General features: G+C 68.1%; 61 protein-coding genes, 2 tRNA genes and 1 pseudogene (1 of these 64 cut by a window edge). 30 read left to right on the forward strand and 34 right to left on the reverse strand.

Going from position 1 to position 54999, the window contains the following annotated elements:
* The 10 genes and pseudogenes from ACZ5BU_RS25295 to rpmH form a co-directional block, all read right to left on the reverse strand.
* A partial coding sequence (locus ACZ5BU_RS25295) for a hypothetical protein (RefSeq protein ID WP_465702735.1) occupies positions 1–641 on the reverse strand: 641 nt, incomplete at its 3' end.
* A 37-nt stretch (positions 642–678) separates the two neighbouring features.
* A complete protein-coding gene (locus ACZ5BU_RS25300) occupies positions 679–891 on the reverse strand; it encodes a hypothetical protein (RefSeq protein ID WP_465702737.1) in 213 nt (70 codons plus the stop codon).
* 845 nt (positions 892–1736) lie between these two features.
* On the reverse strand, positions 1737–2702 hold the full coding sequence (locus ACZ5BU_RS25305) for a ParB/RepB/Spo0J family partition protein (protein ID WP_465702739.1): 966 nt from the start codon (positions 2700–2702) through the stop codon (positions 1737–1739).
* A 163-nt stretch (positions 2703–2865) separates the two neighbouring features.
* Positions 2866–3801, reverse strand: a complete 936-nt coding sequence (locus ACZ5BU_RS25310) for a ParA family protein (RefSeq protein WP_465702740.1) — start codon at positions 3799–3801, stop codon at positions 2866–2868.
* Between the two features lie 485 nt (positions 3802–4286).
* Positions 4287–4958, reverse strand: coding sequence for a 16S rRNA (guanine(527)-N(7))-methyltransferase RsmG (gene rsmG, locus ACZ5BU_RS25315; RefSeq protein ID WP_465702742.1), 672 nt, complete (start codon positions 4956–4958; stop codon positions 4287–4289).
* A 7-nt stretch (positions 4959–4965) separates the two neighbouring features.
* The gene (locus ACZ5BU_RS25320) at positions 4966–5490 is read right to left on the reverse strand and encodes a Jag family protein (protein WP_465702744.1); all 525 of its coding nucleotides are present in this window, start codon (positions 5488–5490) and stop codon (positions 4966–4968) included.
* 329 nt (positions 5491–5819) lie between these two features.
* A pseudogene (gene yidC, locus ACZ5BU_RS25325) lies at positions 5820–6800 on the reverse strand (membrane protein insertase YidC); the annotation flags it as partial.
* A 9-nt stretch (positions 6801–6809) separates the two neighbouring features.
* Entirely contained in the window at positions 6810–7124 is a 315-nt protein-coding gene (gene yidD / locus ACZ5BU_RS25330; RefSeq protein WP_465702745.1) for a membrane protein insertion efficiency factor YidD, read from the reverse strand.
* Positions 7121–7462 carry a ribonuclease P protein component gene (rnpA, locus tag ACZ5BU_RS25335; RefSeq protein WP_465702747.1) on the reverse strand — a complete coding sequence of 114 codons (342 nt, stop codon included), beginning with the start codon at positions 7460–7462 and terminating at the stop codon, positions 7121–7123. Before rnpA ends, yidD begins: the two co-directional genes overlap by 4 nt.
* 26 nt (positions 7463–7488) lie before the next feature.
* Positions 7489–7626 (reverse strand): 50S ribosomal protein L34, encoded by a 138-nt coding sequence (gene rpmH / locus ACZ5BU_RS25340; protein ID WP_130386492.1) that lies wholly within the window; start codon positions 7624–7626, stop codon positions 7489–7491.
* A 1498-nt stretch (positions 7627–9124) separates the two neighbouring features.
* On the opposite strand from rpmH, the gene dnaA reads away from it, so the two are divergent.
* The 6 genes from dnaA to ACZ5BU_RS25370 all read left to right on the forward strand — a co-directional run bounded on the left by dnaA (position 9125) and on the right by ACZ5BU_RS25370 (position 16450).
* A complete protein-coding gene (gene dnaA, locus ACZ5BU_RS25345; protein ID WP_465703563.1) occupies positions 9125–10807 on the forward strand; it encodes a chromosomal replication initiator protein DnaA in 1683 nt (560 codons plus the stop codon).
* Positions 10808–11264: 457 nt separating this feature from the next.
* Complete coding sequence (gene dnaN, locus ACZ5BU_RS25350; protein WP_465702748.1) at positions 11265–12410, forward strand: DNA polymerase III subunit beta; 1146 nt, start codon at positions 11265–11267, stop codon at positions 12408–12410.
* A gap of 26 nt (positions 12411–12436) precedes the next feature.
* Positions 12437–13357 (forward strand): phosphogluconate dehydrogenase (NAD(+)-dependent, decarboxylating), encoded by a 921-nt coding sequence (gene gnd, locus ACZ5BU_RS25355; RefSeq protein WP_465702750.1) that lies wholly within the window; start codon positions 12437–12439, stop codon positions 13355–13357.
* A 1-nt stretch (position 13358) separates the two neighbouring features.
* Positions 13359–14498, forward strand: coding sequence for a DNA replication/repair protein RecF (recF, locus tag ACZ5BU_RS25360; protein ID WP_465702752.1), 1140 nt, complete (start codon positions 13359–13361; stop codon positions 14496–14498).
* Positions 14491–15054, forward strand: a complete 564-nt coding sequence (locus tag ACZ5BU_RS25365; protein ID WP_465702754.1) for a DciA family protein — start codon at positions 14491–14493, stop codon at positions 15052–15054. Before recF ends, ACZ5BU_RS25365 begins: the two co-directional genes overlap by 8 nt.
* Before the next feature lie 49 nt (positions 15055–15103).
* Positions 15104–16450 (forward strand): hypothetical protein, encoded by a 1347-nt coding sequence (locus ACZ5BU_RS25370; RefSeq protein WP_465702755.1) that lies wholly within the window; start codon positions 15104–15106, stop codon positions 16448–16450.
* A gap of 10 nt (positions 16451–16460) precedes the next feature.
* Here the strand turns inward: ACZ5BU_RS25370 and ACZ5BU_RS25375 are convergent, their stop codons facing one another.
* The 3 genes from ACZ5BU_RS25375 to ACZ5BU_RS25385 are packed head-to-tail and all read right to left on the reverse strand — an operon-like array spanning position 16461 to position 18258.
* Positions 16461–17018, reverse strand: coding sequence for a hypothetical protein (locus tag ACZ5BU_RS25375; RefSeq protein ID WP_465702756.1), 558 nt, complete (start codon positions 17016–17018; stop codon positions 16461–16463).
* Positions 17015–17623 (reverse strand): hypothetical protein, encoded by a 609-nt coding sequence (locus ACZ5BU_RS25380; protein ID WP_465702758.1) that lies wholly within the window; start codon positions 17621–17623, stop codon positions 17015–17017. Before ACZ5BU_RS25380 ends, ACZ5BU_RS25375 begins: the two co-directional genes overlap by 4 nt.
* Positions 17620–18258 (reverse strand): hypothetical protein, encoded by a 639-nt coding sequence (locus ACZ5BU_RS25385; protein WP_465702759.1) that lies wholly within the window; start codon positions 18256–18258, stop codon positions 17620–17622. Before ACZ5BU_RS25385 ends, ACZ5BU_RS25380 begins: the two co-directional genes overlap by 4 nt.
* Positions 18259–18621: 363 nt before the next feature.
* On the opposite strand from ACZ5BU_RS25385, the gene gyrB reads away from it, so the two are divergent.
* The 6 genes from gyrB (at position 18622) to ACZ5BU_RS25415 (ending at position 24639) form a co-directional block, all read left to right on the forward strand.
* Entirely contained in the window at positions 18622–20667 is a 2046-nt protein-coding gene (gene gyrB / locus ACZ5BU_RS25390) for a DNA topoisomerase (ATP-hydrolyzing) subunit B (protein ID WP_465703564.1), read from the forward strand.
* A gap of 107 nt (positions 20668–20774) precedes the next feature.
* Positions 20775–23369 carry a DNA gyrase subunit A gene (gene gyrA, locus ACZ5BU_RS25395; RefSeq protein WP_465703565.1) on the forward strand — a complete coding sequence of 865 codons (2595 nt, stop codon included), beginning with the start codon at positions 20775–20777 and terminating at the stop codon, positions 23367–23369.
* Positions 23369–24214, forward strand: coding sequence for a DUF3566 domain-containing protein (locus ACZ5BU_RS25400; protein WP_465702761.1), 846 nt, complete (start codon positions 23369–23371; stop codon positions 24212–24214). Before gyrA ends, ACZ5BU_RS25400 begins: the two co-directional genes overlap by 1 nt.
* A gap of 97 nt (positions 24215–24311) precedes the next feature.
* A tRNA-Ile gene (locus ACZ5BU_RS25405) sits at positions 24312–24385 on the forward strand.
* Between the two features lie 36 nt (positions 24386–24421).
* The gene (locus tag ACZ5BU_RS25410) at positions 24422–24553 is read left to right on the forward strand and encodes a DLW-39 family protein (protein ID WP_209696738.1); all 132 of its coding nucleotides are present in this window, start codon (positions 24422–24424) and stop codon (positions 24551–24553) included.
* Between the two features lie 10 nt (positions 24554–24563).
* Positions 24564–24639: transfer RNA gene (locus ACZ5BU_RS25415), tRNA-Ala, on the forward strand.
* A gap of 403 nt (positions 24640–25042) precedes the next feature.
* Here ACZ5BU_RS25415 and ACZ5BU_RS25420 read toward each other — a convergent pair.
* Positions 25043–25615 (reverse strand): TetR/AcrR family transcriptional regulator, encoded by a 573-nt coding sequence (locus tag ACZ5BU_RS25420; protein ID WP_465702763.1) that lies wholly within the window; start codon positions 25613–25615, stop codon positions 25043–25045.
* 85 nt (positions 25616–25700) lie between these two features.
* Between ACZ5BU_RS25420 and ACZ5BU_RS25425 the strand changes: the two genes are divergently transcribed.
* Positions 25701–26204 (forward strand): hypothetical protein, encoded by a 504-nt coding sequence (locus ACZ5BU_RS25425; RefSeq protein WP_465702765.1) that lies wholly within the window; start codon positions 25701–25703, stop codon positions 26202–26204.
* A 123-nt stretch (positions 26205–26327) separates the two neighbouring features.
* On the forward strand, positions 26328–26963 hold the full coding sequence (locus ACZ5BU_RS25430) for a hypothetical protein (RefSeq protein WP_465702767.1): 636 nt from the start codon (positions 26328–26330) through the stop codon (positions 26961–26963).
* Here ACZ5BU_RS25430 and ACZ5BU_RS25435 read toward each other — a convergent pair.
* Positions 26956–27504 (reverse strand): DUF2231 domain-containing protein, encoded by a 549-nt coding sequence (locus ACZ5BU_RS25435; RefSeq protein ID WP_465702769.1) that lies wholly within the window; start codon positions 27502–27504, stop codon positions 26956–26958. The two genes, ACZ5BU_RS25430 and ACZ5BU_RS25435, sit on opposite strands and share 8 nt — an antisense overlap.
* 59 nt (positions 27505–27563) lie before the next feature.
* On the opposite strand from ACZ5BU_RS25435, the gene ACZ5BU_RS25440 reads away from it, so the two are divergent.
* Positions 27564–27899 carry a cupin domain-containing protein gene (locus tag ACZ5BU_RS25440; protein WP_465702771.1) on the forward strand — a complete coding sequence of 112 codons (336 nt, stop codon included), beginning with the start codon at positions 27564–27566 and terminating at the stop codon, positions 27897–27899.
* Here ACZ5BU_RS25440 and ACZ5BU_RS25445 read toward each other — a convergent pair.
* A complete protein-coding gene (locus tag ACZ5BU_RS25445; RefSeq protein ID WP_465702772.1) occupies positions 27896–28540 on the reverse strand; it encodes an alpha/beta hydrolase in 645 nt (214 codons plus the stop codon). The genes ACZ5BU_RS25440 and ACZ5BU_RS25445 overlap by 4 nt on opposite strands.
* Before the next feature lie 46 nt (positions 28541–28586).
* Here ACZ5BU_RS25445 and ACZ5BU_RS25450 point away from each other — a divergent pair, with 46 nt between their 5' ends.
* Positions 28587–28934: a nucleoside triphosphate pyrophosphohydrolase family protein gene (locus tag ACZ5BU_RS25450; protein ID WP_465702774.1), complete on the forward strand. Its 348-nt coding sequence runs from the start codon at positions 28587–28589 to the stop codon at positions 28932–28934.
* Here the strand turns inward: ACZ5BU_RS25450 and ACZ5BU_RS25455 are convergent.
* The 5 genes from ACZ5BU_RS25455 to ACZ5BU_RS25475 all read right to left on the reverse strand — a co-directional run bounded on the left by ACZ5BU_RS25455 (position 28931) and on the right by ACZ5BU_RS25475 (position 31500).
* Positions 28931–29275 (reverse strand): mycothiol transferase, encoded by a 345-nt coding sequence (locus tag ACZ5BU_RS25455; RefSeq protein ID WP_465702776.1) that lies wholly within the window; start codon positions 29273–29275, stop codon positions 28931–28933. The two genes, ACZ5BU_RS25450 and ACZ5BU_RS25455, sit on opposite strands and share 4 nt — an antisense overlap.
* Positions 29276–29278: 3 nt before the next feature.
* Positions 29279–29815 carry a mycothiol transferase gene (locus ACZ5BU_RS25460; protein ID WP_465702778.1) on the reverse strand — a complete coding sequence of 179 codons (537 nt, stop codon included), beginning with the start codon at positions 29813–29815 and terminating at the stop codon, positions 29279–29281.
* 67 nt (positions 29816–29882) lie between these two features.
* On the reverse strand, positions 29883–30359 hold the full coding sequence (locus ACZ5BU_RS25465; RefSeq protein WP_465702780.1) for an NUDIX hydrolase: 477 nt from the start codon (positions 30357–30359) through the stop codon (positions 29883–29885).
* A 17-nt stretch (positions 30360–30376) separates the two neighbouring features.
* Positions 30377–31096: a VOC family protein gene (locus tag ACZ5BU_RS25470; RefSeq protein WP_465702782.1), complete on the reverse strand. Its 720-nt coding sequence runs from the start codon at positions 31094–31096 to the stop codon at positions 30377–30379.
* Between the two features lie 8 nt (positions 31097–31104).
* Complete coding sequence (locus ACZ5BU_RS25475; protein ID WP_465702784.1) at positions 31105–31500, reverse strand: nuclear transport factor 2 family protein; 396 nt, start codon at positions 31498–31500, stop codon at positions 31105–31107.
* Between the two features lie 91 nt (positions 31501–31591).
* Here ACZ5BU_RS25475 and ACZ5BU_RS25480 point away from each other — a divergent pair, with 91 nt between their 5' ends.
* The 4 genes from ACZ5BU_RS25480 (at position 31592) to ACZ5BU_RS25495 (ending at position 35558) form a co-directional block, all read left to right on the forward strand.
* On the forward strand, positions 31592–32158 hold the full coding sequence (locus ACZ5BU_RS25480; RefSeq protein WP_465702786.1) for a TetR/AcrR family transcriptional regulator: 567 nt from the start codon (positions 31592–31594) through the stop codon (positions 32156–32158).
* A gap of 28 nt (positions 32159–32186) precedes the next feature.
* A complete protein-coding gene (locus ACZ5BU_RS25485) occupies positions 32187–32960 on the forward strand; it encodes an LLM class flavin-dependent oxidoreductase (RefSeq protein ID WP_465702788.1) in 774 nt (257 codons plus the stop codon).
* A gap of 91 nt (positions 32961–33051) precedes the next feature.
* The gene (locus ACZ5BU_RS25490; protein ID WP_465702790.1) at positions 33052–33663 is read left to right on the forward strand and encodes an FMN-binding negative transcriptional regulator; all 612 of its coding nucleotides are present in this window, start codon (positions 33052–33054) and stop codon (positions 33661–33663) included.
* Positions 33664–34052: 389 nt separating this feature from the next.
* Positions 34053–35558: a DUF4097 family beta strand repeat-containing protein gene (locus ACZ5BU_RS25495; protein WP_465702792.1), complete on the forward strand. Its 1506-nt coding sequence runs from the start codon at positions 34053–34055 to the stop codon at positions 35556–35558.
* Here the strand turns inward: ACZ5BU_RS25495 and ACZ5BU_RS25500 are convergent.
* Genes ACZ5BU_RS25500 through ACZ5BU_RS25510 form a run of 3 tightly spaced genes read right to left on the reverse strand, consistent with a single transcriptional unit; the run spans position 35555 to position 37810 of the window.
* Positions 35555–36178 (reverse strand): response regulator, encoded by a 624-nt coding sequence (locus ACZ5BU_RS25500; protein ID WP_465702794.1) that lies wholly within the window; start codon positions 36176–36178, stop codon positions 35555–35557. The genes ACZ5BU_RS25495 and ACZ5BU_RS25500 overlap by 4 nt on opposite strands.
* Positions 36175–37395, reverse strand: coding sequence for a sensor histidine kinase (locus tag ACZ5BU_RS25505; RefSeq protein ID WP_465702796.1), 1221 nt, complete (start codon positions 37393–37395; stop codon positions 36175–36177). Before ACZ5BU_RS25505 ends, ACZ5BU_RS25500 begins: the two co-directional genes overlap by 4 nt.
* Position 37396: 1 nt before the next feature.
* A complete protein-coding gene (locus tag ACZ5BU_RS25510) occupies positions 37397–37810 on the reverse strand; it encodes a hypothetical protein (RefSeq protein WP_465702798.1) in 414 nt (137 codons plus the stop codon).
* Positions 37811–38142: 332 nt separating this feature from the next.
* Between ACZ5BU_RS25510 and ACZ5BU_RS25515 the strand changes: the two genes are divergently transcribed.
* Positions 38143–38808 (forward strand): VanZ family protein, encoded by a 666-nt coding sequence (locus tag ACZ5BU_RS25515; RefSeq protein WP_465702800.1) that lies wholly within the window; start codon positions 38143–38145, stop codon positions 38806–38808.
* Positions 38809–38869: 61 nt separating this feature from the next.
* Here ACZ5BU_RS25515 and ACZ5BU_RS25520 read toward each other — a convergent pair whose 3' ends face one another.
* Positions 38870–39481 (reverse strand): pentapeptide repeat-containing protein, encoded by a 612-nt coding sequence (locus ACZ5BU_RS25520; protein ID WP_465702802.1) that lies wholly within the window; start codon positions 39479–39481, stop codon positions 38870–38872.
* Between the two features lie 92 nt (positions 39482–39573).
* Between ACZ5BU_RS25520 and ACZ5BU_RS25525 the strand changes: the two genes are divergently transcribed.
* Complete coding sequence (locus ACZ5BU_RS25525) at positions 39574–40485, forward strand: NAD-dependent epimerase/dehydratase family protein (protein WP_465702803.1); 912 nt, start codon at positions 39574–39576, stop codon at positions 40483–40485.
* Positions 40463–41218 (forward strand): protein phosphatase 2C domain-containing protein, encoded by a 756-nt coding sequence (locus tag ACZ5BU_RS25530; RefSeq protein WP_465702805.1) that lies wholly within the window; start codon positions 40463–40465, stop codon positions 41216–41218. Before ACZ5BU_RS25525 ends, ACZ5BU_RS25530 begins: the two co-directional genes overlap by 23 nt.
* Here ACZ5BU_RS25530 and ACZ5BU_RS25535 read toward each other — a convergent pair.
* Genes ACZ5BU_RS25535 through ACZ5BU_RS25545 form a run of 3 tightly spaced genes read right to left on the reverse strand, consistent with a single transcriptional unit; the run spans position 41206 to position 44324 of the window.
* Positions 41206–42144, reverse strand: a complete 939-nt coding sequence (locus ACZ5BU_RS25535) for a DUF4328 domain-containing protein (RefSeq protein ID WP_465702807.1) — start codon at positions 42142–42144, stop codon at positions 41206–41208. The two genes, ACZ5BU_RS25530 and ACZ5BU_RS25535, sit on opposite strands and share 13 nt — an antisense overlap.
* Before the next feature lie 39 nt (positions 42145–42183).
* On the reverse strand, positions 42184–43707 hold the full coding sequence (locus ACZ5BU_RS25540; RefSeq protein WP_465702809.1) for a glycerol-3-phosphate dehydrogenase/oxidase: 1524 nt from the start codon (positions 43705–43707) through the stop codon (positions 42184–42186).
* Positions 43704–44324: a TetR/AcrR family transcriptional regulator gene (locus tag ACZ5BU_RS25545; protein ID WP_465702811.1), complete on the reverse strand. Its 621-nt coding sequence runs from the start codon at positions 44322–44324 to the stop codon at positions 43704–43706. The genes ACZ5BU_RS25540 and ACZ5BU_RS25545 overlap by 4 nt, the downstream gene beginning before the upstream one ends.
* A gap of 118 nt (positions 44325–44442) precedes the next feature.
* Between ACZ5BU_RS25545 and ACZ5BU_RS25550 the strand changes: the two genes are divergently transcribed.
* Entirely contained in the window at positions 44443–46008 is a 1566-nt protein-coding gene (locus tag ACZ5BU_RS25550; RefSeq protein WP_465702813.1) for an FAD-binding oxidoreductase, read from the forward strand.
* On the opposite strand, the gene ACZ5BU_RS25555 is transcribed toward ACZ5BU_RS25550, so the two are convergent.
* Positions 46005–46259 (reverse strand): hypothetical protein, encoded by a 255-nt coding sequence (locus ACZ5BU_RS25555; RefSeq protein ID WP_465702814.1) that lies wholly within the window; start codon positions 46257–46259, stop codon positions 46005–46007. The two genes, ACZ5BU_RS25550 and ACZ5BU_RS25555, sit on opposite strands and share 4 nt — an antisense overlap.
* A 120-nt stretch (positions 46260–46379) precedes the next feature.
* Between ACZ5BU_RS25555 and ACZ5BU_RS25560 the strand changes: the two genes are divergently transcribed.
* Complete coding sequence (locus ACZ5BU_RS25560; protein WP_465702816.1) at positions 46380–47099, forward strand: SDR family NAD(P)-dependent oxidoreductase; 720 nt, start codon at positions 46380–46382, stop codon at positions 47097–47099.
* A complete protein-coding gene (locus tag ACZ5BU_RS25565; protein ID WP_465702818.1) occupies positions 47096–48103 on the forward strand; it encodes an S-adenosylmethionine:tRNA ribosyltransferase-isomerase in 1008 nt (335 codons plus the stop codon). The genes ACZ5BU_RS25560 and ACZ5BU_RS25565 overlap by 4 nt, the downstream gene beginning before the upstream one ends.
* Before the next feature lie 2 nt (positions 48104–48105).
* Here the strand turns inward: ACZ5BU_RS25565 and ACZ5BU_RS25570 are convergent, their stop codons facing one another.
* The 3 genes from ACZ5BU_RS25570 to ACZ5BU_RS25580 all read right to left on the reverse strand — a co-directional run bounded on the left by ACZ5BU_RS25570 (position 48106) and on the right by ACZ5BU_RS25580 (position 49725).
* Positions 48106–48267 (reverse strand): hypothetical protein, encoded by a 162-nt coding sequence (locus tag ACZ5BU_RS25570; protein ID WP_465702820.1) that lies wholly within the window; start codon positions 48265–48267, stop codon positions 48106–48108.
* 107 nt (positions 48268–48374) lie between these two features.
* On the reverse strand, positions 48375–49121 hold the full coding sequence (locus ACZ5BU_RS25575) for a rhomboid family intramembrane serine protease (protein WP_465702822.1): 747 nt from the start codon (positions 49119–49121) through the stop codon (positions 48375–48377).
* 61 nt (positions 49122–49182) lie between these two features.
* Positions 49183–49725 carry a peptidylprolyl isomerase gene (locus ACZ5BU_RS25580; protein WP_465702824.1) on the reverse strand — a complete coding sequence of 181 codons (543 nt, stop codon included), beginning with the start codon at positions 49723–49725 and terminating at the stop codon, positions 49183–49185.
* A 308-nt stretch (positions 49726–50033) separates the two neighbouring features.
* Between ACZ5BU_RS25580 and ACZ5BU_RS25585 the strand changes: the two genes are divergently transcribed.
* A complete protein-coding gene (locus tag ACZ5BU_RS25585; protein WP_465702826.1) occupies positions 50034–50861 on the forward strand; it encodes a hypothetical protein in 828 nt (275 codons plus the stop codon).
* Between the two features lie 84 nt (positions 50862–50945).
* On the opposite strand, the gene ACZ5BU_RS25590 is transcribed toward ACZ5BU_RS25585, so the two are convergent.
* Positions 50946–51260: a hypothetical protein gene (locus ACZ5BU_RS25590; protein ID WP_465702828.1), complete on the reverse strand. Its 315-nt coding sequence runs from the start codon at positions 51258–51260 to the stop codon at positions 50946–50948.
* 148 nt (positions 51261–51408) lie between these two features.
* Positions 51409–51882, reverse strand: coding sequence for a methylated-DNA--[protein]-cysteine S-methyltransferase (locus ACZ5BU_RS25595; protein ID WP_465702830.1), 474 nt, complete (start codon positions 51880–51882; stop codon positions 51409–51411).
* 109 nt (positions 51883–51991) lie between these two features.
* Here ACZ5BU_RS25595 and ACZ5BU_RS25600 point away from each other — a divergent pair, with 109 nt between their 5' ends.
* The 3 genes from ACZ5BU_RS25600 to ACZ5BU_RS25610 form a co-directional block, all read left to right on the forward strand.
* The gene (locus ACZ5BU_RS25600; protein WP_465702832.1) at positions 51992–52708 is read left to right on the forward strand and encodes a DUF4328 domain-containing protein; all 717 of its coding nucleotides are present in this window, start codon (positions 51992–51994) and stop codon (positions 52706–52708) included.
* 229 nt (positions 52709–52937) lie between these two features.
* Complete coding sequence (locus tag ACZ5BU_RS25605) at positions 52938–54980, forward strand: DUF4328 domain-containing protein (protein ID WP_465702834.1); 2043 nt, start codon at positions 52938–52940, stop codon at positions 54978–54980.
* Between the two features lie 12 nt (positions 54981–54992).
* Positions 54993–54999 carry the 5' portion of a sugar phosphate isomerase/epimerase family protein gene (locus tag ACZ5BU_RS25610; protein WP_465702836.1) on the forward strand. It continues 776 nt past the right edge of the window, so 7 of the gene's 783 nt are visible here — the first part of the coding sequence; the start codon lies at positions 54993–54995; its stop codon lies off the right edge, out of view.

Consider the following 54999-nt stretch of genomic DNA (forward strand, 5'->3'; position numbering starts at 1 on the left):
CCACCGCCGTGTCCACCACCGCCGTGTCCACCACCGCCGTGTCCACCACCGCCGTGTCCACCACCGCCGTGTCCACCACCGCCGTGTCCACCACCGCCGTGTCCACCACCGTCCGAGCCGTGGCTGCCGCCGTCGTGACCGCCTGAGCCGTGTCCACCGGCGCCACCGTGCCCGCCGCCACCGTGCCCGCCGCCTGCGTGGCCTCCGCCCCAGGTGTCGCCCCAGGCGCCGAGGCCGCCTGACAGGCCGTCGAACCCCGAGATGGGGATGAAACTCGCACCCTCACCGGCGCTGGCGAAGTAGCCCTGACCGTAGGGCGCGAAGGCCCGGCCGGCCTCCCAGTACGGCACCTGGCGGGAGCCGAGCTGTACATAACGGATCTCGGGCTGGTCACCGACACCCACTCGCGCGGCGTCCTGCGCGCAGGCCGGCACGGTGCGCGTCCCGTGTCGGGGCCGGGTCCAGACCACGTCGCTGGTCGACGGACCGTGCTGTGGGTTGAAGAAGCACGGCACCCGCCGCACGGGCACGGCTACACCGGCGACCCGGGCGCGAACACAGGTCACCGCGTAGCGTCCGGTTGCCAGCGTGTCGGTGATCGTGCTGATCGCGTCGGCCGTGCGCAACCCGCCGACAGCCACCTGAGCCGAATCGTAGGCATCGAGCGCGGCTTGATAGTCACACCGGGTCTCGGCGTCGAACTCGCGCCCCGGCGACGTCCGTCCCGAGCCGCGACAACTCCTCACCGAGCAGCGTGATGTCCTCGTCCGCGACCTTCCGGATCTGACTCAGCTCCCCGACATCCTCACGTCGAGCAGCGCGCCGATCCCACAGATGGCGTGCCGCGAGCGCGACACCGCCACCGAACACCGCGAACAGCAACCACTCCATCCACTGACAGTACGGCTGATACGACCGTCCGGCCGTTGAAGGCCAGCAGCGCGATCAACTGCCGGGGACCGGACGGCAGTTCGAACCCTCTCTCGCTGACCGGGTCGCAATGTTTCACATGAAACATTGACCCAAGTCCGCAGATGACTTTGTCGACAAATCCCCATGCCGAGATAACGCTGTACTTGGAACCCCGAACTATCTCCAAGAGCGCGATCCTAAGCCGACCGGGGCGACTTACATTCCTGTGATTCCAAGCCCAAATCCGTCACCATCACGCCCCCAAGAGCCCGATTCCGGCCTCCGACCCGCATCTGAAGTGCTCGCGCGCCATCCACGGCAGCCGCCCTCCGTCGGCGGAAGGGGGCATCGGATCGGCGCTCCCTTCCTCCATGGCGCGAGTACGCCCACCGGACGAGCGGCGACCCTTCCGGGGGTGTCGACGCTGCCAACCCGTCGCGCGTCGGCCCTACCTGACTTCCTCTGCGGGACGACCCCGACGGACCTGCCGCTCCTCGCACGCGATCCTGGCGTCGACAGCCTCGCCCGTGATCGGGGATCTTCGGCCCGGCTGTCTCGCCCGAGCACGCACCGACTCGCGTGCCGCCAGCGCTCTCGCCGCCGCCCCTCTCGGCGCGGGCAGACCGCAGCACGTCGCGTCGGCCCAGTCGCCATGAGGCGGCTGAGTCGCCATAGGTCGGCCCAGTTGCCAGGGTGGGCCCAGTTGCCATGGGTGGGTCCAACCGCCACAACTCCGCCCAATCGCGATCAGGTTCCGCAGGGCCCCCACCCACTGGCCGGTCCGGTCGCGCGTACCTGTCCGCAGGTGTGCGGTGCAGGTTTGGTCAGGAGTCCTGGGTCTTGTTCGGGTCCATCAGGGTGACGATTCGTTCCAGATCGTCCAGTGAGGCGAACTCGACCGTGATCTTGCCCTTGGTTTTGCCCAGGTCGACCTTTACCCGGGTCTCGAAGCGATCCGAGAGGCGATCGGCGAGGTCCACCAGCCGCGGGGCCACCGGCTTGTTGCGGCGGCGGGGTGGAGTCGGGTCGTCGCCGTTCATGTCGCCCAGAGCGACGATCTCCTCGACGGTTCGGACGGAGAGGCCCTCGGCAACGATCCGCTGGGCGAGGCGCTCGATCGCGTCGCCACTCGGAAGGCCCAGCAGGGCTCGCGCGTGCCCCGCGGACAAGACACCGGCCGCGACGCGACGCTGGACGGAAGCCGGCAGCTTCAGCAGGCGCAGCGTGTTGGATATCTGCGGGCGCGAGCGACCGATGCGTGTAGCGAGGACTTCCTGCGTGCAGCCGAAGTCGTCGAGCATCTGCTGGTACGCCGCCGCCTCTTCCAGCGGGTTCAGCTGGCTGCGGTGCAGGTTCTCCAGCAGCGCGTCCCGGAGCATCGCATCGTCGGACGTCTCCCGGACGATCGCCGGGATCGTCTCCAGCCCGGCCGCCTGGGTCGCGCGCCACCGACGCTCGCCCATGACGAGCTCGTACTTGTCGTCCTCGAGTTTCCGCACGACGATCGGCTGCAGCAGGCCGATCTCCTTGACCGAATGGACGAGCTCGTCCATGGCCTCTTCGTCGAAGACCGTCCGCGGCTGCTTCGGGTTCGGCGTGATCTTCTCGACGTCGATCTCCGCGAACGACGCACCGGGTACGGCGGCGAGCTCCGGTCCCTGCTCAGCCGGCCTCGGTACCGGCGGTGCGCCGGGGATCGAGTTCGACTTGCTGCCGAGGGTCGTCGTGGTACCAGGCGCCGGCGAGCTGGGGATCAGCGCACCAAGTCCGCGTCCGAGTCGGGTGTTCATCGCGCTCCCTCGAGTTCGACATCCTGCTGAGCTACTGCTGGACTATCACAACGCCGAACGGACACCGCTGCTCCCGCACCGGCCCCCGTGTCTCGTTTCACGTGAAACGGGACCACACCACACATCCGTTTCACGTGGAACGGCTGCCTGTCACCGCGGACCTTCAGGCGTTGTTCCGCATCGCGATCTCTCGCGACGCCTCCAGGTACGACAATGCGCCGGCCGACGCCGGGTCGTACGCGAGCACGGTCTGCCCGTGGCTCGGCGCCTCCGAGATCCGCACCGAGCGCGGCACGGCGGTCCGCAGTACGGCGTCCTTGAAGTGACCTCGTACTTCGGCCGCGACCTCGCCGGCCAGCTTCGTCCGGGCGTCGTACATCGTCAGCAGGATCGTCGACACGTCGAGCCCCGGGTTCAGGTGGGACTTCACCATGTCGATGTGGCGTAGCAACTGGGACAGGCCCTCGAGCGCGTAGTACTCGCTCTGGATCGGGACCAGCACCTCGCGCGCGGCCGTCAGCGCGTTCACCGTCAGCAGGCCGAGCGACGGCGGGCAGTCGATGAAGACGTAGTCGTACTTCTCGCCCGCGGCCTCGGTCTCCGACAGGTAGGCCTCGAGGACACTCTTCAGCCGGCTTTCGCGGGCCACCAGGCTGACGAGCTCGATCTCGGCGCCGGCCAGGTCGATCGTCGCCGGGATGACCTGGATGCCGGGGTGCTCGGCGCACGGCTGGGTCAGCTTGCTCAGCGGCTCGCCCTCGATGATCGCCTCGTACACACCGGGCGTGCCCTCGGCGTGGTCGATGCCCAGGGCCGTCGACGCGTTGCCCTGCGGGTCCAGGTCGATCACGAGAATCTTCGCGCCGTAGAGCGCCAGCCCGGCGGCGACGTTTACGGTCGTGGTGGTCTTGCCGACACCGCCCTTCTGGTTGGCGACGACGAACACCCGGGTCTGAGCGGGCAGCGGGAACTCGCGGCCCATTGTGCGTCCTTCATTCACCAGCAGGGTCCGTTCGGTGGCGGCGGCGATCGGAGTCTCGAGAAGTCGTCGCTGAAGCTCGTCCGACGTGGCCCGCGCGGCGATCTGTGCGGCAGTCATAGCGCCCATTCCAATAGGTGCGGGACTTGGCCCGAAAAGGATGTCTGTAGGGGTCGGAGCGGGTCTACCCCCAGCTCCATCCACAGGCGTCTGTGGATGAATTCCCGTGTGCAGGGGCAGTTTCATGCGGTGGTCATCCACAGGCGGTGGAGATTCCGAAAGGTCCGGTTCGACGTCCACCAGAGACGCCGAACCGGGCCGGGAACCATCATCCCGCATCTCCGGCGTTTCACGTGAAACGGAGCCGGTTTCGTCAGCAGTTGGTCCGTCGAGGCCAGCCGCCGCGACCGCCCGGAGTCTCGAGGAGTCGATCGGTGGCTCGGTGACGACCGGGGGCGCCGGGGCCGGGGCGGGCTCGGGAGCAAGGTCCGGAGTCACCACGCGAACTGAAGAGTCCGCTTCGGTCGGCCAGCCGATGCCCTGTGAAGACCTCGGCTCACCGGTGCTCTTCTCGGGCCATCCGAGGGCACGACTCACCAACCCGCTCACCTCCCGTGTCGACCGTGCCCGGATCCCCCTGCAGCACGTCCGGCCACAATACTCACCACAGTCGTGGGGTGGGCCAGTTCATCGCCGCCGAGTTGGTGAATATGACAAAGCTCTGCGCCAAGCTTCATCAATTCGCGCTCTGAGCCGTCAAGTTCCTCCTCTGCGGAGGATCCCTTCATCGCGAGCATCAGCCCGCCTTCGACACAGAGCGGCAGGCACCAACGGGCCAGCTTCGCCAACGGGGCGACTGCCCGAGAGGTGACGACGTCGTACGACGCCGGCGGCAGCTCCTCCGCCCGGGCGCGGACCACCGTCGCGTTGTGGAGCTCGAGTGCGTCGACCGCCTCCTGGAGGAACGTCGTCCGCCGGAGCAGCGGCTCGACCAGGTCGACGTGCAGGTCGGGACGAACGATCGCCAGGACGATGCCCGGCAGACCCGCACCGGTGCCGATGTCGGCGACCGACGACTCCTCGGGGATCAGCCGTTCGACGACCGCGCAGTTCAACAGGTGCCGATCCCAGAGCCGCGGCACCTCCCGCGGGCCGATCAGTCCGCGGAGCGTGCCCTGCGTCGCGAGCAGCTCGGCGTACGCCGAAAGCCGAGCCGCCGCCCGTGGAAACAGCTTGTCCACGAGCGGCGGCGTTTCACGTGAAACTTCCTCGGTCATAGCGCCTTCACGGCTGGACCACCACGCGGCGCCGGGGCTCCTCGCCCTCGGACTCCGACGTCAGGCCGGCGGCCGCGACGACATCGTGGACGACCTTGCGCTCGAACGGCGTCATCGGGTCGAGCCGGACCGGCGTACCGGTGGCCTTCGCCTCCTCGACCGCCTTCCGGCCGACCTCTTCCAGTTCGGCCTTCCGGTTGGCCCGGTAGTTCGACACGTCCAGCATCAGTCGGGAACGTTCGCCGGTCTCCCGGTACACGGCGAGCCGGGTCAGCTCCTGGAGCGCCTCCAGGACCTTGCCGTTCTCGCCCACCAGGTTGTTCAGCTCGGCGCCGACGATCGAGACCGCGGCCCGGTCACCGTCGATGTCCATGTCGATGTCGCCGTCCAGGTCGGCGATGTCGAGCAACTCCTCGAGGTAGTCGGCGGCGATGTCGCTCTCCGCCTCAAGGGCCTTCAGGCGCTCCGATGCGGAGCCCTTCGGGCCGGCGGACTCTTCCGCCGTCTCGGTGTTCTGCATGCCGTCGGTCACGGCCACTCCTTAGACTTCTTCATAGTGTCAAGATCCGCCCCACGGGGACCTCGCAGTTCAAATGGCGCTGCAGTACAAGAAAGGGAATCGCTCGCGGACGCGCTGGGTCAGCGCGAGCCGCCGGAGCGCTTCTGGGCGGCCCGCTTCTGCGCGGCCGACTTCGCCGCGGGCTGGCGCTTGGCTCCCGAACCCTTCTTGGCGGCCGGCTGCTTCTTCGCGGCAGGGGCCTGAGTCTTCTTGGGTGCGTCCTGCTTGGCAGGCGTCTCGTCCTGGACCGGAGCCTCGTCCTCGGCGGCCGAGGTCTGACCGTTGCTCGCGGCCGGACCCGTCTTCCGGTCGCTGCGCGACTGGCGCTTCGGCTGCTGCCGCTGAGCCGGACGCCGGTCCGTGGTGTCGGTGGCGGTGGCGGCACCCGCAGTACCCGGGACGTTCTCGTCGGCCGGGCGGCCGTGGCGCAGGTTGTGCTCGCGCTTGCGGGCCTGCATCGCGTCGTACGCCGCGGTGCCCGGAGCCGGGTTGCGGCGGATCACGTAGAACTGCTGGCCCATCGTCCACAGGTTCGAGATGAACCAGTAGACCAGCACACCGATCGGGAAGTTGAAGCCACCGACCAGGAAGAAGATCGGGAAGACGTACAGCATGATCTTCTGCATCTGGGCGGCCTGGCCCTCGAGGGCCTCCTTCGGCATGTTCTTCCGCATCAGCTGCAGCTGCGTGGTGAACATGGTCGCCGTCATCAGGATGATCAGGACGATCGCGACGACCTTGACGTTGCCGGCGCCACTGCCGTTCGCCTTCAGGAAGGTCTGCGAGATCTCCGCGCCGAAGATCTTCGCGTGCTGCAGCGAGTTGACGTACGGCTTCATGATCTCGCTGTGCCACTGGCCCTTGGCGGCGTAGTCGAGCACCCGGAACAGCGCCAGGAAGATCGGCGACTGGAGCAGCAGCGGCAGGCACGAGGAGAACGGGTTGGTCCCGGTCTCCTTGTACAGCTTCATCATTTCCTGACCGAGCTTCTCCCGGTCGTGGCCGTACTTCTTCTGCAGCTCCTTCATCTTCGGCTGCAGCAACTGCATGTTCCGGCTGGAGCGGATCTGCCGCACGAACAGCGGGATCAGCAGGGTCCGGATGGTGACGGTCAGACCGACGATGGACAGCGCCCACGCCCAGCCGCTGTTCGGGTCGAGCACCTGGCTGAGGAGCCAGTGCCACCCGACCAGCAGTGCCGATACGGCCCAGTACAGCGGCGTCATGACCGTGTTGAACAGGTCTACGATCCCGTCCCACACCGCGAGCCCGGGGATGGCCAGAAGAGTCACTCACACACCTCGCTGCACAGGCCCGGCGTCGGCTGACGGTCCGGGCTGGTTGGCGGAGACAGACGCTCCGCGCTGGTCGACATCTTTGGGTGGAACGGGATCGTAGCCGCCGGGGTTCCACGGGTGGCAGCGGATGAGTCGCCTCATCGCCAGCCAGCTACCGCGCACCGCACCGTGGCGCTCGACCGCCTCCAGGGCGTACGCCGAACAACTCGGGTAGAACCTGCACACCTGCCCGTACATCGGGCTGATCAGCAGGCGGTACAGCTTCAGGAAACCGATGATCCCGCTGCGGACGGGATTGAACCGCATCATGGTGCCGACAATCGGCGAAGCGCGGCGTCGACGTCCGCGACCAGTTCGTCGTACGACGAAGCGGCGGACGACGGCAGTGCGCGAACGACCGTCAGGCTGCCGGCCGGCAGATCCGGGAGTCGCGATGCCAGCACAGCACGCAGACGGCGGTGGACCCGGTTCCGCAGAACCGCGTTGCCCACCGCCTTGTTCACAACGAATCCGACGCGTGGGGGGCCGGGCTGCCCGGCCTCCGTGAGCACATGCAGGACCACCGCGCGTCGCGCCGCGCGCCGACCGGAACGGACGGCGCGACGGAAGTCGTCGGACCGGCGTAACCGGTTCGACGCGGGCAACACGAGGTGGTCACCGTCAGACGGGTCGCTCAGGCCGCGAGGCGCTGACGACCCTTGCCACGGCGGGCGGCGATGATCGCGCGACCCGCACGGGTACGCATCCGAAGACGGAAGCCGTGCTTCTTGTGCCGGCGACGGTTGTTCGGCTGGAACGTCCGCTTGCTCACTGGAATGACTCCGGTTACTCGAGATCACAAATTTGTCGACAAATCCACTGATTGGATCTGCCCTGGTGCAGTCCTGCACCACCGCCGGAGGACCCAGAGGGTGGTCTCGCAGGGAGCGCAGCACGAAAGGGCCGGCTCAACACCGACCGATCCACGGTACGTGGCGCCCTGTGGACAGGTCAAACCAGGTATCCCCAGAGTTTTCCACAGACTTGTGGACAAGGTAGTGGGTAAGTGGTTGCCGCAGTCGTCGTCACTGTCCGGACCAAGTCGCCACAGAGAGCGATCGCCAACCATGACTACGCTCCGGCGTCCACCCGACACGCCGCAGGTTGCCCCCAATTTCCTGTTCATAGCCTGTGGATGACGGCTTGAAGGTGGCTGGTCAACCTTGTTAGCGTCACTCCCTCACACCAGAGGTCCCACACCCCGCAATCGGTAACCAATCCGCTCCGGCGGTCGTTCACAACTGTGGACAACCGTGTGGACAGAGCGGCGGCACGGTGTCGGGTCGAACGGTCGCGCCGCCCGGATCCCTCCGGAACGCGCCGGCCACCGCAGCGATGGATTCGGGGAGCAACGCGTGGTCGAGGACCATTCCGCCAGTGCGGAATTCACACCGGCGGAATTCACGGCGGCCGAGGACCGGACGGATCACGGCGCCGACCGCCGGCGGGACCTCCGGCCCGAGCCCGACGACATCCGGCCCGAACCCGAAGCGAACTTCCGGACCGAGGTACCACCCGCGCCGGAGCCCACGCCCCGTACCGAGTCCCTGCCGCGGAGCGAACCACTGCCCCGGATCGAGCCGGCACCTCGCGCGCAACAGGCGCCGACGCCGCGGATGGACCCGGGCGACTACCTGAGCCCGTCGCTCCCGATCCCGATGCCTGAGCCCTCGGCCTTCGGTTACCGTCCTGCGCCCCCGCCGGCGCCGTACGGCTACCGCTCCGAGCTCGAACGGGCGGCCACCGATCTTCCGGCCGGCCCACCCATGCCCACCGTAGGTACGACGTACTTCGGTGCGGCCCCGGCCGTCGGCAACTTCCGCCCACCTGCTCCGGGCAACGCCTGGGGTGCGGCGGAATGGGGTACCGGCAACGCCAACGCAGCTGGCTCGGTACCGAACGAGGGCGAGGCACGTGTGGACAACTCAACCACCAACCATTGGTCATCGGACGACGGACCAACTGCCGATCGACTTCCCGTCGAGCTCCCGTCTGCTGACGCAGCTGCACCACAGCTCCCGGAGCAGCACGTGTCGCAGCCACAGCAGGCCAACGCCCAGAGCTCTCACGAGCAGGAGCAGCCCGCACCAGGCCAGGCTGAGCCGCAACCAGTCGTGGAGCAACAGCACCGGCAGGAGCAGCCCCAACAGCAAGCGCCTCAACAGCAAGCGCCCCAGCAGCAAGTCCCACACCACCAGGTCCACCAACAGCAGGTGCATCAGCAGCCGCCCCCGCAGCAGCACGTGCCGCACCAGCCAGTGCAGCAGCCGGTGCAGCAGCGTCCAGCTGAGGCCGCGCCTGCTGTTACCGACCTAGGTGAAGGCTGGGCACGAGTACTGGCCGGCCTGCCGCCGAACCAGCGCGCCTGGCTGACCAATTCCCGTCCCGTCACCCTGCACGAGAGCACCGCGATCGTCGCCGTTCCCGACGACTTCACCCGCGGCCAGCTCGAGACGCGACTACGCCCCGACCTGGAGCGCATCCTCACCGAGAGCTTCGGCCGCGACATCCGGATCGCCGTCACCGTCGACCCGTCCCTCGACCCCGAGCTGCGCGACCAGCAGGCGCAACAGCACCAGCCCCAGCACCAGCCCGCACAGCCACAGCAGCAACCCCAACAGCAGCGGCAACCCCAGCAGCACCCGCAGCAGCCACTTCAGCAGTCCGCGCTGCAGCAGCCGCAGTACGCACAGCAGCCGGCCCAGCAGCAACCGCCGCCAGTACGTGAGCCGCTGCGCACCGACGGCGCCTACCAGCCGACGATCCAGTCCGCGCTGACCGACCCGGACAACGGTCCTCAGTTCAGCCGGCCGCAGTACGAACAACCTGCCCCGCAGCAGACGTTCGGGCAGCCGCTCGGCTCGGTCGCGCCGCCGCCCAACGGTTCGAGCCAGCCGGCCACCGAGGCACAGGGTGAGGCCCGGCTGAACCCGAAGTACACGTTCGAGACGTTCGTCATCGGTAGCTCGAACCGGTTCGCGCACGCGGCCGCCGTCGCGGTCGCGGAAGCACCGGGCAAGGCGTACAACCCGCAGCTGATCTACGGCGACTCCGGTCTGGGCAAGACCCACCTGCTGCACGCGATCGGCCACTACGTACGCAGCCTCTACACCGGCGCACGCGTTCGGTACGTCTCCAGCGAAGAGTTCACCAACGACTTCATCAACGCGATCCGCGACGACAAGGCGTCCCAGTTCCAGCGCCGGTACCGCGATGTCGACGTACTGCTGATCGACGACATCCAGTTCCTGGAAGGCAAGATCCAGACGCAGGAAGAGTTCTTCCACACCTTCAACACGCTGCACAACGCGAACAAGCAGATCGTGATCAGCTCCGACCGCGCGCCGAAACGCCTGGAGGCGCTGGAGGACCGGCTGCGGAACCGGTTCGAGTGGGGCCTGATCACCGACATCCAGCCGCCCGACCTGGAGACCCGGATCGCGATCCTCCGGAAGAAGGCGGCCACCGAGCGGCTGACCGCGCCGCCGGAGGTGCTGGAGTTCATCGCGTCCAAGGTCCAGACCAACATCCGGGAACTCGAGGGTGCACTGATCCGCGTCACCGCCTTCGCCAGCCTGAACCGGCAGCCCGTCGACCTGAGCCTGGCCGAGATCGTGCTGAAGGACCTGATCCCCGAGGGCAGCAAGCCCGAGGTGACCGCGAGCATGATCATGGGCCAGACCGCGTCGTACTTCGGTCTCTCGATCGACGACCTCTGCGGCTCGAGCCGTAGCCGCGTGCTGGTGACCGCCCGGCAGATCGCCATGTACCTGTGCCGCGAGCTCACCGATCTGTCACTGCCGAAGATCGGCCAGCAGTTCGGCGGCCGCGACCACACGACGGTGATGCACGCGGAGCGGAAGATCCGGCAGCTGATGTCCGAACGGCGCAGCGTTTTCAACCAGGTGACCGAGCTGACGAACCGGATCAAACACCAGGCGAAGCAGCAGTAATCGGGACGCACAGGCTGGGGACACAACTGTGGAAAACTGTGGGAAACCTCGGTCGAGGGTGTGGATCAGCTGTGGGGACAGAATTCTCCGTCCACGGCTGTCCTCAACCGAAGCGAGGACTGTCCACACGGCGTCCACATGGCAATTCGTGGTCTGACCTGCGAAGTCGGCGCTTTTCCACAGTATCCACCGGTGCTAAGAACACTATGGAATCTATAGAGAGCTCGAAAGCCACAAAACGATCGAGCGGCCCGATCTGGGGAAAACCCCGATCTCGCGCCGGCTTGCGGGACCTGTCAGGCTGTTCCCGAGAGCAGCAACCGAGGCAGTACGAGCACGACCGGCACGACGCCGACGCGACCCGCCCGAAGCGCCACGTCCGGCCTGATTGGCGCACAGCACACTTGTCCGTGGCAGGATCTGCCTGGCACACAGCCGAAACAGGAGGCACCCAGCGGTGAAGTTTCGCGTCGAGCGCGACGTACTGGCCGAGTCGGTGGCCTGGGCCGCGCGCAGTTTGCCCAGTCGTCCCAGCGTCCCGATCCTTGCCGGCCTTCTGGTCGAGGCCGAGGACGGGCAGATCACTCTGTCCGGCTTCGACTACGAGACCTCGGTCCGGGTCACTGTGCCCGCGCAGGTGGCGGACTCCGGCAAGTGCCTGATCTCCGGCCGGCTGGTCGCCGACATCTCCAAGAGCCTTCCGAACCAGCCCGTGGACTTCGCCGTGGACGGAGCGAAGGCTCAAGTCACCTGTGGCAGCTCGCGCTTCACGCTCCAGACGCTTCCCACCGAGGAATATCCGGCTCTGCCGGAGCTCCCGGCCGCCAGCGGCACGGTGAAGGCCGACGTCTTCGCCCAGGCCGTCTCGCAGGTGGTCACTGCGGCCGGCCGCGAAGACACCCTGCCGGTGCTGACCGGGGTCCGGGTCGAGATCGAGGGCTCCACGATCTCCCTGCTGGCCACCGACCGGTACCGGCTGGCCATCCGTGAGCTCGAGTGGAACCCGCAGTCCCCCGACGCGTCCGCTGCCGCGCTGGTGCCGGCCCGGGTGCTGTCCGAGACCGCGAAGGCGATGACCGGTTCTGACGTGATCGTGTCGCTGGCCGCTCCCGGTACCGGCGACGGCATCGTCGGCTTCGAGGGTCAGGTGTCCGGTGGCAACCGGCGCGCCACCACCCGACTGCTGGACGGCGAGTTCCCGAAGGTCCGCGGCATCATCCCGACCGACGCGGCGATCGCGACCCGGGTCCGGATCGACACCGCGACGCTGGTCGAGGCGGTCAAGCGCGTCGCCCTGGTCGCGGAACGGAACGCCCCGGTCCGGCTGACGTTCGACGAGGACAGCGTCACCCTCGACGCCGGCAGCGGCGACGAGGCGCAGGCGTCCGAGTCGCTGGAGGCCCGGGTGGTCGGCGATCCGGTGACCGTAGGCTTCAACCCGACGTACCTGCTCGACGGTCTCGGTGCGATCGGTACGCCGGTCGCGCACCTGGCCTTCACGCAGGCGACGAAGCCGGCCGAACTGACCGGTGTGCGGGACTTCGACGGCGAACCGATCAGCGAGTTCCGGTACGTGCTGATGCCGGTCCGCCTGAACAGCTGAAAAGCCAACAGAACAAGGGGATTCAGATGGAGCTCGGCCTTGTCGGTCTCGGCAGGATGGGCGGCAACATGCGCCAGCGGATCCGCAACGCCGGCCATACCGTGGTCGGTTTCGACAGTAACCAGGACATATCCGACTCCAAGGATCTTGCCGACATGGTCGGCAAGCTGACCGCCACTGACCAGCCGAAGGTCGTCTGGGTGATGGTGCCGGTGCAGGCCATCGACCCGGTCGTCACCGAGCTCGCCGAGCTGCTGTCCCCCGGCGACATCGTGATCGACGGCGGCAACAGCCGCTGGACCGACGACACCCGCCGCGCCGCGCAGCTCGCCGAGAAGAACATCCGCTTCGTCGACTGCGGTGTCTCCGGCGGCGTCTGGGGCCTGGAGAACGGCTACGCGCTGATGTGCGGCGGCGACAAGGACACCGTCGACGTCGTGATGCCGATCTTCGAGGCGCTGAAGCCCGAGGGCGAGTTCGGCTTCGTGCACGCCGGCAAGGTCGGCGCCGGGCACTTCTCGAAGATGGTCCACAACGGCATCGAGTACGGCATCATGCAGGCGTACGCCGAGGGCTACGAACTGCTCGAGGCCGCCGACATCGTGGAGAACGTGCCGGAGGCGTTCCAGTCCTGGCGCGAGGGCACCGTGATCCGGTCCTGGCTGCTGGACCTGCTGGTGAACGCGCTCGAGGACGACAACCACCTGGAGAAGATCCGCGGGTACGCCGACGACTCCGGCGAGGGCCGGTGGACCGTCGAGGCCGCGATCGACCTCGCCGTACCGGTGCCGGCCATCTCGGCGGCGCTGTTCGCGCGGTTCGCGTCCCGGCAGGAGGACTCGCCGGCGATGAAGGCGATCGCGGCGATGCGCAACCAGTTCGGTGGTCACGCGGTGAAGGGCGCCGAGGCCGCCGACCCGTCGTACGCCACCCCACCCACGCACTGAGGTGTACGTCACCGCCCTGGGTCTGCTCGACTTCCGGTCCTACCAGCAGGCGGAGGTCCAGCTCGCTCAGGGCGTGACGGCCTTCGTCGGGCCGAACGGCCACGGCAAGACCAACCTGGTCGAGGCGATCCACTACACCGCGACCCTCGGCTCGCACCGGGTGGCGAACGACGCGCCGCTGGTACGGGCCGGCGCCACCCGGGCGATCGTACGGACCGAGATCCGCAGCCAGTACGACCGGGACGTGGTGGTCGAGCTGGAGATCAACCCGGGCAAGGCGAACCGTGCCCGGATCAACCGCTCGCCGGTACCGCGGCCACGGGAAGTGCTCGGCCTGCTCCGGACGGTGCTGTTCGCGCCGGAGGACCTCGCGCTGGTGAAGGGCGACCCGTCCGAGCGTCGCCGGTTCCTCGACGAGCTGCTGACGTTGCGCGCGCCCCGGATGGCCGGCGTACGGCAGGACTACGACCGGGTGCTGAAGCAACGGAACTCGTTGCTCCGGAGCGCCTCACAGGCCCGCCGGCAGAACCGGTCGAGTGCCGCCGAGAGCCAACTCCGTACGCTCGAGGTCTGGGACTCGAACCTGGCCCGCAGTGGGGCCGAGCTGCTCGCAACCCGGCTCGAGTTGCTGGAAGCCCTGCGGCCGCTGGTTTCCAGCTCGTACGACGCTGTTGCCCGCGGCAAGGGTGACGCCCGGCTCGAGTACAAGTCGTCCGTACTGCTCGAGCCCGGCGTGACGTCGCGGGAGCAGCTCGAGAACGTCCTGCTCGCCGCCGTACAGGAGAAGCGGCAGGACGAGCTGGACCGCGGCGTCTCGCTGGTGGGACCGCACCGCGACGACGTCGTACTCGGGCTCGGGGACTTGCCCGCGAAGGGGTACGCGAGTCACGGTGAGTCCTGGTCGTTCGCGCTCGCGCTGCGACTGGCCTCGTACGAACTGCTTCGCGCGGACGGAGGTGAACCGGTGCTGATCCTCGACGACGTGTTCGCTGAGCTGGACTCGCAGCGCCGGGACCGGCTGGCCGAGCTGGTCGCACCGGCCGAGCAGGTACTGGTGACCGCGGCGGTCGGCGCTGACGTACCCGCTGAGCTCAGCGGGGTGCGCTTCGAGGTGGGTGAAGGGGTCGTTCGGCGTGCCTGAACCCCCGGATTCCTCTGACAACGTCCCTGAGAACGACGCAGCGAACGAAGAAGAGCACGACAAGCAGGGTCTGGACCTGGCCAAGTCGCTGGCGGGAAGACTCAAGCAACAGGCGGCCAAGGGCGGCATCAAGCCGGTCAAGCGCCGCCGCCGGCCGCGGATCGACGGCGCCCAGATCAGCAGCGCGCGTCCCGACGAGCGTGACCCACAAAAGCTGACCAACACCCTCGGCCGGCTGATGCGCGACCAGGGCTGGGAGGTCGACGTCGCCGTTCACGGCGTGATGGCCCGCTGGCAGACCATCGTCGGCCCCGAAATGGCCGAACACTGCACGCCGGAGTCGTACGACGACACCGTGCTCACGGTCCGTACGTCGTCCACCGCGTGGAAGGTCCAACTCGACCTCCTCGTCCCCCAACTCCTCTTCCGCCTGAACGCCGAACTGGGCGAAGGCACCGTCACCCAGGTCAAGGTCCTGGGCCCCAACACCTACACCTGGCGCAAGGGCACCCGCACCGTCCGCGGCGGCCGCGGCCCACGGGACACCTACGGATAACCGGGCTCGATTGCCGCGAGGACCCACGGCTCCCCTAGGATCGGGCGCGATGCGCACGCTCGTTGACGGTTTTCGCGAGATGGTCCACCTGATCGGGGATACGTTCCGGCTCTGGTGGAAGAACGTGCTGCCCATGAGCGCCTGGTGGGTGGCGGGGTTCCTCGGCTTCACGGTCTGCTCGCAGGGTGCGATCTGGCTGGCCAAGCACCTGCACTCGAGTCTTGGTACCGGTCTGTTCGCGGTCGGCGTGCTGCTGCAGATCGCCGCGACGGTCGGCATGATCCGGACCTGCGCGATGTCGCTGTACCGCTGGCGGGACGCGGCGAGCAGCGAGGCCGAGGAGACCTCGGACCCGACCCAGCGCGGGTTGCTGGAGCTGCTGGCCGTGACGCTCCTACCGCTGGTCGCGGTCTGGTCGGCCTGGGGCTTCTTCGACAAGCAGGTCAGTCAGCTGAGCGCGACCGATCTGGTCCAGAACGGCGCGCAGCAAGGTTCGGGATTCTTCAAGGTAGGAATCCACAGCTGGCACAGCTACCTCCCCGCGCTGATCACCCTGCTGGTGCTCCGCCGGGTGCTGCAGTCCGTCGACGACCGGTGGCCGAGCCGGCCGGTGAAGTTCGCCCAGGTCTGGGCGGAGTCCTTCTTCGTCCTGCTGACCGTGGTGATCACGCCGTTCGCGGTCTCCGAGGGCAAGCTGTGGTTCAAGGACCGGAGCTTCTGGTACTGGTCGCTGGACTGGTGGGACGGCTTCAAGGGCTTCTTCGAGAAGATCCACATCCCGATCCCGGCCGGCATCGAGTTCCTCTGGGGATTCTTCTGGGACTCGCTCTGGCCGCTGTTCAAGGACGGCATCGCGGAGCCACTGACCTGGCTCGCGATCACCACCGTGGTCTTCGGTCACCGGGTGCTGTCCAGCGGCGGCGTCTTCCGCGGCACGCGGCTCGAGCGCCGGCTCGGTGCGCAGGGCGCCCAGCAGGAGGAGGCGCAGCGCGGCCGGCTGGTCGGTCTGACCGCCAAGGCACCGGATCTGTTGCTGGGCGGTCTGCGGGAGAAGTTCTACCCGGCGCTCAACGCGCTCCGGCTGCTCGTCCGGGTCGGCCCGGTGTTCCTCGGGGTCGTGTGCCTGGTCTACACGTTCTGGTGGCTCGCCGACGACTGGGCCTTCGTCGCGATCGAGCGGCTGATCGGCATCCACGGGCAGTACTGGGGCCTGATGAACATGGAGATCTCCAGCCTGATCGAGGGCCTCGTCTTCGAGCCGCTGCGGATCGCCCTGCTGGCCGCCGCGTTCGACCTGTGCATCTCGGTCGGCAGCGAGCGCCGCGTCGAGGCGAAGGCGATCGCCGAGGCCAAGGCGCCGAAGAAGATCGTCCAGCCGGCGCCTGCCAACGCCTGAGCCTCGCGGGTCAGGGCGTGATCAGGACCCGCTTGTGCAGGTAGAAGTCCTCGGTGGTGATCCCGATCAGGTTCGGTACGTCGTCCTTCGGCACGATGTAGATCTTCGCGATCTGCGCCGGCTTGTCCATCGTGAACGGATGGTCGTCGTCACCGCAGTACGTCGGTAGCGGGTAGCCGTACGCCTGGGTGTCGTCCCAGGTGTTGCCCTTGCTGTCGCGCAGTACGGCGTCGCAGGTGAAGCTGTGGTCCTTGAGGTACGTGCCCCGTTTCGGAGTCACCGTGAGCGTGGCCACCACGATGGTGGTCCCGGCCGGGCCGGCGAGATCGATCGGCTCACCGTCGCCGTCCAGGAGGGTCGTGTAGGCCTTCATCGACTCGAGCTTCCACTCGACGTCCGAGACCGTCACCGGTCCCTTGCTGACGACCTGGTCGATCCGGCCCTCTTCGTACACCCGCTCGTCGTCGCTGAGGTACGGGCGCAGCATGACGAACGTCGCGACCGCCAGCAGCGCGGTCAGTACCAGGATCTGTACGACCAGCCGGGTCGCCCGGCCTCCGATGGTCATGACGCCACCCGGGTGACGGCGCCGTTCACGACGTACTGGTCCTTGGCGCTGTCGACCATCTGCTGAGCGATGGCCTCGGTCGGAATGCCCAGGTCGACGCGGATCTCGGAGCTGTAGACGTTGAAGAACAGGCTCGGCTTGAGTCTCAGGGTCAGGCCCTTCAGGTCGGCCGGGTTGGCCTCGAACACGACCGTCCCGGTCCGCGCGAAGCCGGCGTCCGGGAAGTCGATGCTGCTCTCGGTCGGGTCGCTCACCGGTGCGTACACGCTGCCGCTGTCGGTGGTCAGGGTCGGAGTGAACCCCATCGGCTTGGTGATGCCGCGGACCGAATCCCATTCGACCGCGACGTAGATGCCGTTGGTGTCGAGCGGCTTGTCGTCGTCACTCGCCTTTGCGCTGAGGATCTTCCGCGCGAACTCGATCCGGACCACCTTCATCGTCGAGCCACTGCCGGCGTACTCGAGCGACTTGCCGATCTGGCCGCTTACGATCGCCAGGTTCGGTGTGTCGTGGTAGACGTGGTCCGAGCCCGCCAGCCGGATCACGCCGCCCAGCAGCACGAACAGCAGGCCGACCAGGACGGTCGCGGGGCGGTACAGCTTCATTTGGTCTTCCCGTCGTCGACAACGACGGTCGGCTTCAGCCGGACGACCGCGGCCGCGTCCTCGTTGTGCCAGTACGGTTTCGGGTTCGCGCCGAGCGTCGCGTTGTCACCCTCGTAGTGCTCCTGTAGTACGCCGATCTCGACGACGTCGGCGGAGAAGTCCGGATCGACGTCGAACTTCGTACTGCAGTCCTCCGGTGGCAGTCCGTACACCAGCACCCAGTTCAGGTTGTCGCCGTTGCAGGCTCCGCCGTTCGACTCGACCAGGTCCTTGCCGCCGCCGGGGACGAGGCGGAGCAGATTGCCGCTCACCGATTCGCTGGTCTGCTCCTCGGAGTCGATGTTCTTCGCGGTGAAGTACACCTTGAGGCTGGTCTCGGCCTTGCTGTAGTCGGTCTTCGGCTTGCGGACGATCTCCGCCTTGGTGAAGGTGAACTCGAACCGCCCGGCCGTCACCGTCGCCGGCGCCTCCAGGGTCGGCACCGTACGGCCTTTCTTCTCTTTCCAGCCGCCGGTCGCCAGCACCACCAGGATCGCCGCCACGACGAGGGCGATCACAACCAGCCAGATCCGCCGGTGCCGGTGAATCACCCGGTCGGCGATCATCGCATCGATGACCTCGTCGAGACTTTCCACGGCTGCGATCCTAAGGGTCCGTGGGTGCGCGCCGGACAGGCCGCCCGGCACCCGGGTATGCGGACTGGACCGGTCGGTACCGAAACCGTCAGCCGCGAAACACCCGAAGGCCACTGAGTGCCCGTGAGGCCTTTCCGGCCCCCCTCCCGCGAGAGGGGACATGGCGACGAGGGAGAAAAGACGCCCTGAGGTGAGTTTCAGCCGCCTGGTGGCAGGTTCTGCTTCGGTCGACAGGTAGAATGGACGACGTAGAGCGAGCCGCACCTCTGCCATCACCGTGGAGGGCGGCTCTACTGTGCCGCGATGCCTCGCGAACGCGGGGTCCGAGGAGGACAACCACCGGTGACCGACGAGCCGATCGAGATCGACGCCAACCAGTCCGCCGACCCCATCGGCCCCAGTGACACCCCCGTAGCCGCGGAGCTTCCCGCGATGCTCGACGCGATCCCGTCGAACGTCGTCGAGCGGGAGTACGACGCGAGCGCGATCCAGGTCCTGGAGGGGCTGGACGCGGTCCGCAAGCGGCCGGGGATGTACATCGGGTCCACCGGTGAGCGTGGTCTGCACCACCTGGTCACCGAAGTGGTCGACAACGCCGTCGACGAGGCGATGGCGGGGTACGGCGATCGCATCGTCGTGACGCTGCTGGCCGACGGCGGTGTCCGCGTCGACGACAACGGCCGCGGTATCCCGGTCGACATCGTCGAGTCCGAGGGCAAGCCGGCCGTCACCGTCGTACTGACGGTCCTGCACGCCGGCGGCAAGTTCGGCGGCGGCGGTTACAAGGTGTCGGGCGGTCTGCACGGCGTTGGCGTCTCGGTCGTGAACGCGCTGTCCACCAGGCTGCAGGTCGACGTGAAGAAGAACGGCAAGCTGTACACGCAGTCCTTCACGAACGGCGTCCCGGACGCCGACCTCGCCGAGATCGGCACCTCGACCTCGAACGGTACGACGATCACGTTCTGGGCCAGCGAGGACGTCTTCGAGACCACGACGTACTCCTACGAGACGCTGGCGACCCGCTTCCGCGAGTACGCCTTCCTGAACAAGGGCCTCGAGCTGGTGATCCGGGACGAGCGTCCGGACCACTTCGACGAAGACGGCAAGCCGCTCCAGCAGTCGTTCCGGTACGACGACGGCCTGGTCGACTACGTGAAGTACCTGACCGGGATCCGCGAGACGGTGCACCGCGACGTGATCTCGTTCGAGGCGGCCGCCGCCGACGACACGATGAGCCTCGAGGTCGCGCTGCAGTGGAGCGGCTCGTTCCAGGAGTCCGTGCACACCTTCGCGAACGCGATCAACACCCACGAGGGCGGTACGCACGAAGAGGGCTTCCGGGCCGCGCTCACCTCACTGGTCAACGGCTTCGGCGAGGACCAGGGCATGATCAAGAAGAAAGAGGACAGGCTCACCGGTGACGACATCCGGGAAGGCCTGACCGCGATCATCTCGGTCAAGCTCGCCGAGCCGCAGTTCGAGGGCCAGACCAAGACCAAGCTCGGCAACACCGAGGTGAAGGGCTTCGTCCAGCGGGTCGTGAACGACCGGCTCGGCGCCTGGTTCGAGCAGAACCCGGCCGAGGGCCGCGAGATCATCCGCAAGGCGAGCGCCGCGGCGAGCGCCCGGATCGCGGCCCGCAAGGCCCGCGACCTGGCCCGCAACCGGAAGGGTCTGCTCGGCGGCGGCGGTCTGCCGGGCAAGCTGGCCGACTGCCAGTCGACGAACCCGGAGGAGTGCGAGGTCTACATCGTCGAGGGTGACTCGGCGGGTGGCTCCGCGAAGGGCGGCCGGGACCCGAAGTTCCAGGCCATCCTGCCGATCCGCGGCAAGATCCTGAACGTCGAGAAGGCCCGGATCGACAAGGTTCTGCAGAACAACGAGGTCCAGGCGATCATCTCCGCGCTGGGCACCGGTATCCACGAGGACTTCGACGAGGAGAAGCTCCGGTACCACAAGATCGTGATCATGGCCGACGCCGACGTCGACGGCCAGCACATCCGGACCCTGCTGCTGACGCTGCTGTTCCGGTTCATGCGGCCGCTGATCGAGCGCGGTCATGTGTACGCCGCGCAGCCGCCGCTGTACAAGATCCGCTGGAGCAACCAGCCGGACGAGCTCGCCTACACCGACCGTGAGCGCGACGGCCTGCTCGAGGCCGGCTACGAGGCCGGCAAGAAGCTGCCCAAGGAGAACCCGATCCAGCGCTACAAGGGTCTGGGTGAGATGAACGCGAACGAGCTGTGGGACACCACGATGGACCCGGCGAACCGGGTGCTGCTGCAGATCACCCTCGACGACGCGATCCGCGCCGACGAGACGTTCCAGACGCTGATGGGCGACGACATCGAGGCGCGGCGCAGCTTCATCCAGCGCAACGCCAAGGACGTTCGCTTCCTCGATATCTGATCTCGCCGCTGCTTACCGACGTACTGATCTGAACGGGACTTTTCATGACCGAGACCCCCACCTCGCCGGGCCACGACCGGGTCGAGCCGCTCGACCTGCAGACCGAGATGCAGCAGTCGTACCTCGACTACGCGATGGCCGTCATCGTCGGCCGCGCGCTGCCCGAGGTCCGCGACGGCCTCAAGCCGGTGCACCGCCGCATCCTTTATGCGATGTACGACGGCGGCTACCGGCCGGACCGTGGTTTCAACAAGTGCTCCCGCGTCGTCGGTGACGTCATGGGTCAGTACCACCCGCACGGCGACTCGGCGATCTACGACACCCTGGTCCGGCTCGCGCAGCCGTGGGTGATGCGCGCGCCGCTGATCCAGGGCCAGGGCAACTTCGGCTCCCCGGGCAACGACCCGGCGGCCGCGATGCGGTACACCGAGTGCCGGATGGCGCCGCTGGCGATGGAAATGGTCCGGGACATCGACCAGGACACGGTCGACTTCCGGCCGAACTACGATGGCAAGTCGCAGGAGCCGGTGATCTTGCCGGCCCGCTTCCCGAACCTGCTGGTCAACGGCTCGTCCGGTATCGCGGTCGGTATGGCGACGAACATCCCGCCGCACAACCTGCGTGAGGTCGCGGCCGCGGTCGACTGGGCGCTGGAGCACCCGGACGCGACCCGTGAGGAGCTGCTCGAGGCCTGCCTGCAGAACATCAAGGGCCCCGACTTCCCGAACGGCGCGCTGATCGTCGGCTACAAGGGCATCGACGACGCGTACCGCACCGGTCGCGGCTCGGTCACGATGCGCGCGGTCGTGGACATCGAGGAAGACGCGAAGGGCCGGACCAGCCTGGTCGTCACCGAGCTGCCGTACATGGTGAACCCGGACAACCTGGCGCTGAAGATCGCCGAGCTGGTCAACACGGGCAAGATGAACGGTATCGCCGACATCCGCGACGACAGCTCGTCCCGGACCGGTCAGCGGCTCGTCGTCGTGCTGAAGCGTGACGCGCAGCCCCGCGTCGTACTGAACAACCTCTACAAGCACACTCAGCTGCAGGACACCTTCGGCTGCAACATGCTCGCGCTAGTGGACGGCGTACCGCGGACGCTGAGCGTCGACCTGTTCATCAAGCACTGGATCGACCACCAGATCGAGGTCATCCAGCGGCGTACCCGGTACCGGCTTCGTGAGGCCGAGCGGAACGCTCACATCTTCCGCGGTTACGTGAAGGCTCTGGACGCCCTCGACGAGGTGATCGCGCTGATCCGGCGGAGCCCGGACGTGGACGAGGCGCGTACCGGCTTGATGGAGTTGCTGGACATCGACGAGATCCAGGCGAACGCGATCCTCGAGATGCAGCTGCGCCGGCTCGCCGCACTGGAGCGGCAGAAGACTGTCGCCAGGTTGCAGGAGCTCGAGGCGATCATCGCCGACCTCGAGGACATCCTCGGCAGCCCGCTGCGGCAGCGCACGATCGTCAAGGACGAGCTCGGCGAGATCGTCGAGAAGTACGGCGACGAGCGGCGTACCGAGATCATCGCCGCCGACGGCGACCTGTCGGTGCAGGACCTGGTACCGGACGAGGACGTGGTCGTCACGATCACCCGCGGCGGGTACGCGAAGCGTACGAAGACCGACCTCTACCGGACGCAGAACCGCGGCGGCAAGGGTGTCCGGGGCGCGCAGCTGCGGGCCGAGGACGAGATCAGCCACTTCTTCGCCACCACGAACCACCACTGGATGCTGTTCTTCACCACCAAGGGCCGGGTCTACCGGGCCAAGGTGTGGCAGCTGCCCGAGTCCGCCCGGGACGCGAAGGGTTCGCACGTGGCCGGCCTGCTCTCCTTCCAGCCGGACGAGGAGATCGCGCAGGTCCTGACGCTGCGTGACTACGACCAGTCCGACTACCTGGTGCTCGCGACCAAGAAGGGTCTGGTCAAGAAGACGGCCCTGCGCGACTACGACTCGGCGCGGCAGAGCGGCATCATCGCGGTGAACTTCCGCGAGGACGACGACGAGCTGATCGGCGCCGACCTGGCCACCGCTGAGGACGACCTGCTGCTGGTCTCCCGCAAGGGTCAGTCGATCCGCTTCACCGCGAACGACGAGCAGCTGCGGCCGATGGGCCGGGCGACCTCCGGCGTCACCGGGATGAAGTTCCGTTCCGGCGACGAGCTGCTGTCGATGTCGGTGATCCGGGCCGGCTCCGAGGAGGACGCACAGTTCGTCTTCACCGTGACCGACGCCGGGTACGCCAAGCGTTCGCGCGTCTCGGAGTACCGCCAGCAGGGTCGCGGCGGGCTCGGGATCAAGGCCGTCAAGCTGAACGACGAGCGCGGTTCGCTGGTCGGGGCGATCATCGTGACCGACGACGACCAGGTGCTCGCGATCAAGGCCAGCGGCCAGGTCGTCCGCAGCCGGGTCGACAGCGTGCCGGTCAAGGGCCGGGACACGATGGGCGTCCGGTTCGCCGGGGTCGGCGAGTCCGACGCGGTGGTCGCGATCGCCCGGAACACCGATCTGACCGTCGCTCTGGACGAGTCAGAGGCCGCCGAGGCGGGTACTGTCCCTGGAGATGCCCAGAATGTGGACGGATCGACAACCGAATCCACCTCTGAGAGCGTCCAGAATGGTGACGAGCGTTCGACGGAGGTTGACGGCGCGGCTACCGTCGAAAGCGACGAAGCCGGCCAGGAGGGTGACTGATGACCAACCGCGCGAGGCCGACATGGCCTGAAGGTGCGGCCGACGGCTCCGAGTCCCAGCGCACCGCGCCGGGCGGGAAGACGTCTGCCGCCCCGGCCAACCCGGCTTCCAACGGTCGTTCCAGCGGCGTCCCCGGCGCCGGCGGCCAGCAGAGGACAGGTACGCCGATCGGCCAGCGGCCGTCGGGCGAGTACCGCCCGCAGCCGAGACCGGCCGCCCCGCCGCAGCCCTCCCCGAGTACGCCGGGCCGACCGGAGCCGTGGGCGAACGGTGCGTCCATCGGTGCGGCGTCGTACGGCGAACAACCGGAAGCCAAGACCGAGTCGTTCGGTGACCGGATGAACGCGGCCCGTCAGGCAGTGATGGACAAGGCCGCCGCGGTGACAGCGGCGAAGCCGGACAAGACCGCGGAGCGGGCCGAGCGCGCCGAGGCCAAGCAAGCCCGGCTCGACACCAAGGCGTCCAGCCGGCCGCAGACGCGGAAGGCGCGGCTGCGGATGTCCCGGATCGACCCGTGGTCGGTGATGAAGACGGCGTTCCTGCTCGCGATCGCCTTCGGTATCGTCACCTGGGTCGCGGTCTTCATCATCTGGTCCGCGATCGGCGCGGCCGGTGTCTTCGACAACATCAACTCGACCGTCCGCGAAGTCCTCGGTACGCCGACCGGCGAACCGTTCCGGGTGGAGAACTACATCAACACCGGCAAGGTGATGGGGTTCACCACCCTGCTCGCCTGCGCCGACGTGCTGATCATCACCGCCCTCGCGACCCTCGGATCCTTCCTCTACAACATCGCCGCCACGCTCCTCGGCGGCCTCGAAGTCACGCTGGCGTCGGAGGACTGACCGGCCCCGGCCGGGCCTTCGATGGCCCGGCCGTAACCGGTTTGGGAGTACGGCACTTGGTGCGGTAATCTCTCCCGGGTTCGACACCGCAGTACGCGGGCCTATAGCTCAGACGGTTAGAGCGCTGCCCTGATAAGGCAGAGGTCACTGGTTCAAGTCCAGTTAGGCCCACCCTCACTTTTGTGAAGCCAGATCCGAGGAGTCCCAGTGCTGAGAAAGTTCCTGCTGGTGCTGCTGGCCGGCGTCGGTGGATACTTCGTCTACAAGAAGACCCAGCAGTCCCGCGCCGAAAAGGATCTCTGGGCCGAGGTAGCCGACCCGGTAACCCCGGGCCACTGACCACCCTCACGGGGGCGTAGCTCAACTGGCAGAGCACTGCCTTTGCAAGGCAGGGGTTAGGGGTTCAAGTCCCCTCGTCTCCACCACTTCCGTTCTTCCAAGTTGGTGATGTGGTCGCCGGCTGACTCAGCTTGGCTGATGTCAGCAGTGGCCTGTCAGTACGAGGGCGGTTCGGCCATCTTCCGCATGCCAGAAGCCGGCGGTCCACTCCAAGTCGCCCCGCAGCCGCGGCTCAGTGGTGACACGTTCCCGAACCACCGTCCACTCATGTTGGGCATCGTCTCCGTCTAGCCAGTCCAGCTGATGGCCGGCCCAGTAGTACAGGACGAGCGGTGATCTATGAGCGATCGCCTCATCGCAGGATCGACGCTTGGCCTTGGTGCTGCGCCTCACGTACACGGCGCCGTCGGGAGCTGTGAACTGTCCGCGCTCCATCGCGTTGAGTTGTCCCGTAGCCAAGTCGACCCGCATGCAACCGATGATGGCAGCTCAGCGGATGCCCTCGTTCTGTGGTGGGTGGCGGTCCAGAAGAAGGTCTAGGGCGCGGGTGAGAACCCGGGAGCGGGGGCCGTCGTCGGTGGTGAGGGACGGGGCGCCGATGGCGAGGCAGAAGGCGAGGAGGCTGCGGGCTTCGACCTCGTCGGGATCGGGGCAGAAGGTGCCGAACATCTCGCGGAGCAGGTCCATGCGTCGGTTGTCCACGCGGTTCAGGCGCTGGGCGACGGCGTCGTCGCGACGGGCCCAGTCACGGATGGCCAGGTCGATGGGGCGGAGACGATCGTCGGAGAAGGTGAGTATGCCGGCGCGGCTGATCTTGGTGCGGGGATCTCCGCCCTCACGCTCGACGCGGGCGATCACCTCGTCGACGGCCTCGCGTTCCCAGGTGTCCAGCATCGCAGTGAGCAGCGCGTCGCGGTCGGCGAAGTAGCCGTAGAAGCCGCCCTTGGTGACGCCGAGCTTCTTGGCCAGGACCTCGACACGCACAGCGTCCGGGCCACCGGCCGCCAGGGCGACCAGCCCCTCCTCGACCCAGCGGTCACGTGGTGTACGTCTCGCGCCCACGCTGCACCTTTCGTCTATACGTCACCGTATAACCTAGGCTAACCTGCTGGTTATACGCCACCGTATACTCGACGGGGGTTTGGCCGTGAATATCGTCGACCGGGCTGTCGGAGCCCAGGCGATCCCCGAGGCCGTGCGAGCGTTGTGCTCGCTGCCCGGCCTCGACTACGCCGACCTGTTCACCCTGACCACGGATGCGCAAGCGACGCCGGAGTGCTGGGCCCGAACGATGTTCGGCAACGTCCCGAGCGCCGCCGAGGTCCTGATCTGGCGCGGACTGCTCGGCCTGCGCCTGGCCCGGGGGCCGTCGCCGGACACCGTCGGCGGCTGGCTCCTCGCCGGCCGTGGCGAGGACTGGATCCGGCTGGAGGCCGCGTCCTGGTGGCTCTCCGGCAACCTCCTGGTGCGGACAGGCACAGGACAGGTGTCGTTAGGCACCTTCCTGCACTACGAGCGGCGCCTGGGTCAGACCGCATGGCCACCGCTGTCCGCCCTCCACCGCCATCTGGTCCCCGGAGTACTCCGCGCCGCCGCAGACCGGGTGGCTGCGAAAGAACCAGGCCAACCATCGATAGAGGTCACCCCATGACGATGCTCACGCTCACCATCGACCGCGGCTACAGCCACAGCTGACCGCGCGGCGAGCCCCACGCTGTCTCTTGAGGCCGCCAAATTGCGGGCGCGTCCAGGTTGGGACCCGCAGACTGGAGCCGTGGAGATTGGGGCGGGTGGTGAAGGGCGGAGGTGGTCGTGGGCTGCATCGGGGGCCGAGGCCGATGCGCGCCGTCGCGATGCGGACGAGTTGGTTGGGGAGTCCGTTCGGGCGGTTCGCTACTACATGCTTGATTACCGTCGGGACGAACTCCATCCCGGCGTGATCGGCGACGGACCTCGCGTCATTGACGGCGCGGCCGAGTGGATCGAGCCGACGTGGCTCTGCGACGGGTTCGATGCGGTTGACTACGGACTCGAGATCACGACCGAGGCCGGTGCGACGTTCTCTCTCACCTGGGATCCTCCGGGTGAGCGCGAGGGGATCGGCTTGCAGCGCATACCGATGCTCGGGAGTGGCGTCAGGAGCGACGCGGATGTGGCGATCTGGGATGTCGGCGAGCGCAGCGCCAGTTGGGCGCCGATGGTCGGCAAGCGAGTTGCCGGCGTCGACCTGCATTACGTCCCGTGGGACGAGGCGACTGGAAGCCTTTGGTGCCCACGCATCACCTTCTACAGCGAGGACGCCCGCGTAGAGGTCATCATGGGCGATTCCCGAGACTGTGTTTTGGAACCGTCGGCGGACAACGTTGCAGTGCTCCATCCCGGCGCATCACTACCCGAGTGGGTCAGCTGAAATGTTCAGACTCCCCGTTTCGGCGGGCGGTTCCTCGGTGGAGCGCCAGGTGGGCGCCCAGCAAGCCGGCGGTGGCGACCGTTGCGTTGGCGGCTGCGGCGAGTTTCGTGGCTCGGGGGTGGTTACCGCGTAGCCGGGCGATGAGGGACGCGGCGAACAGGAAGGTTGCGGTGTCCATGCCTACTGCGTGGACTGCGCCGATTCGGCGTTCTTCGCCGGACAGTTCGGACCAGTCGGCGGCGCCGGACAGGGCTGTTGGTAGCGAGGCCAGCAGGCCGAAGGTAGCCAGGAGGGCTGCGCCGCGGCGGGAGTCGCGCCCTCCGGTCAGGTCCAGGAGGGTGGTGGCCAGCCAACAGCCGGTGGTGATGTCGGTGAGGGAGGGGTGTACGGAGTGGCCTAGTACGTCGGTGTGTAGCGGCGTGCTGCGTACTCGTTCGATGAGGGGGCCGTACAGGAGTTCCTGCGCGCGGGCGAGTTGCTCCGCCAGGGTGCTTTTGCCGACTGCTCGGAGCGCGCGTTGCGGCAAGGAATTCGATGCCACGCTCCGAAGATACGCCACAATCCCCTTAAGGATCGGTGGTTCGGGGAAAGGACACGGGGATGAGCGACGGGCACGAGACCACAGGGGTTTCGGTGGAGCTGTTGGCCTCGCTTGATCTGGGGGCGGAGATTCCGGGGATGGAGGGGCGCCGGCTGCGGATGCGGATGGTGACGATCGAGCCGGGTGGGGTGTTCGGGCCGCTGCACGATCACGTGGGCCGGCCAGGGACGGTGTACGTGTTGAAGGGGACGATCACGGATCACCGGGACGGGAAGACCACCGAGTACGGGCCGGGGCTCGGGTGGCCGGAGGACAAGAACACGTTGCACTGGCTGGAGAACCGCGGGACGGTACCGGCGGTGGAGATCTCGGTGGATGTGGTCCAGGGCGATTAGCCGAACGCCCAGCTCACCTGCAGCGGGAACTCGGCCCGCCAGAACGGGTCGCCGTGGTTGCCGGGGCGTTCGGTGAGCACGACGTCCGCGTCGGCGGCTTTCAGGGCGTCGGCCCAGCGGGCGGCGTTCTCCATGAACCACGGCTCCTCGGTGCCCGCGACGAGGTACGTGCGGGGCAGTCGCTCCGGCAGTTCCGCGGGAGGTTGGTACCCGCCGCCGGGTGACGCGGCGAGGACCGAGCCGTAGACGTCCGGGTGCCGCATGCCCAACGCGAGGGCGAGTTCCGCGCCGGCGGAGACGCCACACACGGCGGTACGTTCGGGCGGCAGCGCGACGCCGAATCGCGTACGTACCCAGTCGCGTACTTCGTCGACGAAGAACGTCTCGTGGGCGGCGAACTGCGCCGGCTCGAAGGACGGCGAGTACTCGCGGATCCGTACCATCTCGTCCGTGGCGTTCGTCCGGTGGACGCCCACGACCATCGTCGGTGGTACGTCGGCCTGCTCGAGGTCCGGGCCCCACGTCGAGATCAGTTGCCCGTCGCCGGCGTACACGACTGCCTCCGGTGGCGAGGACGGTACGTAGACGGCAACCTGCCGGCCACCGTCGTACGGGAAGGTCTCGGTGATCAGGTCGTCCATTGAACTCTCCGTCGGGTGGGCGGTTCCGGCTGGCAGACTTGCGGGCATGGCCGATCAGAGTGCGTTCGACTTCAGTGGCTACCAGGCGGCCGCGGCACGAACCGCGGGCCTCGTCGCCACCGATCACCCGATTGTGTACCCCACTTTGGGTCTCGTGAACGAAGCGGGCGAGGTCGCGGGGAAGGTGAAGAAGATCTTCCGTGACCGGCAGGGCGTGATCACCGACGCGGATCGCGAGGCGCTGACGCTGGAGTTGGGCGACGTGCTCTGGTATTTGTCCGAACTGTCCACCAGGCTCGGCATCCGCCTCGAGGACGTGGCCGAACGCAACCTCGCCAAAATCGCCGACCGAGCCAACCGCGGAGTACTCAGCGGCGACGGCGACGACCGCTAAACCCTGAAGAAATCCGCCGCAGTCTGCACCTTCGACCCCCGCTCCTTCCAGAACGCCTCATCGTCGGCGACGTATTTGCCGTCGCCGAGCCGGCCGTCGAGCTGCTCGCGAAGCACGTCCGCATGACCTGCATGCTGATGTACGCGGTCGACTCGTCCGGTGTGGCGCCGAGCGGTGCCGAGGTAGCCGTACTCCAGGCCGGCCAGGTGTTTCACCAGGCCGAGCAGGTTCGTCCCGGTTGGGGTCAGTGGGCGGCGTTGGTCGAAGTCTGACAGGTCGTCCAACTTACTGAGCATCGTCGAGCGGGCTGCTCGTAGTGCTTGCAGCAGTTCCGCCTTCACCGTCTACTCCCCCGTGGTGCCGTCGATTGCTTCGCGGAGGAGGTCGGCGTGGCCGGTGTGGCGGGCGTACTCCTCGATGACGTGCTCGAGGATGAAGCGGATGTCGGTGTCGCCGAACTGCGGGCTCGGTTCGGTCCGGTCGAGGTCGGTGGTGCCGCGCGCGAACAGCTCCCGCGAAGTCTGACATGCTGTCAAATAGTCCGTGTAGACGTCGTACGCCGGCGTCGGGTCGGAGTCGTCGTACCACTCGTCTCCGGACGCGGTCTCGTACGTCCGGTACGACGCGAACCGCGGCGGCGTACCGGTCAGCCGCAGGTGCAACCAGTACCGCTCGACTCCCTGCAGGTGCCGCAGGAGGCCGAGCAGCGACAACTCCGTCGACGGGATCGGCCGCTGCCGCAACTGCGCGTCCGTGAGCCCCGAGCATTTCCACAGGAAGGTCGCGCGGTGGTAGTCGAGGTTCGAGGCGATCACGTCGAGCCAAGAGCCGGTCAGCACGCGCTCCGGCCGTACGACGTTCCCGATCACGATGTCGTTCATACAGAGTCCTTCTCGTCGGAGTATCCACTCCTACCGATGCGCGAGCCGCCCGTGGATCGACACACCCTCAATGCTCGATCAGACCGCCGACAGTCACCGGCGATACGTGACCGGTGCGCGGCCACTGCTGTGCGAGTGCGATCCCGATGTCGACGAGCGCCGCCTGGCGAAGCGTCGGCACCTCCTCGAACGGCGTCCGCACCGACTCGGCCGTCTCCCCGTTCGGCTCGGGGCGGGTCGTGCCGGCGGTGCTCCGCACGGCGTAGAACACGCTGAGGTTCTGGTGCTCCCCGCGCCCTCGACGACGCCGTACGGCGGCCGGCATCACCCGCGAGTCCACACCGAGAAGCTCCTCCACGACAGACTCGTACCCGGTCTCCTCCGCCACCTCCCGCGTCACCGCGTCGTACGGGTCCTCGTTCTGCTCGACCCCTCCGCCCGGAAGCGTCCACCAACTGCCGTCGCCATGCAGCGAGACGTACCGCGCCAGCAGCACCCGCCCGCCGTCGACACACACCGCATAAGCACCCACCCGCTGACTCATCCGGACCCTAACCGCCCTCAGATGCAGAAGGGGTGGCCGGCGGGGTCGGCGTACACGTGGTGATGCGGGCCGTCGGTCTGCAACGCCGCGGCCCCGACGGTGACGGCATGCGCGCGTGCTTCGTCGACGTCATCGGTGAACAGGTCGAGATGAACCTGCTGCGGGTACGCCGGATCCGGCCACCGGGGCGCCGCCGCATCGGACCGCTGGAACGCCAGCTGCGGCGTACCTGCCAGAACGACCCGGTCGGGAGTGTCGAGCTCGCGGTCCGGCAGGTCCAGGAGGGCGCTGTAGAACGCAGCCAGGTCGCGCGGCTCCGGACAGTCGACGACGATCCGGACGATGCGCGCCCGGTCCGTCGCCTCCTCGTAGAAGCAGAACGGATGCTCGATCGGATCGGCGTACACGTGCCAGCCTCGCCGATCGTCAAGCAGCTCCGCCCCGAGCTCCATCGCCCGCTCCCCGGCCGACGCGAGATCCGGTACGGCGATATCCATGTGCATCTGCTGTGGATAGGCGGGATCCGGCCACCGCGGCGGATGGTAGTCGATCGGCCCGTCTCCGAACCCCAACATCGGCCGGCCGTCCCCCGCGACCAGGAACCAGTCCTCCCGTACGATCCGCATCCCCAGCAACCCCGCATAGAACTCGGCCACCGGCCGAGCCCCGGCCTGGTAGCTCTCCGGCGAGTCTCCCGGACACGCGTACACCACGTTCTGGATCTCGAGAGCCGCCATTCGACCTCCTAGGTCAGGTCTGGGATCTTTCCCGCTCCCACGTAGTCGCGGAAGAGTTCGATCTTGCCGTCCTGGATCCGGAAGACCTGGATGCAGGGGACCTCGAAGGGCTCGCCGGTGCTGGTGTGGCGGGCCTTCGTGACGAGTTCGAGGACGACTACGTCGGGGTCGTTGGTCTGGTGGAGTTGGACGGTTTGCAGGTCGAGGATCTCGATCGGGCGGTCCTTGGTCGCGAGGGAGAACTCGCGGATCGCCTCGCGGCCCTCCAGTCGGGTGGGCAGGCCGGTGACGGCAAACGGGAGTTCGATGACGCCGTCTTCGGCGAACAGATCGGCGAACGATTCGAAGTCGCGGGCGATCAGGTGCCGGCGGCGGAGTTCGAGGACTTCGGCGGGTGTGAGCATGAGCGGAAACCTTTCGTTCAACGTACGTAGAATGATTCAACGAGCGTAGAACGAGACTGCGGCAAAGGTCAACAGGCGTAGAATGAACGAGGTGAGTGAGCCCACGCCCCGGTCGTCGCGGGCACAGCAGCGGATCGACACGCAGGACCGGATCCTGGCCGCGGCGCGGCAGTTGTTCGCGGAAGCCGGGTACGACCGGACCACGATCCGCGCGATCGCAACCGCGGCGCAGGTGGATGCCGGGCTGGTGATGCACTACTTCGGCAGCAAGGAGAAGCTGTTCGCGCTGTCGACGCGTACGGATACCCCGCTGGTCACCGGCGACACGCCCGAAGAGGTCGCTGACCAGTTGCTCGGGATCCTGCGGCAGTCGCTGATCGAGGAGCCGATCGGTTCGCTGGCCGCGCTGCGGTCGATGCTCACCCATCCCGACGCGGCGGCCGAGGTCGGCAACGCGCATGCCGAACGCGTCAAGGTGAGCAAGGCGATCCCGGGTGTCGACGGCAACCTCCGGGCCGCGGTACTGAGCGCGATCCTGATCGGGGTGGTGCTCGGCCGGCACTTGGTGAAGCTCGAGGAGCTGGCCGACGCCGATCCGGACGAGATCGTCGAGCTGCTCCGCCCGGTCGTTCGCTCGCTGACCAAGGCCGAGGAATAGCACTGCCGGACCAGGGGTTGCCGCGAGTATGAGCCTTGAGTTCGGAGTGATTCTGCCGACGTCGACGCCGGATCCGGAGCGGCCCATCCTCGGCGATGTGCGAGACAGCGCACGGTACGCCGAGGACGTCGGGTTGGACTCGGTCTGGTCGACGGATCACCTGGTCGCGAGTGCGCCGCTGCTTGAGAGTTCCGTCGTGCTCGCGACGGCCGCAGCGGTGACCGAGCGGATCACCGTCGGGTACAACGTGATGCTGCTGGCGTTGCGGCCGGTCGCGTGGGCGGCGAAGCAGATCAGCTCACTGCAGTACGTCTCGAACAACCGCGTCGTACTCGGAGTCGGTACGGGAAACCCGGCGCACGGTGATGCCGGGTGGCGGGCGGCCGGGGTGGAGTACGCCGACCGCGGACGGCTGACCGACGAGGCTCTCGCCGTACTGCCCGGGCTGATCGCGGGCGCGGACCCGGACGTCAAGATCTCACCGAGCGCGAAGGTACCGCCGATCTTCGTGGCCGGCGGCGGAGCGCGGGCGCACCGGCGGGCCGCGAAGTACGCCGACGGGTGGGCGACGATCGCGCTGCCGCCGGACGAGGTGCGCGCGAACCTGGACCGGATCAATGAACTTGCCGACGGCAAGCAGTTGAAGGCGACCGTGGTCGCGCCGCAACTCACCGATGATCCGCTCGCACAACTCGCCGCCTACGAGGCGGCCGGCGCCGAGCGCATCATCCTTCCGCCGACCGGCGACTGGCGCCACGACTTCGACAAGGCGGCCGAGCTCCGGGCTCGCTACCACGCCTGAAGTGGGCTGCTGAAAGTCCATCCGATTGGACCTGCGTCGCGCGGGGCGGACGCCGAATACTGAGGTTGTACGGCGACCTGAGGATGTGGACATGTACGTGCCGGCGCATTTTGCGGGTGATCAGCAGGCGGTTCAGGAGCTGCTGGCGAAGCACGGGGCCGCGGATCTGGTGACGATGACGGCGGACGGGTTGCTGGCGACCATGCTGCCGTTCGTCTACGACCACGAGCGGAACGTGCTGCTCGGACATTTGGCGCGGAACAACAACCAGTGGCAGCAGCAGGTGATCGGGGACGCATTGGTGATCATGCGCGGGCCGGACGCGTACGTCTCTCCCGCCTGGTACGCGTCCAAGCAGGAGCACGGGCGCGTCGTACCAACCTGGAACTACATCACCGCGCACGTGTACGGGACGATGTCCGTGTACGACGATCCCGCCTGGGTGGAGGGCGTCGTACGACGGTTGTCCGAGCTGCACGAATCCGGTCGGCCGGAGCCGTGGTCGGTCGACGATGCGCCGGCGAAGTACGTCAGCGGGCAGCTCCGGGCGATCGTCGGGGTGGAGATCGCGATCAACCGGATCGAGGCGAAGTTCAAGCTCAGCCAGAACCGCCCGGCGGCCGACATCGACGGCGTGATCGACGGCCTCCACCAGGACGACAAGGATCAGCTGGCCGCGGCCGTCGCCGACCACCGGCCTTGAGCGGCGCCGCCGACGGTTCGCAGTACGGCCGCGTCGCGGGCTTGCTCGACCGGGCAGGTGAGGATGGCCGGTCGAGTACGACGAGGTCGGCCAGCTTGCCCGGTTCGATCGAGCCGAGGCGTCGCCGCGCCCGTGATCGACCCCAGCACAAACCTGCGCAACCACCTCAACGCCGCACTGCGTGCCGGACGTGGTGGTCTACAACGCCCCGGATCGGTGAGCGTGCCGTCAGGCGCCCGGTGGCGTGGATCCACGAACTTGTCAGCCGAGAGTGGGATGACAACACGCGGAGCCGAGATCAAAATGTTGTTTTAACGGGCCGGGGTGCGGTTCCGGTGCCCGGTACGCTGCGTTGCCGTAGACCAATTCGAGCCAGGGTCAGGTGACGGGTGGCTGACGAACTAGACGATGTCATCGAGCAGGCACGCCAGAAACTGGTGGAGATCGCGCGCACGATGATGCGGTACATGGACAACAGGTCGCCCAGCGACCGCCGGTTCTTCCGTGGCGTGGTCGAGCGGTTGGCGCCGGAAGTGCAGCGCATGATCGACCGGGGCCACAGCACCCCCGAGATCTCGAGTACGCTCGGCGCCTTTCTGAGGCCTGGCTGGGAAGGCAACCTGACCAAGGCCATTGAGATCGTCAACAAGGACCACCCGGTGTTCCAGGACCCCGCGGTACAGCAGGCGACCCGCGAGTACGCCGCCCTGCAGCCGCGGTTCCTGCAGAGCCTGAGCCAGATCACGACCGAGCTGAACGAACTCGGCGAACCCGGAATGGCCGCAGAGGTCCAGCGCCGGACTCAAGAGGCCATCGCCCGGAACGACGCTGCCGCTCCGAACGGACGGCCGACCCCGCCGCCGACCCGCGCGCCGGGAGTTGCTGCACAGCCGCCGCAGCCCCAAGCTCCTGGCGTCGGCCAGACTCCCGCAGCAGGCCCGACGCGCCAGCCTCAAGCTCCTGGTGTGGGTCAGATCCCCACAGCAGCCCCGACGCCGCCCCAACCTCAGGCCGGCCAGGCCTCCGGTGCGACGCCGGCTCAGGCGCAAGGGACGACGAGGCAGTGGGAGGCCGGGGTGCCTGGGCCGGTCACGTTGAATACGCGGTTGATGAACAGTGCCGGGAAGATCAAGATCACGACCGGCCCGCCCGGCTCCCGCGCTCACATCACGATCAGCTCCGCAGACACCGGCGGTCTTGCCGCGGACGCTGTGACCCGGGCGGCGCTGGGCGTGGAACCCAACGGACAGTTGGTCGCGGCCGCCATGGTCACCGGTGGAGCGACCGCCAGCATGACCGTGCACCGGAACGACGGGACCCACACCGTCACCCGGAGCGTGGCCCAGGCCGGCAGCGGCGGCATTGCCGTCGTCGGGGACGGCGGCGAGATCGACATCAGCCACGACGACGGGAACATCCGGATCGGCAACATCAGCGGGAACAACGTCGTCGCAATCGCCGGCCGTGCGGGGTCGCCGATCCAAGTGAACGCTGTCCTGCCGGAGGGCAGCACGGTCGTCGCTCGCAGCGAGGCCGCGCACATCGAGACGCAGGGCAGCCTCAGGTCGATCGATGCCCGTACTGTCGACGGCGACATCAGCACCGGGCGAGCCGACAGCATCAGGGCGACGTCGGTCTCCGGCAACGTCGCCGTGCACGTGGATCGCCCTTGCACCGTTCGCGCCGACTCGGTCAGCGGGAGCGTCGACGTCACCGCGAGCACCCCCGAGGTCGCCGCACAGACGCACCTAGACACCGCCGGACCCAGCCGGGTCCAGAGGCCCGAAGGAGTCAACAGCACCGCTCCCCAGCCCGGCCGCGCCGCGGACGGAGCACGCGGGAACACGACCGGGCCCATCAGGCCCCGCGAAAACGGTCAGAACCTCGGCAGCTAGCCGAGAAGTCCGCGCTTGAACGCCTCCGCGACAGCGGCGGCGCGGTCCGAGACGTCCAGTTTGGAGTAGACGTTCAGCAGGTGCGTCTTCACCGTCGCCTCGCTGATGAACAGATGGCGCGCCGCCTCGCGGTTGGTGTTGCCGGCGGCAACCAACTTCAGGACCTCGAGTTCTCGTGGGCTGAGGAGTTCCGGAGCGCGTGGTGTGCGGACGTGGTTCATCAACGTGTTCGCCACCGACGGTGCGAGTACCGAATCACCGTTGGCCGCGGACCGTACCGCGCGCAGGAGCTCGTCCCGCGGTGCGTCCTTCAGCAGGTACCCGGTGGCGCCGGCCTCGATGGCGGGTACGACGTACCCGTCGGTGTCGTACGTCGTCAGTACGAGCACCCGTGACCGCACCCCGCGTTCGGCCAGCTCGCTGATCGCGTCCAGCCCGTTCATCCCGGGCATCTGCAGGTCCATCAGGATCACGTCGGGGCGGAGAGCCTCGGCCAGCCGGATCGCCTCGGCCCCGTCGGCCGCCTCGCCGACCACCTCGAACTCGGGCTCGGCCGCGAACATCCCGCTCAGCCCGTCCCGGACGATCGGGTGGTCGTCCGCGATCAGCAACCGGATCATGCGCCCGCTCCCGTCAACGGCACCGTCGCCGAGATCGCCGTACCGAAGCCGGGCTCGGACTCGATCTCCAGCGTCCCGTTCAGCGCCTCGACCCGCTGGCGCATCGCGATCAGTCCGTACCCACCGGCCTCCGAGGACGGCCTGCGCTGCGCCGGATCGAACCCGGCGCCGTCGTCCCGGACGTCGAGGGCGACCGTCTTCTCCATGTACGACAGCGTGACGCCCACCCGGGTCGCCTGTGCATATTTCGCCACGTTCGCCAACGCCTCCTGAGTCGCGCGGAGCAGGGTCGACTCGGTCTCGGGCGTCAGCACCCGCGGCGAGCCGGTCGTGGTCAGTTGTACGTCGACACCGTGCAGCGCCGACCATCGCCGTACGACGTCGGCGATCGCGTCGCCCAGCGTCGCGGACTGCAGCGGCTGCGGGCGCAACGCGTGTACCGAACGGCGGGCTTCGGTGAGGCTCTCGCGGGCGAGGCCGATCGCGTTGGTCACGTACCGCCGCCAGTCGTCGGCGGTCTCGGCGGCCTGCAGCTGGGCGACGATTCCGGTCAGCCCCTGCGCCAGGGTGTCGTGGATCTCGCGCGCCATCCGCTGCCGCTCGTCGACGACGCCGGCCTCCCGCGCCTGGGTGACCAGCTGCTCGTGCAATACCGCGTTCTCCGCGAGGGTGTCCTCGAGCCGCCGGTTGGTCTCGGTCAGCGCGTCGACCGCTTCTTGCCGCTGCCGGCTCAGTACGTCGCTGCGCTGGCCGAGCCAGGACGCGAGGCACATGCCGACCACGTTCACCCCGATCACCGCCGTGGTGACGAGCAGACCGAGGATGTCCGTCTTCGGGAGCGCGTACGACTGTGCGTAGCCCGCGACGACGGCGACCGCCCCGACGCCGAGCAGTTCGATCGGCCAGGGCAGCAGGATGAAGGTGTAGAAGTACCCGGCCGGGGTGAGGAAGCCGAACCAAGGGTCCCGGACCACCAGCACGGCCAGCAGCAGGACGAAACCGGCGATGAAGACACTGATCCAGCGGTGGTCGGTGCGCCTGGCCGGCCGGAGCGTGAACATGCCGAGCATCCACAGCCCGGTCAGCGCGCACAGCACCAGGTCGACCGCGAGTGACCCGGGCCGGTCGCGCTTGATCAGGACGGTGACGGCGGTGAGGCATGCGAGGAACACATACGGCGCCACCGTCAGCCGCAGCGGCCAGACCTGTTCACCCATGTCAGTTAGTGAACACCGAGCGGAGGTGCTTGCCGTTCACCATGAGTGTCACGCCGAGGAGCAGCAGTCCGCAGACGGCCTGCTCGGCCTTCAGCCAGAGGGGGAAGGTACCCGGCAGCGCGATGATCGTGACGATCGCGACCAGCATCACGGCTGAGACGATCCGGAGCCGGAGGAAGCCCCGGTGGGATCCCTTGGCCGCACTCCGGGCGAAGAGCAAGGTCAGCAGCGAACTGGCGACCACGATCGTCCCGCGGACCCAGACCGCGGCGTTGACGACGTTCGTGTGGTGGCGCAGGGCGATGATGGCGATCAGGGTCAGCACACTGATCGCGACGTAGCCGGTCACCAGCAGCTGCACGCTCCGCAACGCGGAGGCGCTGCGCGGGTGTCCGACGTTGGCGGGAGTAGTCATCTCGGTGGTCCTTTCGGGGGTGTCTTCCGGCACTACGACTGTCCCGTTCCGGCCCCCTCCGCCACATCGCCTGAGCGGTCCCACCCGCCTCCACCGATCGGTTGATCGGCTTCTCCGCCTGACACACGATCGTTGCCTTAAGCACCTTTCTTGCGTGTCAGTTTGTGCACGGCATGTCACGGACTGTCACGAGCCGGTTGCGGCTGCGTCCAGATGTCCGGACAGCCCTGGCGGCGGCGGGAGCGCTCGGCCGATGGTCGTTTCTGGAAAGCGGGAGTTTCTGGAAGTCGAGAAGGTTCGAGTCAGCCGGTCGACCACGGAGGGCCAGACGCGTGCTCGAGACTTATCGCGGTATCCCACACCTCGTGGACACCTGGCTCGTGCTGACCGGGATGACGCTGCCGATCGCGATCTCGTCGTGGCGCCGCCCGGGAGACCTGGGTCCCCGGCTGGCGGCGTTCTGCCTGCCGGCGGCGTTCGCGCTCGTGATCGCCGCGACCCTCACGCCGACTCCGCTGCGGTACGGCCCGGTCGGGCTGTGCGGCGCCCGGATGGAAGGGTTCGGTGGCCTCAGTTCGGTCCAGGCGCCGCTCAACGTCCTGCTGTTCATCCCGTTCACCGGACTGCTGACGCTGGCGGGCGGGCGCCGGATGGAGGCGATCACGGCCGGGATCGGGTTGTCGGCGGCGATCGAGGCGACCCAGTCGCTGATCCCGTCGCTGGGCCGGACGTGCCAACTGCACGACGTGCTGACGAATTCGCTCGGCTCCGTCTGCGGCGTCGGCCTAGCGGCTGCGGTTCAGACGGTCGTCCACGGCCTGCTGGCGGCGACCCACCCGCGTCGACTGGTCACCGCACCGTACGTCGTCGAGGACGCCGGGCTGCTCGTCATACGCCCGAGGCCGCCGGCGCGGCATCGCCGCGGGACCTTGGTGGCACCGACCCGGCGTAACACGGCTGCGAGATATCACAGAACGGAGACACAGTTATCCGGATAGTTATCCACAGGCTGTGGATAGGACCGTGGATGACCGCGTGACTACTTGGGGATATCCACAGTCACGGACGTACGTCGAGCCCGAGTGCGGTCGCCACGACCATCGCCTGCGTGACGTCGATCCGGGCGTCCTTGAGCGTGACGGTCAATGGATCGAGGGTCGACAGGTCCGATCCGCGCAGGTCGGCGCCGGTGAAGTCGGCCTTCTGCAGGAGCGCGCCGGACAGGTCGAGGTCCCGGAGCACCGCCTTCTGCGCCCGTACGCCGCTCAGGTCCGCCTCGCGCAGCTTCACCCCGTTGAACTCCGCGCCCTTCAGGTCCGCGCCCGGGAACCCGGTGAACGACCAGTCGCCGCCGGACACCTTCATCAGGCTGTACGTGCAGTCGTCGAAGAAGCTGCCGACGAACTTGCACCGGTTCAACGTGGTATCGAACAGCGAGCACCGGACGAACGTGCAGTTCACGAACGCGGCGTCGACGTGCGTCGACGCGTTGAACCGGACCCCGCGGAACGTGCACTCCTCGAACACTCCGCCGCGGTTGTCCACCTCGGTCAGGTCCGAGTCGACGAACAGCACCCGCCGGTACGTCTGCCCGGACGGGTCGGCGTCGTCCCATTCCCGGATCGTCGACTCGGTCGGCACTGCAGGACGCCCGTCCACTCGATCAGCCATGCGCCCACACTGTCACGTCACCCGGACAAGTTGTGATGCTAAGGCAGGAGAACGGTAGGCCGACCGACAAATACGGACCGCACGATGGAGGGGTGACCGGAACCGAGAGGGTGATGGTGTTCGGCGCCGGAGGTTTCCTCGGCGCCAGGATCTGTACGCTGCTCGCCGATCGGGGGATCGAGTACCGCGGGCTGAGCCGGACCCGGAGCGAACCGTACCGGCAGTGTGACCTGACCGCGATGCACCCGTACGCGCTCGACACCCAGATCGGGATGTACAAGCCGACCGTGGTCGTCAACGCGGTCGGCGCGACGCTCGGTGAGCCGGCCGAACTGGTCCGCGCGAACGTGATCGCGGTCGAGGCCCTGCTCGCGTCGGTCCGCGACCACGCCGGTCACGCCCGCTTCGTCCAGCTCGGTTCTGCCGCCGAGTACGGCGGCGCGCCGCACGGCACGAGCCTGGCCGAGGACGCCGCGCCCCGGCCGCTCGGCCCGTACGGGATCACCAAACTGGCCGGTGCCGAGCTCGTCCTCCGGGCGCAGCGGGCCGGCGCGGACGCCGTCGTACTGCGGATCTTCGACGTGATCGGACCGGGTGCTCCCCACACCACGCTGACCGGCCGGGTGATCCGGGATCTGCGCTCGCGGAAACTGATCGAGGTCGGGTCGCTGGATGTCTGGCGCGACTTCGTCGACGTCCGCGACGTGGCCGAGGCAGTCCTCGCGGTCGCACTCGCGGACGGGAGCCTGCCGCCGGTACTGAACGTCGGCACCGGACGCGCGACGCTCGCGCGGGACGTCGCCGGGCAGTTGTTCGAGCTCAGCGGTCAGCCGGCCACGATCGTGGACGACGCCGAACAGGAGACCGCGCTCGGCGCACCGTGGCAGCAGGCCGACACCACGCTGATCGGCGAGACCCTCGGCTGGTCCCCCAAGATCGCCCTCGACCAGTCGCTTGCCGACAGCTGGGCAGAATTGCCCTGTGGAAATCCGAGCCCTCAGTGAGGCCGCGCCGGACCGCCGGCCGCCCGCCGTCAACGAGGACCTGATCCTCACCGGCCCCGGCTTCGCCGTCGTCCTCGACGGCGCGAGCGCACCCCGGGTCCCGGTGGACTCCGGCTGCCGGCACACGGTCGCCTGGCTGGTCATGCAGTTGGCGACCCGGCTCGCGACCCCGCTGCTCGGCCACTCGTCCGCGTCACTGTCCGAGGTCCTCGCCGACGCGATCGCGGCCGTCCGCGACTCGCACGCCGGAACCTGCGACGTCAGCAACCCCGACAGTCCCTCGTCCACCGTCTCGATGGTCCGCCTGCATCCGGATCACGTCGAACACCTGGTCCTCGCGGACTCGCCCGTCGTCGTGCGTTCACCCGACGGCCGGATCACCGTCCACAGCGACGACCGGATCGACCTGCTCCCCGAGCGGACCCTCGAGACCGTACGCCGGCTGCGCAACCAACCCGGTGGCTTCTGGGTGGCGAGCACCGAGCCCGGCGCGGCGTACGAAGCGATTGCCGGTACGACGGACCGCGCGGACGTCGACGCGATCGCCCTCCTCACCGACGGCGCGTCGCGCTACGCCGAACGCTACGGACACTCGTGGGACGAGCTGCTCGACGTCCTCATCACCGACGGTCCACGAGAACTGATCGCCCGGGTGCGGACGCACGACGCCGCATCGACCACCAGCGGCAAGCGGTACGACGATGCGAGCGTCGTACTACTTCAACGTCCGTAGGTCGGGAAGCCCGGCCGCCGTACGTACTGCGGAGGCTTTGGCTGGTCCTCAACCGGCGGCGGGGTCAGCCTGACCTGCTGCCAGCCACCGACCTGCAGCATCAGCAGCGCCATCGCGACCCCCGCGACGGCCAGCAGTACGGTCGCAACCGTGAACCCGATGTCGACCCCGAGCGCGACCCGGACCATGAAGTCCTGCAGGTCGTAGATGTCGACGTACGGGCTGTCCGGGTCCGAGCTGTCCGAGATCTGCACGAGGCGGACGATCCAGGCGATGAACCCGATCGTGGCGACCGATCCGCCGCCGACGAGGATCACCCAGAACGCGGTCCAGCTGCCCCACCACCCGTACAGCAGCGCCCGGATCCGCGCGGACCGGGCCGCGCCGGGCTGCGTGACCGGCTCGCTGGCGCGGACGACGTCCTCGACGACCTGGAACGGGTACCAGAACTGCGCGATCGGGCAGAACCAGGATCCGACCGCCCAGCCCGCTGAGCGCCGGTGCAGGCGCTGCGGCGGGGCGATCGGTTGCGGGGCGAAGGGTGAGTACAGGAAGTCGACGTTCTCGCGGGCTCGCCACAGCCAGACCAGGAACGCGATCGCGGTCCCGATCAGCAGGTAGTTGACCAGGTTCAGGAACGGCCCGGCGCCGGCGATCGACGCGATGCCGCGCTCGAGCTCGTCGTCGGAGAGCAGCCCGTACACGAGGCGCTTGACCTCGTCGTACGACCGCCAGAGCAGCACGCACTGGATCACCGCGGCGACCACAGTCAGACCCATCAGCACGATGCTGACGATCGAGACCACCCGCAACGGCCGGAACTGCGGCGGCACCGGTCGGTACGGCAGTTGCTGGAACGGGCCCTGATACGGCGCCGGCTGATACGGCCCAGGTCCTTGGTACGGCCCCGGATAAGGCTGCGTCACCTTCCACCTCCCCCGGCCCAAGTTAACCGCAAAGCCGTCTCAGACCGCGGCGAACGCCTCCCGTACGGCGGGCAGCGCCAGCTCCCGGTCCTTCGGGGACAGACCGATCCGGGTCCGCCGGTCGAGTACGTCGTCCTCGGTCAGCGCGCCCTCGTGCCGGACGGCGAACCGCAGCTCGGCCTGCGTCGTCCGCAGCCCGGGCGCGATCGGCTCGAGCAACTCGGGCGGACCGTCGATCACCTGCGGCGCCTCGACGCCGTACCGCTGCACGAACCGGGCCGGTGCGCGGACGGCCGCGAGCTTGACGCGATCGGCCGCGCCGACGAGGGGGATCCGGTGCGTCTCACAACCCCGCCGTACGTCGAGACTCGACCGCGCAAGGGCCGTGTCGAGAGCGTCCTGGGCCATCCGGCGGTACGTGGTGAGCTTGCCGCCGACGATCGTGACCACGCCGTCGTTGCTGGTGAGGACCGCGTGCCGGCGGGAGATGTCGGCGGTGCCGTTGTGGTGCCCTGTGTCGAGCAGCGGGCGGAGGCCGGCGTACGTACCGATGAGGTCGGCGCGGGTCACCGGCTGCTGGACGGCGGCGTTGATCGTGTCGAGCAGGAAGTCGATCTCGGCCTCGGTCGCCTGCGGTACGTCGCTCACCGGTCCGGGCGCGTCCTCGTCGGTGAGGCCGACGTACACCCGGTCGTCGGGGGCCGGAATCGCCATCACCACCCGGCGCAGCTCGCCCGGGACCGGCACGGTGAGGACGGCGGACAGCCCGCCGAAGACCGACTGCGGCAGGACCAGGTGGGTGCCGCGGCTCGGGCGGAGCTTGATGCCGGAGGCAACTTGATCGGCCCAGATCCCGGTCGCGTTGATCACGATCCGCGCGTCCACGGTGAGCTTGTGGCCGGTGAGCTGGTCGACCAGGACCGCGCCGCGCCCAGTGACCTCAGTACCGGCGACATGGGTCAGGATGCGGGCGCCGTACTGCGCTGCGGTCCGGGCGATCGCGACCACCAGGCGGGCGTCGTCGTACAACTGCCCGTCCCAGGTGAGGAAGCCCCCGCGCATCCCCTCGGGACGCAGCGTCGGGGCGTAGCGCAGGAGCTCGGCCGAGGACACCCGCCGGGAGTGCGGGAGGTAGTCGTCGCTGGTCCGCGCGAACGTCCGCAGTACGTCGCCGCCGAGGAACGCGGACCGGAGCAGCGCGGCCTGCGCGAACCTTGCCTGCGGCAACCAGGGGGCGATCTGCGGGATCGGGTGGACCAGGTGTGGCGCGGTCGTCTTCATCAGGATGCCGCGCTCGACGGCACTCTCGTACGCGATCCCGATGTGGCCGGACGCGAGGTACCGCAGGCCGCCGTGGACGAGCTTCGAACTCCAGCGGCTGGTGCCGAACGCGAGGTCGTGCTTCTCCACCAGGGCAACGCTCAGACCACGGGCGGCCGCGTCCAGCGCGACGCCGGCGCCGGTGACACCACCGCCGATCACGAGCACGTCGACCGCCTTGAGCTCGTGCAGCTCCCGGGCCCGCCGGGCCGCGTTCAAGCTCGCGTTGCCGATAGAGATCATGGCATCAAGTACCTCGTCAGCATCTCGCGGAGCTCCTCGTCGAGCTTCGTGTACTCGTCCTTCCCGGCCATCACCGGACCGGACACCGCGGAGGCCAGCGACACCAGGATGATCTGCCGGGCCAGCCACACGGGGTCGCCGGCGCGGATCGAGCCGTCGGCCTGGCCCTGGCGGAGACCTTCCTCGACGAGCGCCAGGTGGGCGACGGTGCTGCTGCCGCGGCGCTCCAGCAGGTACGGCGTGAGGAACTCGGGGTCGAGCTCGATGATCTTCCGCATCAACGGGTGCACGCGGGTCTTCGCGACCACCTCGACGACACCCTCGACCAGGCGGGCGCGGCCGTCCGCGGCGTCCGGCTGGAACGCGGACACGAGCGCGATCGTCCACTCGCGCGTCATCAGGGCGGCGACCACGGCCTGCACGTTCGGCCAGCGCCGGTACAAGGTCGCCCGGGAGACCTCGGCGTGCCGGGCGATGTCGGCCATCGTCATCCGGCGCATCCCGATCGCGAGCAGCAGCTCGTACGCCGCGTCCAGGATCCGCTCCTCGCCGATCGCGTTCGCCGGGGTGGGACGGGAGCTGGTCTCTTGATCCGATTCGCTGCTACGCTGAGACATCACATGCCGAAGTGTATCAGCGACTTCGGCATCCCGGAACTGTCCAGGGGAGGTGGGAGCCAGGGGGTTCCACCTCCCCTGGACGCTACCTCGGACAACCCCCGAACGGGAGCCACCCATGACCGAATCCGACCTCCCGGTGGCAAACCTCACTCCCGGCCGCTGGGGCAACCCCGCCCAGTCGGTCGAACTCCCCGCCGCCGCCCTGGACGCCCTCAAGCACCTAGGCGTCCACCGTCCCACTCCTCCGGCCCCATCGAGTGAAGCCGGGGCCGGCCCCGCGCTGTCCCCCGCCCAGCTGGAGTTTCTGTCTGAAGTCGTGGGCTCTCAGCACGTTGCTGCCGACTGGGACGCTCGGTGGGCTCATACGCGCGGGTACTCGACGACCGACCTGCTCAGATTCCGTGCCGGCGACACCTCCGACGTACCGGACGCGGTCGTCTACCCGGGTACGCACGACGAAGTACAAGCCATCCTGACCGGCGCCGCCGGCCACGACCTGAAGGTGGTGCCGTACGCGGGAGGTACGTCCGTAGTAGGCGGGCTGGCTCCGACGACGAGCTTCGTCACGCTCGACCTTCGCCGCCTCGACCAGCTCCTCGAGCTCGACGAGACCTCCAGGACAGCTACCCTGCAGGCCGGCGTCCGCGGCCCGGCCGCCGAAGCGCTGCTCGCGGAGCGCGGCTACACGCTCGGCCACTTCCCCCAGTCCTACGAAGGCGCCTCGATCGGCGGCTATGCGGCGGCCCGCTCGAGCGGCCAGTCGTCCGCCGGCTACGGCCGCTTCGACCAGATGGTCGTCGGCCTCACTCTCGCCACGCCGCGCGGCACCATCGAACTGGGCCGCGCCCCGATGTCGGCGGCCGGTCCCGACCTCCGCCAGTTGATCCTCGGCTCCGAAGGCGCCTTCGGCGTCATCACCTCGGTCGTCGTCCGGATCCGCCCCCGCCCAGTCGAACGCCACTTCGAAGGCTGGCGCTTCGACAACTTCGACAACGGCCTCACCGCCGTACGCCGGCTCGCCCAGGACGGCCCGCTCCCGACCGTCATCCGCCTCTCCGACGAGGTGGAAACAGCGGTCAACCTCGCCGACCCGGACATACTGGGCGGCGGCTCCGGCGGCGTACTGGCGATCATCGGCTTCGACGGCCCGTACAACCAGGCAACCGCCGACGTCCTCAGCGCAGCAGGCGGTACCAACCTCGGCGAAGGACCGGGCGAGACCTGGCGCCTCGGCCGCTACCGCGCGCCGTACCTCCGCGCCCCGCTCCTCGACGAGGGCGCCCTGGTGGAAACCCTCGAGACCGCCACCTTCTGGTCGCGCATCCCCGCCCTGAAGGCGGCCGTCACCCAAGCGCTCGTCGACGCTCTCGGTGCGACCCCACCGCTCGTCCTCTGCCACATCTCGCACGTGTACGAGACCGGCGCCTCGCTGTACTTCACCGTGATCTGCACTCAGACCGACGACCCGATCAGCCAGTGGCGCACCGCAAAAGCAGCCGCGAACCAGGCCATCGCCGGCGCCGGCGGCACCATCTCCCACCACCACGGCATCGGCACCGACCACCGCACCGCCTACACCACCGAAATCGGCCCACTGGCCGTCGAGGCCCTCCAAGCCGTCAAACAAACCCTCGACCCCGACAACATCATGAACCCAGGCATCCTCCTCCCCGAGCCCTAACGCTCCCTGCTGTTCTTCTTGCCGCCCAGAGCGTCGCCGATTCGTCTGCCCGTGTGCTTCTTCTCGCCATCTCCCTGCGAGCCGCTGCCCAGTGCCTTGGTAGGGTCCCGCCGCCAACCGCTCTCAACCTTCGTGCCGTTCGGATCGCTCTGCGTGCCACCGAGGCCGGCCTCGAACTGCTTCTTTTCGAACCGTGTGCGACCGTCATCGCCGCTCTCCTGCTGGATGTCCCCGCGCGTGTTGTCAGCCACTGCGTCCTCCTTGTTCCGTCTGGGCTTCCACCGTAGGCATGCGATGGGTCCGCCGCGTGACTATTCGATGCCGATAGCAACGCTTGACTTCAAGTTTGCTTGAGGTATGACGGTAGCGGCATGACTCCTGAACCGTCCGACCGTCCCGTTGCCCTGATCACCGGCGCTTCCGCGGGCCTCGGGCTTGCACTCGCCCACGGACTTGCCGACCGCGGCTGGGCGTTGGTGATCGACGCGCGCGGCGCCGAAGCGCTCAAGGACGCCGCCGACGCGCTCGCGGACCGTACCTACGTCGTACCGCTGGCCGGCGATGTCACCGACCCGGAGCATCGTGCCGATCTGCTCGACGCGATCACCGAGCTCGGTCGGCTCGACCTGCTCGTCAACAACGCCAGCTACCTCGGTCCGAGTCCTCTGCAGACACTGGCCACGGCCGACCTCGACGAGCTCCGCCGCGTGTACGAGGTCGACGTACTGGCACCGATCGCGCTCACGCAGCTCCTGCTCCCCGCACTCACCGCAGCATCCGGTGTGCTGATAGACATCAGCTCGGACGCAGCCGTGGAGGCGTACGAGACCTGGGGCGGCTACGGCTCCGCCAAGGCGGCTCTTGACCACGCGACCCGCGTGCTGGCTGCGGAGCATCCTGCGTTGTCGGTGTACGCCGTTGACCCGGGTGACCTGCGTACGGCGATGCATCAGGCCGCGTTCCCTGGTGAGGACATCTCGGACCGGCCGGAGCCCGCGACCGTCGTACCGGCGTTCCTGCGGCTGCTGGACAGCCGGCCGCAGAGTGGTCGGTACCGCGCCGCCGAGTTCGCGCAGGCGGTGTCGTCGTGAGAGTGCACCCACACACCAGGTTCGAGCTGCCGGACCAGCTGAGTGCGGGCGAACCTCCCGAGGCGCGTGGCGTCTCCAGGGACCGCGTGAAGCTGCTGGTCGCGGAGGGGTCGACCGTCACGCACACCCAGTTCGACCGACTCGGCGACCACCTGCGCGCGGGTGACCTGCTGCTGGTCAACACCTCCGGCACACTGGCAGCGGCCGTCGACGGTACGCCGTACACCGTGCACTTCTCGACACCGCTCGACGACGGCACCTGGGTCGTCGAGCTGCGGAACGGGAACGCGCCGATGTTCGACGGTACGCCGGGGCTCCAGGTGGAACTGCCCGAGGGCGAGCTGACGTTGCTGGCGCCGTACGAGGCCTCACCGAACCGCCTGTGGATCGCCCAGCCGCCGGTCGCCGACGTACTCGGGTACCTCCGGCAGCACGGGCGGCCGATCACCTACAACTATGTGGGGAAGCGCTGGCCGCTCGCGTCGTACCAGACCGTCTTCGCACGCGAGCCGGGAAGCGCGGAGATGCCTAGTGCGGCAAGACCGTTCAGCTTCGAGCTGGTGAGCCAGTTGGCGTCGCAGGGCGTTCTCATCGCGCCGATCCTGCTGCACTGCGGCGTGTCCTCGTTGGAGAGCCACGAGCCACCACAACCCGAGCGGTACGACGTACCTGCGCACACGGCCCGCCTGGTCAACTGGGTGAAGGCCAACGGCGGAAGGGTGATCGCGGTCGGCACCACAGCCGTACGAGCCATCGAAACAGCCGCCGGACCCGATGGAAGGGTCACCCCGTCCCACGGTTGGACCGACCTGGTCCTGGGTCCGACGCACCAACCCCGTGTAGTGGACGGCCTGATCACCGGCTGGCACCCGCCCGAGGCCTCCCACCTCCTGCTCCTGGAATCAGTAGCCGGCCCAGACCAGGTCCAACGCGCCTACACAGCCGCCCTGAACCACAACTACCTCTGGCACGAATTCGGCGACAGCTGCCTCCTCCTCCGCTGAGGTCAGGAGGCCTTGGCCGAGTGCTTCTCCTGGGAGATCCGGTTGGTGGCGTGGTCGGCGGCCTTGAGGGCGGTGACTGCGCTCGGGGTCTCCGGCGCCGTCGGCCGTACGATCTGGTGCTCGTTGCCGGGCCGGGCCCGTTTGTCCACTGCGCGTGGGCTCATCTGGATGTCCTTACCAAAGCTGGTCCCCCGTCGGGACGTCACCTGATTAGACGAGCACCCACGCCGCGTTGTCACCAGGTTTTATCCAACTGAGCAGAACTTGTGGCCTAGGCCGCTTGTTTGTCGCGCCGTTTGCGATTGGAGAGTTGCAGGTAGATCCACGCGACCGCGGCGCCGACCACGAAGCCGCCGAGGTGGCCTTCCCAGGAGACGTTGGGGATGGCGAAGGAGAGGAATGCGGTCACGCCGACGTACATGATGATCCAGGTGACGTCGAGGCCGCGGGCTCGGCTGATGACCAGCAGGGCGCCGACCAGGCCCAGTACGGCGCCAGATGCGCCCAGCGTGGCGCCGCCGGGGGCCGACAGGATCCAGACCGCGACGCTGCCGCCTAAAGCTGACAGGATGTAAAGGATCGTGAAGCGCAGGCGGCCGAGCATCTGCTCCAGCGGCGGACCGAGCTGCCACAGCATGAACAGGTTCGAGAAGATGTGGAAGATCTGCACGTGGGTGAACGCCGACGTCAGCAGGCGCCACGGTTCGCTGCCGGCCAGGGCCGGGACCATCACCAGGTCGCTGAGGATCTGCGGGTTGCCGAAGCGGGCGGCCAGGAAGACCAGTACGTTCAGCGCCAGGATCGTATAGGTGACGACCTGCTGGCTGCCGGCGCGCTGGATGCCGCCGAGGGACGTGCGAGTGCGCGGCACCGAGCGGACGCCCTGATTGAAGCATTCCGGGCACTGGAAGCCGACGGCGGCGCTGTTCATGCAGGGCGGGCAGATCGGCCGGTCGCAGCGCTGGCAGCGCACCCCGGCGGGCCGATCCGGGTGCCGGTAGCAGACGGTCTCGGTCACGCGGGTGCGTCCCTCTCCGGTAGCGCGGGGCCGGGAGTGTGCCGGCCCCGCGATGAAGCTGTCAGGCGTTCTTGCGCTCGACGACGACCTTGTTGATCACGATCGGGTCGATCGGACGGTCGCCCGGGGCGGTCTTCGCGGTCGCGATCGCATCCACGACCTTCTTCGACTCGTCGTCGGCGACCTCACCGAAGATCGTGTGCTTGCGGTTCAGGTGCGGCGTCGGGACGACGGTGACGAAGAACTGCGAGCCGTTGGTACCGCGGCCGTACTGGATGCCGGCGTTCGCCATCGCGAGCAGGTACGGACGGTCGAACTGGAGCTCCGGGTGGATCTCGTCGTCGAACTGGTACCCGGGGGTGCCGGTTCCGGTGCCGAGCGGGCAGCCGCCCTGGATCATGAAGCCGTCGATCACCCGGTGGAAGCCGAGGCCGTCGTAGAACGGCTTGGTCACCTGCTGGCCGGTCTCCGGGTCGGTCCACTCCTTGGTGCCCTCGGCCAGGCCGACGAAGTTGCTCACCGTCTTCGGCGCGTGGTTCGGGAACAACCTGATGACGACGTCGCCCTTGTTCGTCTGCAGGGTCGCGTACAGCTCTTCGGCCACGGGAGTCACTCCTAGTCGGGTTACAACTGCTTACCCCTCGATCCTGTCATGTCGCTTCAAGAAGACCTGCATCGACGGGCGGAGAGGAGAAACAGCACCCGCCCTCCGCTGCGCTCCGGGCGGGGAAGGGAAGGGCTTCAAGAACCCCCGGATCGGCGCGTAGGTGTACAGAGAGTGGGGTGGGGCACAGGGTTATCGGCTTGTTACGTCGTACGATGCAGATGTTGCCGGATTTGTCCAGAGTGAGCCCATGTCGCCGATGGGCGGGAGAGCTGTCCGCGGGTGCGGGTGGCACCTAGGAGGGAACCGTGGGTTTGAGGAAGTCCAAGGACCGGGTCGAGGCCGCCAAGGACCGCGTCCGGCCGCTTGCCGAGTCGGCGTCGGAGAAGCTCGGGCCGGCCGTCGGTCAGGTCCGCGATCACCTCGGGCCGGCCGTCGGCAGCGCACGGGAGAAGATGTCGCCGTACGCCGAGAAGGCGGTCGAGCGGGGCGCGCATCTGGCCCACCAGGCAGTGGAGAAGGCCGGTCCGGTGCTCGACGACGCGCTCGCGAAGGTCGGCCCGGCCACCGAGCACGCCGCCGAGAGGGCCCGTGAGCGGCTGAACGACGACGTCCTGCCGAAGGTGACCGCAGCACTGGCCACTCTGGCAGCCGCCGCCGAACCGGTCGTCGAGGAGACCGCCCGCCGCGGCAAGGCCACCAAGGCCGCGCTGAAGGGCGAGATCGACGCACCGACGAAGAAGAGCCACAAGCTCCGCAACCTGGCGCTGTTCCTGGGCCTCGGCGCCCTGGCCGCGGCAGCGGTGAAGAAGCTGCTGACGCCGCCGGAGCCGGCCTGGCAGTCGACCCCGACCAGCGGCCGCGACTACAGCTCGGCCCCGGCCGGTACGACCTCCCGCCCGGCCGACAGCGCCGCGGCGAGCGGTACGTCGTCCAACGGGAAGTCGGACGCCAAGCCGGAGGAGCCGAAGACGGACGCCCCGAAGGCCGAGGCCAAGCCGGAAGCCAAGCCGGCAGCCAAGGCGGACGAGGCCAAGGATGAAGCCAAGGACGAGGTGAAGGCCGCGTCCAACGGCGCCACCAAGAAGACCACCACCAGGAAGTCGACGGGCGAGAGCCGCCCGAGCGACTCCTGAGACCACCGCAACGGCGAAGGTCCCGGACCCCAGGTGGGGTCCGGGACCTTCGTCTGTCCGGACGTCGTCTTGCGCGTACGACGTTCAGTTGACCTGCGGCTCCGGGTCGTCGGCCTTCGTCAGTTGGTAGCGGCCGGCGGACAGCAGCTGGGTCGCGTACCGGTGCGTGATGCACGGGTAGGAACCGCCGCAGCTCAGGCAGACCGCGTCGTTGCGGTGCAGCCAGGGGACGACCTTGAAGCGCTTGGTCCAGGTCAGCGGTTCCCGGTCCGGGGCGTGCATCTGGAGCGCCGCGCGGGCAGCGTCCTGGATCTCCGGGGCCGACCATTCCTCGGCGCTCTTGTCCATCAGAGCACTGAGATCGGGGTGCTGCTGGTCGTTGGTGCGGGCTTTGTTCATTTATATGTCTTCCAAGGCAGGTGGGAGGACGCCTAGATCGGGTGGTGGGGTGGGTCTGCGAATAGCACTGAATCACTCGCTTCAAACGTTAATGCCCCTGGGATGTCAGTCGCGCGCTGAGCAGGCCCACCCGGGTGTCAGATCTTCGTTAGTTCCACATCGTCTCGAGGGTGATCCGGGCCTCGAGCTCGAGCAGATGCCGCTTGGTCGGGATGCCGCCGCCGAAGCCGACCATCTTCCCGCCGGCACCGACGACCCGGTGGCAGGGCACGACGATCGCGATGGGGTTCCGGTTGCAGGCGGTGCCGACGGCGCGGGCCGCTCCGGCGTCGCCGACGATCTTCGCGACCTCGCCGTACGTCTGCATCTCGCCGTACGGGATCCGGGTGAGCTGTTGCCAGACCGCGCGCTCGAAGTCGGAGCCGCCGCGGACCGAGAGCGGCAGGGTGAACTCCTGCAACTCGCCGGCGAAGTACGCCTTCAGTTGCTCGGCGGCCTCGGTCAGCAGCGGGTCGGTGTCCAGCGGGCGGTCGGTCGCGCCGAAGTGCAGCCGGCAGAGCCCGGTCTCGTCGACCGCGAGCGTGAGGTCCCCGATCGGCGAGTCGACCACGGTCCAGTGCATACGACCATCCTCCCCGCGACCACCGACACTTTCTGGCGAGAATGCGGCACGGAGGGGTCGCAACGTGATGTTCTCGCCCGGTCACGCCCTGTTGTGCTATGTCTGATCCATGCCGAGCCAGGTGCCGCTGGACAGGTGGTTCAGTTCCGAGCGGGCGATGGGCGTCGGTGCCTCGGTCCTGATCGGGCTGGTCACCGTCACCACGTGGTCGACCGCGTGGTCGGACTGGAACCTGTACCGGACCCGGCGGACGTACGGCGAGGACGCGGACAAACTGTCCGAGGCGAACCTGATCTCCGGCTCGCTCGGGATCGTCGCCGCGCTGGCGCTGTTCGCGGCCGCGGTGGTGTTCATCGTCTGGCTCTGGCGGGTCCGGTGGAACGCGGAGATGTTCTGCCGCGGCGAGCACCGGTACAGCCGTGGCTGGGTGCTCGGCTGCTGGCTCGTCCCGGTGGTGAACCTCTGGTACCCGAAGCAGATCGTCGACGACATCGTCGCGGCCAGCGACCAGCGGACCGATCCGCTGACGCCGCAACTGAAGACCGTTCCCGGTACCCGGCTGGTGTGGGCGTGGTGGCTGAGCTGGGTGTCCGGACTGGTCACCGGAAACATCGTTCAAAGAGGCGTGCTTGCCGGCGCGTCGCAGCTGGGAGATCTGCGGACGAACGTCATACTGTCCTCCGTCTCGGCGCTGTTCACCACCGGCGCGGCCGTGTTCGCGGTGATCCTGATCCAGCGGATCGACGAACTCCAGAGCGCGCGGCCCTGGGTGCCTTGGTGGGCGGCCGGGACACCCCAGAACGGATTCCAACCACCTGCGCGGTAAACCAAACCGTCACGCCCCGCTCAATGCGTCGTTACCAATGGTGATGGGCGTACGAAAAGAACACGTTAAGTCGACACCCTCTGTGCTGGGGCCGACTGCCCTGGCGTACCTACTTCGTGGTATCAATGTGGCTCGGTCAAGCGGGGGCAGGGCCAGGCAGAAGCGCCGGACAGATGACGGAGTTCCAGCAAGGCGAGGGACGCGAGACGTGAGCCACCCGCAGGCATTGATGACTGCTGTCGAGGATCAGGAAGATTGGCAGCCGCACGCGGCTGAGGAGTTCCAGCAGGTCGGGACGGTCGGGAAGATCGCCATCGGACTGCTGGGTGCGTCCACCGTGACGCATCTGTTGTCCACCTGGTCGGACTGGAACACGTATTCCGTGGTGCACCGCTATCTGGGCGGGATGCCGAACGTCGACGACGCCGACCTGAACCGCGCGGACGCGATCGCCAAGGTGACCGCCGTCCCGAACGTGATCGTCTCGGTCGCCGCCGCGGTCGTCTTCGTGGTCTGGTTGTGGCGGGTCCGGGTGAACTCCGAGGTCTTCTCGCAGGCCGACCACCGCCGCAGCCACGGCTGGGTCCTGGCCAGCTGGTTCGTCCCCGGACCCAACCTCTGGTACCCGAAACAGATCGTCGACGACGTCTGGATCGCCAGCGATCCGAAGACCCCCGTCTACGCCGATGACCTGCGCCGGTTCAGGACTCCTCCGCTCACGTCCGTGTGGTGGGTGGCCTGGATCGGCGCTCTCGCGTTCGACGTGGTGGTCCGCCGGTTCCTGATGTGGATGGAGGCGACGGTCGGCTCGCTCCGCGGCATCGCTCTCGCCGGTACGGCTTCGCTCGTGCTGACCGCAGTGTCCGCCGTGGCCGCGACGATGATCATCCGCAAGATCAACCACATGCAGACCACCCGCAAGTGGGTGCCGTGGTGGGACCAGGGCCCGAAGCTGAGCGCCGTCCCGACGTACGAGGTGACCCAGGTCCCGTCGTACGCGAACGACGACACCGACGAGCAGCCGGCCATCTCGGAACCGATCGCGCCGTCGCTCGGCCTGGTCCGCGACCCACAGCCGCAGTTGCAGATGGCGGGCGCGCCGCAGGTGCAGCCGGCCAACCCCAACCCGTTCGCCCCGGCCCCGGCCCCGGCCCCGCAGGCTCCGGTCGCGAGTCCGTTCGCGCCGCAGCCGCCGCAGCCGCAGGGCTTCCCGGGTGACGGCGCCGCCGCTCCGGCCGCGTTCGCCGGTGATCCGCAGCTGCCGGAGCAGCCGAAGTGGAGCCCGTTCGCGCCGGTCGCGGAGAGCTGGCAGGACGACGCCGGACCGGCGACCGAGCAGTTCAGCCCGGTCCAGTCCTGGCAGGACGAGCAGCCGGTCGAGGAGACGACGTACTCCGCTCCCGAGCCGACCTGGGAGGAGTACCGCAACCGGATCACCCAGGACACCCTCGGTTCCGCGAGCAGCTGGCGTGACGAGGTTGCTCCGATGACCGTCGTCCAGCCCGACCCGTACGCGTACCACCCGGAGCCCCAGCAGCCGGTCCAGCAGCCCGCGCAGGAGCAGCACTGGGCCGCCCGGTACTCCGAGCCGTACTCGTACGAGTCGGACTACACCTCGACGTCCTCCCCCGCGGAGGCGCAGACCGCACCCGAGTCTGAGCCCGCCCCGGTTGCGCGCGCGGGTCGCCGGGCCGCTCGGGTCGCGGTCGACAGCCCGTCGGCGATCCAGCCGGCCGTGCCCTCGACGGACCACGCCACGCACACCGCATACACCGCGCACACTGCGTACTCGGACCACGACGTCTACGGTCAGTCCGAACACACGCAGCCGTCGTCGCACGTGTCGGCCTCTTCGGGGTACTACGAGCCCGCGCCGGCGCCGGTCCACGACACCCAGGACGACTTCCTGACCCCGTCGAAGCCGCTCCCGCCGGTGCCGTCGTACGGCCCGGAGCCGACGTACTCGTCGAACAACGACTACCCGGACTACAGCTCGTCGTCGTACATGTCGGACTACGCCTCGTCGTACGACTCGGACTACAGCTCGAACCAGTACGACAGCTACAGCAGCTCCGAGTACAGCAGCACCGAGACCTACGAGAGCTACAGCCCGAACTACGCGACCGAGTCGTACGGTTCGTCGCAGTACCAGCCGGAGCAGACCGAGTACCAGCAGGCCCAGTACCCGTACGAGCAGCAGCAGCAGCAGCCGACCGAGCCCGAGCAGCCGACCGGCCCCCGCACCCGGCCGCGCCGTGGCCGCTGGGTCTGATCAGATAGCGATATGCGTT

Source organism: Kribbella sp. NPDC031520 (assembly GCF_055580825.1).

Bases quoted from the DNA above. Each gene is read 5' to 3' on its own strand.
- ACZ5BU_RS25300 (WP_465702737.1), bottom strand. From the start codon at position 891: ATGGAGTGGTTGCTGTTCGCGGTGTTCGGTGGCGGTGTCGCGCTCGCG.
- ACZ5BU_RS25305 (WP_465702739.1), bottom strand. From the start codon at position 2,702: ATGAACACCCGACTCGGACGCGGACTTGGTGCGCTGATCCCCAGCTCG.
- ACZ5BU_RS25310 (WP_465702740.1), bottom strand. From the start codon at position 3,801: ATGACTGCCGCACAGATCGCCGCGCGGGCCACGTCGGACGAGCTTCAG.
- rsmG (WP_465702742.1), bottom strand. From the start codon at position 4,958: ATGACCGAGGAAGTTTCACGTGAAACGCCGCCGCTCGTGGACAAGCTG.
- yidD (WP_465702745.1), bottom strand. From the start codon at position 7,124: ATGATGCGGTTCAATCCCGTCCGCAGCGGGATCATCGGTTTCCTGAAG.
- gnd (WP_465702750.1), top strand. From the start codon at position 12,437: ATGGAGCTCGGCCTTGTCGGTCTCGGCAGGATGGGCGGCAACATGCGC.
- ACZ5BU_RS25370 (WP_465702755.1), top strand. From the start codon at position 15,104: ATGCGCACGCTCGTTGACGGTTTTCGCGAGATGGTCCACCTGATCGGG.
- ACZ5BU_RS25375 (WP_465702756.1), bottom strand. From the start codon at position 17,018: ATGACCATCGGAGGCCGGGCGACCCGGCTGGTCGTACAGATCCTGGTA.
- ACZ5BU_RS25380 (WP_465702758.1), bottom strand. From the start codon at position 17,623: ATGAAGCTGTACCGCCCCGCGACCGTCCTGGTCGGCCTGCTGTTCGTG.
- gyrA (WP_465703565.1), top strand. From the start codon at position 20,775: ATGCAGCAGTCGTACCTCGACTACGCGATGGCCGTCATCGTCGGCCGC.
- ACZ5BU_RS25400 (WP_465702761.1), top strand. From the start codon at position 23,369: ATGACCAACCGCGCGAGGCCGACATGGCCTGAAGGTGCGGCCGACGGC.
- ACZ5BU_RS25440 (WP_465702771.1), top strand. From the start codon at position 27,564: ATGAGCGACGGGCACGAGACCACAGGGGTTTCGGTGGAGCTGTTGGCC.
- ACZ5BU_RS25445 (WP_465702772.1), bottom strand. From the start codon at position 28,540: ATGGACGACCTGATCACCGAGACCTTCCCGTACGACGGTGGCCGGCAG.
- ACZ5BU_RS25450 (WP_465702774.1), top strand. From the start codon at position 28,587: ATGGCCGATCAGAGTGCGTTCGACTTCAGTGGCTACCAGGCGGCCGCG.
- ACZ5BU_RS25460 (WP_465702778.1), bottom strand. From the start codon at position 29,815: ATGAACGACATCGTGATCGGGAACGTCGTACGGCCGGAGCGCGTGCTG.
- ACZ5BU_RS25465 (WP_465702780.1), bottom strand. From the start codon at position 30,359: ATGAGTCAGCGGGTGGGTGCTTATGCGGTGTGTGTCGACGGCGGGCGG.
- ACZ5BU_RS25470 (WP_465702782.1), bottom strand. From the start codon at position 31,096: ATGGCGGCTCTCGAGATCCAGAACGTGGTGTACGCGTGTCCGGGAGAC.
- ACZ5BU_RS25475 (WP_465702784.1), bottom strand. From the start codon at position 31,500: ATGCTCACACCCGCCGAAGTCCTCGAACTCCGCCGCCGGCACCTGATC.
- ACZ5BU_RS25485 (WP_465702788.1), top strand. From the start codon at position 32,187: ATGAGCCTTGAGTTCGGAGTGATTCTGCCGACGTCGACGCCGGATCCG.
- ACZ5BU_RS25490 (WP_465702790.1), top strand. From the start codon at position 33,052: ATGTACGTGCCGGCGCATTTTGCGGGTGATCAGCAGGCGGTTCAGGAG.
- ACZ5BU_RS25500 (WP_465702794.1), bottom strand. From the start codon at position 36,178: ATGATCCGGTTGCTGATCGCGGACGACCACCCGATCGTCCGGGACGGG.
- ACZ5BU_RS25505 (WP_465702796.1), bottom strand. From the start codon at position 37,395: ATGGGTGAACAGGTCTGGCCGCTGCGGCTGACGGTGGCGCCGTATGTG.
- ACZ5BU_RS25510 (WP_465702798.1), bottom strand. From the start codon at position 37,810: ATGACTACTCCCGCCAACGTCGGACACCCGCGCAGCGCCTCCGCGTTG.
- ACZ5BU_RS25520 (WP_465702802.1), bottom strand. From the start codon at position 39,481: ATGGCTGATCGAGTGGACGGGCGTCCTGCAGTGCCGACCGAGTCGACG.
- ACZ5BU_RS25540 (WP_465702809.1), bottom strand. From the start codon at position 43,707: ATGATCTCTATCGGCAACGCGAGCTTGAACGCGGCCCGGCGGGCCCGG.
- ACZ5BU_RS25545 (WP_465702811.1), bottom strand. From the start codon at position 44,324: ATGTCTCAGCGTAGCAGCGAATCGGATCAAGAGACCAGCTCCCGTCCC.
- ACZ5BU_RS25550 (WP_465702813.1), top strand. From the start codon at position 44,443: ATGACCGAATCCGACCTCCCGGTGGCAAACCTCACTCCCGGCCGCTGG.
- ACZ5BU_RS25560 (WP_465702816.1), top strand. From the start codon at position 46,380: ATGACTCCTGAACCGTCCGACCGTCCCGTTGCCCTGATCACCGGCGCT.
- ACZ5BU_RS25570 (WP_465702820.1), bottom strand. From the start codon at position 48,267: ATGAGCCCACGCGCAGTGGACAAACGGGCCCGGCCCGGCAACGAGCAC.
- ACZ5BU_RS25590 (WP_465702828.1), bottom strand. From the start codon at position 51,260: ATGAACAAAGCCCGCACCAACGACCAGCAGCACCCCGATCTCAGTGCT.
- ACZ5BU_RS25595 (WP_465702830.1), bottom strand. From the start codon at position 51,882: ATGCACTGGACCGTGGTCGACTCGCCGATCGGGGACCTCACGCTCGCG.
- ACZ5BU_RS25600 (WP_465702832.1), top strand. From the start codon at position 51,992: ATGCCGAGCCAGGTGCCGCTGGACAGGTGGTTCAGTTCCGAGCGGGCG.
- ACZ5BU_RS25605 (WP_465702834.1), top strand. From the start codon at position 52,938: ATGACTGCTGTCGAGGATCAGGAAGATTGGCAGCCGCACGCGGCTGAG.